Below are 49,621 nucleotides of genomic sequence, written 5' to 3'. Positions count from 1 at the left end.
CCTCGCTGTGGTTCGACCAGGGTGGTGAGTGCGCTCACTGTGAGCAAGATATCGACATGGCTGATGAGAACATGGACGACCACCATACCGTCTATCGGCAGCTAGGCGGGAGCGATGCTCTCTCCAATCGGGTGCTGCTGCACCCGATTTGTCACAGGCGTGTCCACGCCCTAGGTTTGCAGGTTATCAAGCCGGTCCCAGCACGGGGACTTTAATCTGGTGAAGCGGTCGAGGGTTATGCAACCTGTTGACGCTGTGTAGCCGGTGGTCGTGCGTGAGCCGTATGCTGGGAAACTCGCATGTACGGTTCTTAGGGGGGGATATCATCGAAAGATGGTGTCCCTACCCTCCCAAAACATCGCCGACCTCCGCAAGAGCTACGAACGCGCCGAACTCGACGAGAGCGCCTCGCACGCCGACCCGCTGCAGCAGTTTGACCAATGGCTGAAAGAGGCCATCTCTGGCCAGCTCCCCGAACCCAATGCGATGACGCTGGCCACCGTGGGCGGCGACCTGCGGCCATCTACCCGGGTGGTGCTGATCAAGGGCTACGACGCGCGCGGCATCGTTTGGTACACCAATTTTGAGAGCCGCAAGGGCCGCGAGCTGGCGGGCAACCCGTTTGCGGCACTGCAATTCCATTGGGTGGAGTTGGAGCGCGTGGTGCGCATCGAAGGCGTGGTCGAAAAAGTGAGCGACGCCGAGAGCGACGCCTACTTCCACAGCCGCCCGCTGGACTCACGCATAGGCGCCTGGGCCTCGCCCCAGAGCGAGGTCATCAGTGGGCGCGGCGTGCTGGTCGCCAACGCCGCCAAGTACGCCGCGCAGTTTGTGCTGCAACCACCGCGCCCACCGCACTGGGGCGGCTACCGGCTCCAGCCCGACGCTTGGCAGTTTTGGCAAGGACGCAGAAGCCGGTTGCACGACCGGCTGCGGTACTCGAAGGCGGAGGATGGGGGGTGGGTGCGGGAGCGGTTGGCGCCTTAGGTGGGGGTTGCGGGCCGTAGCGTTGGGGCTAACTGACGTCGCGCAGCCAGCCTAGGGCTTCTTGCTCAAGTTGGTCTTCCGTCATCAGGCTCCCTGGCACCCTCAAGTCAACAACTCAATGTAAGGCTGGTAGCTGTAAATGCGGTTCTTCTTCTGTGCAGTCAGTTCGGTCACCATGCCCAACTTTTCCAGCAGTTGTACCGCGGCATTGGCCGTCGGGAAACTGGTGCCCAAGCTCTGGCGCACCCGCTCAATGGTGAAGCGCGGCATCATGGGCAGCATCTCAAAAAGCCGGTAGCTGGCGGGGCCTGCCTTGGGCGAAGCCAGCAGCGTGCGCCGATGGGCTGCCACCAAAGTAGCAATGGCGACAATGCTGCGCTCGGCGTCCGTCGCGGCCTCGGTGACGCCTTCCAGAAAAAACGAGACCCATCCCTCCCAGTCCCCCTCGGTGCGGATGCCAGACAGCCGTCGGTAGTACTCGCCCTGGTGCTGCTTCAAGTAACCGCTGAGGTACATCAAGGGCTCGGGCAACAACTGCCAATGCTCCAGCAGGGCCGCAATCAGTAACCTGCCAATGCGCCCGTTGCCGTCCAAAAAGGGATGGATGGTTTCAAACTGCGCGTGGACCAAAGCGATCTTGACCAAGGGCGGCAAGCCTTTGTCAGGCGCACCGTGGATGAACCGCTCCAGGTCGGCCAGCAAATCGGCCACCCGCTCGGGCGGCGGCGGCACAAACACCGCTTTGCCTGGCTGTGGGCCACCAATCCAGTTCTGTGTCCGGCGCAACTCGCCCGGCTGCTTGCCAGTGCCCCGCACACCATCCATCAGCAGCCGGTGGGCATCGCACAACAGCCGCACACACAAGGGCAGCCCACCCGGGTCGCGCAGGTTGTGCTGCACCAGCCTGAACGCGCGCAGGTAATTGGTGACCTCTTCCACATCGTCGGTGTTGCTGACCGCAAAGCCCGCTTCGTCGTCGAACAAGTCGGCCAATGAGGCTTGCGTGCCCTCGATCTGCGAGGTCAGCAGCGCCTCTTTGCGAATGGCGCTGTAAAGCAGCCAATCGACCGAAGGCACCAAGCCCGACACCCCGGACAGCCGTGCCAGTGCCATCTCTGCATCTCGATTGGCCTCCATGTAGCACTCCACGGCCAGCACCGGCTTGGTGGGCGGCAACGGGTTGGGTACGAATGCCTCAACGGATTCGTTCAGGGTGGTGGAGGTGGCGTAAGTGCCTGTGCGGCGCATGGTGTGAAAGATTTCTTTAATTGAAGGGAGTCACATTAAATCAATCTTTAATACGGAAGACAAGTGTGAAAGCAGACTTGCATAGAAGTCAGTTGCTTTCTACGCTCGGAACAGATGGCGCTTGTGCACCGAGCTAGCGTCAACTGGGTCCAGCGCTTCGGGGGCAAAGACGCCCCGACAAAACATCGCGTCTTGGGAATGGTGTGTTTTGATGGGAGGGTCGCGCGCTAAGCCCTAAAACCGCCGCACCTCACTCACCGGGTTGTCCACGTGGTAGCGCCCATCCACCGCATCGGCCAAGGGAATGGCACTGCCTGCGCGCACGAACAGCGGCAGCGTATCCAGGGGCGCGTCCACCGTGTGGGTTTGACCAGCGGCCAACTGCGCGCCAGTGTGGAAGTTGACCCAATGCGCCGGACCTGCGGGCAGGTACACGGTGCGCGTGCGCTGGCCGGGGTGCACCACGGGTGCCACCAGCATGGACGCGCCCAGCATGAAGTCGTCGCAGTCGGCGTAGCAGGCTGGGTCGTCGGGGAAGTCGTAGAACGTGGGGCGGATGATGGGCTGGTGGGCCGTGGTGGCGCGCTCAAACAAAGACCACAGGTAGGGCATGAGGCGGTAGCGCAGGCGGATGGCGTCGGCCACCTGCGGCGTGACTTCGGGGTGCAGCCAAGGCACGTTGCTGATGTTGCCGGCCTTCCAGGAGTTCATGACCATGCGGGGGTTGAGGCTGCAGGCCTGCACCCAGCGCACAAACATTTCAGCGTCCGGCAGCGGGCCAGCAAAGCCGCCCACGTCGTGGCCCACGTTGAACATGCCCGAGAGTGACATTTGCAGCCCGGTGCGGATGTTCCAGCGCAGCGTCTCCCAGCTGGTGGTGTTGTCGCCCGACCAGGTTTGGGCGTAGCGCTGCACGCCCGGCGCGCCACCGCGCGAGACGCTGTAGACCTGCGCCGTGCCGTCGTGCGCCACCTGGGCTTCCAGGCTGGCGCGGGTCATCAACATGGCGTGCAGCGGGCGGGCGCGGTGCATGGGCATGGGGCTGCCAAAGCCGTGGCAGGTGGCGCCGTCGTCCATGATGGCGTACTCGTTGTTGTCGTTCCAGCCGACGTCGATGCCGTAGTCCAGCACCTGCGCCTTGAGCTGCGCTTTCCACCAATCGATCACCGCCGGGCTGCTGAAGTCCAGGTGCGAGCCCACGCCGTCCCAAAACTGCTCCACCACCGGCGCGCCGTGCTCGCCGTGTTGGATAAAGCCGCCGGCTGCCGCCACCTCGGCATAGGCCGGGTGGTCGTCGAGCAGGCAGGGCTTGATGTTGGCAATCAGGTGCATGCCTTGGCGCCGGAACTTGGCGTTGAGCGCCTTGGGGTCGGGGAACTTGCTGTGGTTCCAGGTGAACACATAGCGGCGCTTGCCCTTGGACGAGTAGCCCGAGCCGTAATGGAAGGAGGAGCACGGAATGTTTTCTTGGCCAATACGGTCCATAAAGCCATCGAGCTGCGCCTGCGCGTCGGGCGCATCGGCCAGGCCCATGGCGGTTTGGCCGTAGCCCACCGACCAGCGCGGCGGCAGGTGGGTGCCGCCAATGAGCTGGACGAACTGGGCGATGACCTCGCCCGGCGTGCTGCCCACCATCAGGTAGTAGTCGAGGTCGCCGTCGTCGATCTCCACGTAGCGGAACAGCTCGTGGTAGTTGTCGTGCTCTTGGCCCAGGTCGAAGGTGCAGGCGGCCAGGGTGTCGTAGTAGATACCCCACCACATGCCGCTGGGCGCGCGGGTCAGCACAAAGGGCCAGTGTTTGTACAGCGGGTCCCCGCTGTGGGGGTCGTAGCCCAGGGCGTCCAGCGCCAGCGTGCGCAGGCGCCGTCCATGCAGGTTGAGCGGGCCCGTCTTGTCGCCCAGGCCGTAGTAGCGCTCGGCGCGGTCGCGCTCCAGGTAGTGGCGCACCGCACCGGTGCGGCTACTGGCAAAGTAGGCGGAGGTGGCGCGGTCGCGCACCAGTGGGCGGCCTTGTGCATCGTGCCACTGCAGCGACAGCGGCTGCGTGTGGAGCGTAAGTTGCAGCGCCGGGGTGCGCAGCGTGACTTGGCCTGCAGCGGATTCCATCTGTGCAGCAGGGCAAGAAAAGCCGCTGAGGTCTTCGCGCTGGCGGCCGGTCCACGGCACATCGGTGCCAGCCTGCGGTGCAATCGCCCAGGTGCGTGGCTCGCGGTAGCCACCGGCGAGGCGCAGGCGCACCCGCACCATCTGCGGCTCCAGCACTTGCACCGAAAATGTTGCGCCTTCTGGCAAAGCAACCTGAATGCCTTGCGCAGTGCTAGAAGCCACATGGGCGGGTCCGAGTGGGTTCATACCAAAGTCCCAAAAATGAGAGGAAGCCCGCCGGGCGGAGGGGTCAGCGGGCGTCGAGGTTCAGATGCGCACGCCGTCGGCATTAAAGCAATGCAAGGCGTCGATGGGCGCCGCCAGCCGCACCTGCTGCCCGGCATGGACCGTGGTCTGGCCGGTGCACACCACATCGAAGGCCACACCGTCGCCAATGGTTCCATGCAGCAGGCTGCTGGCGCCCATTTGCTCGACGTGGCGCACCGCATAAGGCAAGGCGCCGGCGTCGTCGATCAGCACATGCTCGGGGCGCAGGCCCACGGTGTGGGTGTGCGCTGGCAACTGCGTCAACAGAGCATCACCGCCTGCGCTGCGCAACACGTCGGCGGCCACCAGATTCATGCGCGGGCTGCCAATGAAGCCGGCCACAAAGGCATTAGCCGGGCGGTTGTACAGCTCCAGCGGCGCGCCGACCTGCTCGATCTTGCCGGAGCGCATGACCACGATGCGGTCGGCCATGGTCATGGCTTCGACCTGGTCGTGGGTGACATAAATCATGGTGGCCTGCAGCCGCTCATGCAGTTCGAGCAGCTCGATGCGCATGGACACGCGCAGCTCGGCATCCAGGTTGGACAGCGGCTCGTCAAACAAAAACAGCTTGGGCTCGCGCACGATCGCCCGGCCGATGGCCACCCGCTGGCGCTGCCCGCCCGAGAGCTGCGTGGGCTTGCGCTGGAGCAAGTCGTTCAGTCGCAACTGCTGGGCGGCGGCATTCACCTTTTGGGCCACGGCGGCCTTGGCCACGCCCATGTTCTCCAGGCCAAATGCCATGTTGTCGTACACCGTCATGTGCGGGTACAGCGCGTAGGACTGGAACACCATGGCGCAGCCGCGGTTGGCGGCGGACACTGCGTTGACGTTTTGGTTGTCGATGGTGATGTCGCCCGAGGTGGGCGACTCCAGACCGGCGATGGTGCGCAGGAGCGTGGATTTGCCGCAGCCCGAGGGGCCGACAAAGACCACAAACTCACCATCTTCGACGGTCAGGTCGATGCCGTGCAGGACGGTGGTGCGGTCGAACGATTTGGTGATGCGGGAGAGCGCAAGATGGGCCACGCGTGCGTCCTTCGGAACAGACTTACTTCACACCGGCACCGGCGATTCCGGTGGTGATGTACTTTTGCAAAAAGGCGAAAACCAGGGTGATGGGCAGCAGGGTGATCACCGTCATCGCCAGCAAGTAATTCCACTGTGTGTTGAGCTCACCCTGGAAGGAGTTGAGCGCGAGCTGCAGCGTGAAGAACTCCGACTGCGACAGCACGATCAGCGGCAGCAAAAAGTCATTCCAGCGCCACATCACCGAGAAAATGGCGAGCACCGCCAAGGCGGGGGCCGACAGCGGCAGGATGATGCGCCAGTAAATGCGCCACTCGCTGGCGTGGTCCATGCGGGCGGCCTCCAGCAATTCGTCGGGAATCGTGAGCATGTACTGGCGCAGCAAAAACACGCCCGTGGGCGTGGCAATGGCCGGCAGGATCACGCCCCAGAGGTTGTTGAGCAGACCCACGCTGTTGATGACCAAAAACACCGGCACCAGCACGATGGTGGGTGGAATCATCAGCGTGGCGATGATCAGCATGAACACCGTTTTTTGCCCACGGAAGCGGTACTTGGACAAGGCAAACGCGGCCATGGAGTTGACCAGCAAGGTCAGCAGCGTGGCCACCACGGTGATGAACACGCTGTTCCAGAGGTAGCGGCCAAAGTCGAACTTCTTGAACAGGTCGGTGTAATTGCCCCAGGCGAACTGCAAGGCGTTGATGGGTGTGCGGTCGTTGATATTGACCTTGATGGTTTGCTCGGGGGCGGCGGGGTCCACCATGGTGGCCATGATGCCGATGCGCCGCACCTGCGCCATGGGCTGCAGCGTGCCCTGCGGGGTTTTGGTCAAAAACAAAGGCAAGGGCTTATCGAAGCCCTGCACCTGCACCGTCTTTTGGCTGTAGGGCAGAAAACTCGGCGGAAACTGGCTGATGGCGCTCTCCGTCTTGAGCGACGACATGACCAGCCACACGATGGGCGCAAACATGGTGAACAGGCCCACCATCAGGTAGGCGTAACTCAGCCAATCGGTCCAGTCAAAGCGCAGGCGGCCACGGGTGCGGGTGAGGAAATGGCGCATGGAGTCCTCTGGCGTGCCCTAGCGTGCCCGCTGTCCGGCCTGCTCGGCGCGGGTGAGCCGCAGCTGCACAAAGGTGAGCAGCATGAGGCCCAGGGCCAGTATCAAAGAAGCGGCCGCAGCCAAGCCGTACAGGTGAATCTGTTCGGCAAAACCGGTCTGGTAAATGAACTGCACGATGAAGGTGGTGGCCGAGCCGGGGCCGCCGCCGGTGAGCACAAACACCTCGTCAAAAATCTGCACCGCACGGATCATGGCCAGCACCAACACCACGATCAGGTTGGGCAAGAGCAGCGGCAAGGTGATGCGGCGCAGCGTGCGCCAGGGCGAGGCGGCGTCCATCTCGGCGGCCTCGTACATATCTTTGGGAATGGCCTGCAAACCGGCCAGCAAAATCAGGGTGTAAAAGCCCATGTGCGCCCAGATGGACACAAACACCGTCCAGAAAAACGCCCAACTGCCATCGGTGAGCCACTCCACCGGCGCACGGCCTGCGCCGACCAGCAGCGCGTTGAACACGCCCTGGTTTTGCAGCAGCCACTTCCAGATAAGGGCCACCACCACCGGCGAGAGCAGCACGGGGTAGAAAAACACGCCCCGCCAAAAACCACGCCCAATGATCTTGCGGTTAAGCACCAAGGCGGTGACCAGCGAGAAGAACACCATCAACACCACCTGAATCAGGCTGAACTGCACGGTGTTGATAATGGCGCGCCAGAAAACGTCTTTGCGGCAGGATTGAATGTCGAAGTAGTTTTTGCACTCCAGCAGAATCGCAAAGTTTTCTACCCCCGTGTAGGGCCGCTGCAGCGGCATCAGGTTCACCCCACCAGTCAGCGCATAGGCGAAGTTGATGAGGATGGGCAAAAAGGTAAACAGCCCGAAGATGAACAGGTTCGGGCCGACAAACAACCAGCCAATGCGCGAGTGGCCGAGCACGCGCTGGCCCAGCCGAAACAGTGGCTCAAAGCAATTGAAAAAAAGCGCCAAAGCGCGCATCAGAATGGGCACGGTGTCCTAAGTGGGGGTACGCCCCACGCAGTGCACCTGGGCACACTGCGTGGTACCTCCGACGCTCGGCGTCGCGTACGGGGTGGCCGTCGTACCTTGTGGGTGGGAATGGCGTACCGCTGGGTCAAGTGGCAGGCTTACTTCTGCGCCTGCTTGACCGCATCGACCATGTCAGAGTTGATCTTGGCAAGCGCCTCGTCCACCGACACCTCACCCACGATGGCCTGGGTCACGCGGGCCACGGTGGGCAGCATGATGGCGCGGTTGAACCTGTAACCCTGGAACTGGTAGGCCGCGGGTGCCAAGCTAGCCACGCCGCTGCTGAACACGCCCAGTGCAGCGCGTGCACCCGGTGTGGCGCTGGGGTAGGCAATGCCTTTGCGGGCCAAGCCAGCGTGGGCAGGGATGTTCTCGGTCTTGCCCACGAACTCAGCGTAGTTGTCTTCCTGGGCCATGAACTCCAGGAACATGGCCACCTCTTTGGGCGACTTGGAGGTCTTCAATGCCACCCATGCAGCGCCCCCGGGAATGCCGGTACAGGCCGCCGGGCCGCAGGGGTTGGGCACAGCGGCCCAGTCAAAAGCGTCACCGATGTCCTTCTTGAGGCGGTTGATCTGCCAGGAGCCCGACAGCACCATCACCACGCGACCGTTCTTGAACTCGCCAATGGAGTCGGCGTAGGTGGAGCCGCCCGAGCCCGCCCAGACGTCGCGCAGCATGGCGCCGTCTTTGTGCCAGCCCACAAACTTGTTGACCGTGGTTTTGTAGCCATCGTCAATGACCAAATCGCCTTTGGCATCAAAAATCTTGGCGCCGTAGCTGATGGCCGGGCCAGCGAAGCGGTGGCCGGAGCGGTCCCAGGCCAGTGCAAACGGGGTTTGCGTGGCTTTCGCAACTTTGCGGGCGGCTTCTACCCATTCGTCCCAGGTGGCCTTGGGGCCGGGCAGCGCCACCTTGGCTTGCTCGAACAAGGTCTTGTTGACGTAGGGGCCGGTCATGGTCAGCTGCGACATGAAACCGTAAATGCCCTTGTCGCCTGCCGTGGGGCGCAACCAGGGCAAGGTGGAGCCAAAGTTGGTTTCGAAATACCGGGTGTCTTTGAGGTGGGGCGCCACATCAAGGTAGTACTTAGACAGGCCGCCCAGGTCGGTGACGCGCGCAATGTCGGGCCCCTGCCCTGCCGCCAGTTGCACCGGCAACTGCTCTACGATGGTCTTGTAGGGCACGGTGTCGATGATCACCTTGGTGCCAGGGTTGGCCGCTTCAAAGCGCTTGGCAATGGCGGCGGTGACTTCGCACTCAATGCCGTCTTGGTAGCACATCACCCGGATGTCGCCCGCGTGCGCTGCAGAAGCGGCTGCGGTTGCGACTGCGGACACCGCGAGGGCGCGGTGCAAGGTAGAAAAACGTGAGGCCATGGAAACTCCGTATGAGGTGGAAAAGATCGCCAAACATGCTAACCCGCCGCCCCCGGCGAAAGTGCTATGGTTTCCACCTATGAACCCGTCGACACCCCCCTTTCAGACCGCCCACCCGACCGTCCACGAAGTCGCCGATTTGCCGCCGCTGATGCGCCTGGAGCGCGGTGAGCCGGTACGGGATCTGGCCGACTGGCAGCGTCGGCGCGAAGAACTGCAACACCTGCTGCTGTCCACGCTGTACGGCGCGCTGCCGCGCGTGCCAGAACGCGTGCAATGCGAGCTGCTGCACGACGCCAAGGTGGCGCGGATGCCGGGCGTGCGCAAGCGTTCGCAGCGGGTGCGGGCGGATGGCTTGGGTGTCTGCACGCTGACGCTTTGGCTGCCCCCCAGAGACGGTCCGCTTGCGGTACTGCTGCACGGCGACGCTTGTTGGTCGTACGCTACCGAGGCGGTACAGGCCGCAGTGCTGGCACGCGGCTACGCCCTGGCCGAATTCAACCGCACCGAGGTGTTCTCCGACCACGCAGCCCCCGATGCGCAAACCACCTGCGATGCGCTGGCAGACCAACCCGTGGCGGCGATCGCCGCGTGGGCCTGGGGCTTTCACCGGGTCGTTGACGCCCTACTGCAACTGCCCGAGGTAGACGGCAACCGCATCGCCATCGTGGGCCACTCGCGCGGCGGCAAAGCGGCATTGCTGGCGGGCGCCACCGACGCGCGCATCGCAGTGACAGGCGCCAACAACTCGGGCGCTGCTGGCGCAGGCTGCTTTCGGGTGCGCAACCCCGGCGCCGAGACACTCACCGACCTGGTGCACGCCTTTCCCCACTGGCTGGCACCAGCCGCACGCAGCTATTGCGGCCGCGACACCGAGCTACCCATCGACCAGCATTTTTTGAAAGCCCTGATCGCACCACGCGCACTGCTGTGCACCGAAGCCTTGGGCGACGCCTGGGCCAACCCGCACGGAACGCAACGCACCCACGAAGCTGCCGCTGAGGTGTACCGCTGGCTCGGAGTGCCCGAGCGCATCGCCATCCAGTTCCGCGAAGGCGGCCACAGCCACGCGCTGGAGGACTGGATGGCGATGTTGGACTTTATGGACGCGTGCTTTAGCGCCTAACGCCCTGCCCCAAGGGCGTGTCCGGCACGCCCTTGGGGACGCGTCCATAGACCTCGGGCAGTGAGCAGGTTTTGAGTTGCGGCAGCACCTTGCTGCCAAAAATCTCGCACTCCTGCAAATGCGGGTAACCCGAAAAAATGAAGGCGCGGATGCCCATTTTTTGGTAGCGCTCGATCTTGCTCATGACCTGGTCGACGCTGCCCACCAACGCTGCGCCACAGCCCGAGCGCGCGCGCCCAACGCCGGTCCAGAGGTGGGGCTCGATGTAGCCCTCGGCGTCCGACAGGTCGAGGTTCTTGGCCTGCAAGGACACACCGTAGTTCTTGGCATCGAGTGCGCGTTCGCGGATCTTGCGGCCCACGTCGTCATCGAGCTGGCTGACCAGCTCTGCGGCGTACTCGCGCGCCTCTTGCTCGGTGTCGCGCACGACCATATGCACCCGCAAGCCGTAGTCAATGACGCGCCCGTAGTGCTGCGCCCGCTCGTGCACCACCCGCATGCGGCCAGCCAGTTCTTCCTCGGTCTCGGGCCACATCAGGTACACGTCGCAGTGCTGCGCGCACAGGTCCACGGCCTGGGGTGAGTAGCCACCAAAGTACAGCAGCGGCCCGCCGGTCTGGTAGGGGCGCACCGGGTCGGTGGTGAGGCCCTTGAACTGGTAGACCTGGCCAGCGTAGTTGATCTCATCTTGCGTCCAGGCCTGCTTGAGGATTTCGACGACTTCTTTGGAGCGCTGGTAGCGGTGCTCGTTGCTGGCGGTCTCGCCCGGAAAGTCGGAGGAAATGACATTCAAGATCAAGCGGCCCTTGAGCATGTGGTCCAACGTGGCCACGGTGCGCGCCAGCATGATGGGCTGCATTTCGCCGCAGCGGATGGCGGCGAGGAAGTTCATGCGGTGGGTAAGCGGCGCCATGGCCGCCACAAAGCTCAAGGTGTCTTGCCCCACCTGGTACGACGAGGGGCACAAAATGTTGCGATAACCCAGCTTGTCGGCCAGCTTGGCCACCGCATAGGTGTTCTCCCAGCTGCTGCGCAAATCACCCTCGGGCACACCGAGGTGGCGGTAGTCGTCGGAGCACAGCGGTGCAAACCATGCAACTTCTGCAGCATCCAGGTGCTCGCTCTTGACCGGTACAACTTGCATTTTCAGAACCTTTGTTGAGTTGGCAAAAAAGTGTATGAATTGTGTATGATTTCGTCAATCCCCAAGCACCCTGCCCCATCTCACCGCATGCCCATCGCGCCCCGCCCCCTGCCGCTGTATGTGCGCATCCAGGAAAAACTGGCGCGCGAAATTGCCGCGGGGCGCTGGAAAAACGGTGAACGCTTTCCCACTGAGCAGGAGTTGTCCCACACGCTGGCCGCGGCGGTGGGCACCATCCGCAAATCCGTGGCGGCCTTGGTGGCCCAGGGCCTGCTGGTCAAGCGCCAGGGCTCGGGCACCTATGTGCAGTTGCCGGTGCGGCCACGCGCTGGGGCCAAAAGCATTTACGAGTTTTTACACTTGGAACTGGCCCAAGGCGGTGGCTTGCCGGGCGCTGTCATCCTGGACTTCAGACTGTGCAAGCGGCCACGCGCCGTGCCCGTGCTGGGCGCCAACCCCAACGCCGATGGGGCGGCGCGTTACCACCGCCTGCGGCGCTTGCGCTTGCTCGATGGTGTACCGGTCGCGCTGGAAGAAATTTGGTTCGACAGCCGCCACCAACCCACGCTGCGCGCACAAGACTTGGGCGAGGCGCTCTATCACTTTTACGAGCAACGCCTGGGTTTTTGGATCGCCTCGGTGAACGACCGCGTCGGCGTGGGCCTGGTGCCTAGCTGGGCACCGCCCACGCTGGGCTTGGCCGCTGGGGCGTGCTGCGGTCACATTACGCGGCATGCTTTTGCGGCCAACGGCCACACCGAGGAGTACTCCGAGACGTGGTTCAATCCCGAGCGCGCGCACTACGGTGCGCGCTGGCCCTGACGACAACGAGAGACGCCCATGACCAAAAAAAAATACGCCATGCTGGGATGCGGAATGATGGGGCAGGAGCACCTGCGCAACATCGCGCTGCTGCCCGAGATCGAGGTGGCGGCCATCTATGAGCCCGACGACGCGATGCGCGCCAAGAGCCACGCCCTGGCACCCGGTGCCACCCTGGCTCCATCGATCGATGCGTTGCTGGCCCTGCCAGAGCTGGACGCCCTGGTCATCACCAGCCCCAACCACTGCCACACCGCGCAGCTGGAGACCATCTTTGCGGCCCGCAAAATCCCGGTGCTGGTAGAAAAACCGGTGGCCACCCACTTGTCTGAAGTGGCCCGGCTGCGCACTTTGGCGCATACCATGGCAGCGCCCGTCTGGACAGCGATGGAGTACCGCTACATGCCGGCCATCACCCGCTTTGTGCACGAGGCCCACAGCGCCCAGGCCACAGGCTCTGCCGTGATGCTGTCCATCCGTGAGCACCGCTACCCCTTCTTGCACAAGGTGGGCGACTGGAACCGCTTCAACCGCAACACCGGCGGCACGCTGGTGGAGAAATGCTGCCACTTCTTTGACCTGATGCGCCTGGTCATGGGGGACAACCCGGTGCGCCTGTTTGCCTCGGGCGGGCACAACCACAACCACCTGGATGAACGCTACGGTGGAGAGCAGCCCGACATCCTGGACAACGCCTTTGTGGTGCTGGATTTTCCTGGCCAACGCCGGGCGCTTTTGGACCTGTGCATGTTTGCGGAGGGCTCGCGCTACCAGGAAGAAATCAGCCTGGTCGGCCCGGTAGGCAAGCTCGAATGCAAGGTGCCCGGCCCCAGCCGCTTTTGGCCCGGAGAACAGCGCGGTGAACAGCCGGTAGCGCAGCTCACGGTGAGCCCGCGCAACGGCGCGCCACCTTCGGTGCTGGAGGTGCCAGTGGACCCTGCGCTGCTGGCGGCGGGCGACCACAACGGATCGACCTTCTACCAGCACCAAAAGTTTCTCGATGTGGTATGCGGACGCGGCGCGGTCGAGGTGAGCTTGCACGACGGCATTGCGGCCGTGGTTATCGGCTTGGCCGCTGAGCACTCTGCCGCAACCGGTGCGGTGGTGGACCTGACACAAGGCCCCTGGCAACTGGCGCCTTAAACGGTACAGCGCGCCCAGGGAGCGGTGCAGTTACTTGACTGCCACCGCGTCGGTCATCCTGTAGTACAGACCGTAGGGGTCATCGTCGAGCACAGTGAACTGCCCCTCCACCACCACCGGCTCCATCACATAGCGCACTGGCGTTTTGGTGCGCACTTCGACCATGCTTTCGGGTCCGCCGGGCACGCAAAACGAGCAGGTCAAGGGCACCGAGCTGAGCAAAAAGTGCCTTTGCCGCTCGCCCGGCTGCAGCGGCATCATGAAGCCCTGCACCCGCTGCGTGGTCTTGCCTAGAGCGCGCACATCAGCGGGGAACACCGGCAGGATGCGGTTGCGCTCGGTGCGGGTTTTTACTGCGGTGAGCACCGACCACGCCAGCACGTCGCTGCGCTCTTGCAAGGGGGCAAAGGGGCTGTTGGGGCTGTGCACTCCAGCACCGGTGCCCGCCGGAATGCCGCCAGCGATAGGCGGACTGAGCAGCGGCGGGCTCAGCGTTGGTGCGCTGGACTGTGCGGTGGCGGCCACAGACCCCAGGGTCCAGGCCAGCGTCAGTGTCCACAGCAGTGCCTTGCTTCTCATGGTGCGCTCCTTGTAACGCGGCGCAGTTTAGTGGACGTGTTTCATCCCGCAGTACTTTCCGATGGCAAGCCCCTTGCAGGCGGCCTGCAATTCCTTGGTGCACACGTCTTCTTTTTTGCCCGACTCCAGGCACTTGGCGGCAGCTTCGTGTGCGGCGGCCATGGCGCGGTGGCGCGCGATGTCTTCTTTGGTTTCCTTATCGCTGTGGCCGCTTTGCGCGACAGCGGCGGACACAGCTAACACGGACAGCACAGCAGCAAGCATCAGTTTTTTCATCATTTCCTCTTTCATTGAAGCAACTCCAAAACACCTACCCGGTAAGCCCCCCAGGCAGGCAGCAACGCCGACACCACCGCCACGCCCAAGGCCATGGCAGGCACCAGCCACAACGCAGGCGGCCAGATCAATCCACCCACCAACAGGGTCTGGTCCAGCGCCAACATCCAGCCCAGCGCGACAGCACAGCCCTGCCCCAGCAGCAGCCCCAGGCCGGTGGCCAGCAAGCCCAGCCACAGCGATTCGCACAGCAGCAGTGACGCCACTTTGGCCGGTGGTGCGCCCAGCATGCGCAGCAAGGCCAGATCCGCACGGCGCTCACGCACCGCGCCCCACAGCGCAATGAACACGCTCAAGCCCGCAGTGAGCAGCAGCACCCCGGCAAACGCGCGCAACACGTCGGTGCCCAGCCCCACCATCGACAGCAGCCGGGTGATTTCCAGCGCCGGTGCGGCGGCTTGCAGCTCGGTGGTGGTATTGACGAAACGCGGAAAACTCATGGCAGCCATGGGCGTGGCGTAGCGGACCAGCGCCATGGTGATTTCGCGGTCTTCCCGCATGGCCGCGCGGTCATCGTCGTCCAGCGCGGTGGCATCTTCATGCACTTTCCAGACCGATTCGGTATCGGTCAGCACCAACCGGTCCAGCACACCCCCGCTGGGCGCAAGCACGCCCACCACGGTGTAGAGGCTGTCGCCATGCACGTGGCCGCCGGTACCCAGTCCATGGGTACCGGCAAAGGTGCTGCCCAGGGCCAAACCCAAGCTGCGGGCCACGGCGGCACCCAGCACCACTTCCATGGGCGCAGTCCAGGGCGCGCCTGCGGCAAAGCGGGCCTCGTAGAGGCGCAGGTAATCGTGCGAGGTGCCCACAATGCGAAAGCCCTGCACGTTGTCCCCCAAGCTGATGGGTACGATGCTGGCCACCATCGGGTGGGTGCGCAAGGCGTCGACGGTGACGAGTGGCACATTGCCCGGCGGCACATCGATGTGCAGCACGCCCGACAAGATGAGCTGCATGGGGCTGCCCTTGGCACCCACCACCACATCAATGCCTGCCAGATCGCGCTCAAAAGCCCGGCTGATTTGGGCGCCGACCAGCAGCAAGAACGTGACCGACGCCAACCCCAAGCTCAGCAACAGCACATTGAGTGCCGCCGTCAGCGGGCGCGACCAGAGGTACCGCCAGGCAAACCACAAGGTCTTCATGCGTGGCCACCGGTGCCAGAACGCGGCAGCGCGGACTGCGCAGGTCCAGGGGCCGCATGTGCCGGGTACGCATGCGCAGTGCGCGATTGCCCCGCTTCGAGTTGCAAGGTGTGCACCGAAGCCAAACCACCGCGCTGCTGCGCAATCAGCGCCGCAACGCGCGCGTCGTGGGTGGCGATCACCAGCGTGGCCTGCTGCTGCGCCGCCGTGTGCAGCAACAAATTCACGGCACTTGCGGCCGCGGCATCGTCCAGGCTGGCGGTGGGTTCATCGGCCAGCAGCACCTGCGGCTGCGCCAGCACCGCGCGCGCCAGTGCCACCCGCTGGGCCTGGCCGCCCGAGAGCTGCGCCGGCTTGCGCTGTGCGAACTCGGCCACACCCAAGGCTTCCAAGGCGGCGCGCACCCGCTGGCGGTCTTCAGCCTGGCCGCTGGCCCACTGGGCCATGTGCAGGTTGTCCTGCACCGAGAGGGCCGCACTCAGATGCAGCCTTTGCGGCAAAAAACCGACGGCCCGCGCGCGCCACGCGTCTGCCGCTGCGCCCCGCAGCGCGCCCAGGCTCTGGCCTGCAACCGTCAAAGTGCCCCGTGTAGGCGCCAGCAGCGCCGCCACCAAAGCCAACCAGGTGGATTTGCCGCTGCCCGAGGGGCCGCGCAGCAGCAGCACGCCGCCTTGCGCCAAGTTCACATCGGCAAACGCCAGCTCCACCCCACGGGGGTAGGCAAACGCCAGGTTGTGCGACTCGATCATGCGGGCGTGGCACCAGCGCAGTCGGCGCACACACCGCGCACCGCAAAGTCCATGTGCATGTCTTGGTAGCCCAAAGCCCTCAGGGCTTCGATGGCGGTTTGTGCGGCTTTCTCCAGGTCGTCGGCATTGGCGCGCAGGGCGCCCGCCAGCGGGCTGTCGCGGTGGCAGCTCTGGCACTCAAAGTGCGGCGTAGCCTGCACGCTGGGCGGCATGGCCTGGTAGCGGCGCACCCGTTGGCTGTCGACCCGGCAGAGCAAGAGGCCAACCTGGGTCAGGCGGTCAATCAAGCGGTACAGCGTGACGCGGTCCAGCGGCGTTGCCGCCTCGGTGTCTGCACCCACCAGGGCCGCCTGCAACTGCGCGTGGGTGTAGCTGGTGTCGGGGTGCGCCAGCAACCAGCCCAGCACACGCCGCGCGGCCGAAGTACGGCGCAGACCGTGCGCGGACAGGAGCGCGTCAATCGGGTCGGAGGGCAAAGACTGGGTCGCCATGGCGTGCCTTTAAAAATGCAATTGTGTTGCGGTATGGCAGTAAACGCAATTAAGTTGCGTTAGACTCTAGCGCAACTCGGTTGCATTATCACCCATGCCCACCCACCACACACCCTCACCCGACAACCTTCCAGTCGCCGCCAAAGCCGTGGCCCAAGACACGCGGCGCAGTGTGCTGGCGTGGTCAGCGTGGCGGCGGGTCGCTTTGGTGCTGCCGGTGCTGGTGCTGCTGTGGCTGGCCGTCGCTTGGGCCAGCGTGAAAGGAGCGCCACTGTGAGGGTGGATACGCTGGCGCCTATGCCATCGGCCAGTGCCTCGCAATGGCACGCAGCTGCGGCTCTGCACCAGGCTGCGGTGCGTCTGCACAACTTGACGGTGAGCTACCGCCAACGCCCCGTTTTGCACCATCTCAGCGGCGAATTTGCCATGGGCTCGCTCACGGCAGTGGTGGGGCCCAATGGCTCGGGCAAAAGCACATTGCTCAAAAGCATGGCGAATCTGCTGCCCCTGGGTGCGGCGTACGCCCGCAATGCAGTGCAAGTGCAGGTAGCGAGGCCGCACATCGCGTACCTGCCCCAGCACAGCGAAATAGACCGGCAGTTTCCGATGGCGGTGCACGACTGCGTGCTGCTGGGCATGTGGGCCCACCGCGGCGCGCTGGGTGGCGCCAGCGCGGCCATGCTGGCTGCGGTCGACGCCGCTTTGCGCACCGTAGGGATGCAGGGCTTCGCCCGCCAACCGATTGCGGCGCTGTCTGCTGGGCAATTGCAGCGCGTGCTGTTTGCGCGCTTGCTGGTGCAAGACGCGCAGCTGATCTTGCTGGACGAGCCGTTCACCGCCATCGATGCCAGCACCACGGCGGGCCTGCTGCGCTTGGTGCGTCGTTGGCACCAGCAAGGCCGCACGGTGGTGGCCGTGCTGCACGACGACGCGCAGGTGCAAGCCCATTTTCCAGACACCTTGCTACTGGCACGCGAGCCCGTGGCTTGGGGTGCCACGCCGCAGGTGATGACAGCCGCCAACCTGCAACGCGCCCGCGCCCTGGCCGATGCCTGGGACGCTTCCACCGAGCGCGATGCCCCCTGGTGCGAGGTCGACCACACGGTCCATCCTGGGGCCGCGCCCGCCCAGACGCTGTAAAGCCCCCGCAGCATGCAAGAACCCTTCGATGCCATCTGGTTGGCGCTTTTTGCGCCTTTTGCCGAGTTTGCTTTCATGCGCCGCGCGCTGGTGGCCACGCTGGCCCTGTCGCTCAGTGCCGCACCCTTGGGTGTGTTTTTGACACTGCGGCGCATGAGCCTGTTGGGCGATGCGCTCAGCCACGCGGTGCTGCCGGGCGTGGCCATTGGCTTCATGGTTAGCGGCTTGTCGCTCACTGCGATGGCGCTGGGCGGCGTGCTGGCAGGCATGTTGGTGGCCGCACTGGCTGGCGCGGTGACCCGGTGGACCGCCCTCAAAGAGGACGCCAGCCTGGCGGCCATCTACCTGGTGGCACTGGCCTTGGGCGTGATGCTGATTGCCCGACACGGCACCCAACTGGATTTGCTGCATATCTTGTTCGGCAGCGCCTTGGGCGTCGACGAGGCGGGACTGCTGCTGGTGGCCGGCGTTGCCAGCGTGAGCGTGGTGGCGCTGGCCACCATGTACCGCGGGCTGGTGCTGGAAACCTTTGACCCGGTGTTTCTCAACGCCACCCGCCGCCGAGGTTGCGGCGCTTGGGTCTGGCAGCAGGGGTTTTTGATGCTGGTGGTCATCAACCTGGTAGCGGGCTTCCAGACCCTGGGCACGCTGATGGCTGTGGGCCTGATGATGCTGCCCGCCGTCAGCGCGCGGCTGTGGCACGCCACCTTGCCCGCACAGCTGGTCAACGCGAGCGCCCAGGCGGCCTGCGCAGGCTGTGCCGGGCTGCTGCTGTCCTACCACTTCGACACACCTTCGGGGCCCACCATCATTGCCTGCGCCGGCGCCTTGTACGCCGCGTCATTGCTGCTGGCCCCCGGCGGCTGGCTGGCACGCCACTGGACCAGCAGGCACCGCGTGGCCTAGCCCACATCTTTCTTCACCGACCCAGGAGCCACCATGCCCACCACCAACCGTACTTTCACCACCCTATCGCGCCGCCTGGTGCTCGCTAGCGCGGCAGCGCTGGCCTTTCTGGGGCCGCCAGCGCAGGCCCAGGACAGACTTACAGTGACTGCCAGTTTCAGCATCTTGGGCGACCTGGTGCGGGTGGTAGGTGGTGAACGGGTGGCGGTGACCACACTGGTCGGGTTCGATGCCGACGCCCACGCATTCGAGCCCAAACCCGCCGATGCCAAAACCTTGTTGGCCAGCAAGCTCTTGGTCATCAACGGCCTGGGGTTTGAGCCCTGGGCCAACCGGCTGGCCAAGTCGGCAGGCTTCAAGGGCACCACGGTGCTTGCAAGCGCCGGCATACCGGCACAAAAAATGGCGAATACCGACGCCAAGGGCCACGCCCACGGCCATACGCACGGACATGCCGAAACCGACCCGCACGCCTGGCAAAACCCCAACCATGTGGTCACCTATGTGAACAACATCGCCGCCGCCCTGTCCAAGGCCGACCCGGCGGGCGCAACCACATTCCAGGCGAACGCCGCCGCCTACGCCAAGGAGTTGCAGGCACTGGACCTGTGGACCAAGGCACAGTTCGCCACCATCGCGCCAAGCAAACGCAAGGTGATCACTTCGCACGACGCGTTTGGCTACTTTGCGGCGCAGTACGGCATTCGCTTTTTGGCACCGCAGGGTGTGAACACCGACACCGAGCCCAGCGCCAAACAAGTCGCCCAGCTCATCCAGCAGATTCAGCGCGAGAGAATCCGCGCGGTGTTTGTCGAAAACATGGCCAATCCGAAGCTGGTGGCGCAGCTCAGCAAAGACGCCGGTGCCACGGTCGGTGGCTCGCTGTACGCCGACGCCCTGTCAGCCCCCGACCAGCCGGGCGCAACCTACCTGCAAATGATGCGGCACAACGTCACCCAATTGGTGGCGGGGTTGCAGCGCAATTAGCAAGCTGACGCGCGGTCCTTCCCACCCTGGCAAATGCATTGTCCAGTGGGTTCAGACCCACCGTGTGCAAAGGCAACAAGCACAGCTCCACTTTCTTCTTCATTCAACTGGCTTACAAGGAATTTCTACCCATGCAGATTGCACCCACTTCCCGCGCTCGACGCGCCGTGCTAATAGCTGTGTTTGCTACCAGCGCCAGCGTCTGGGCGCAAGGCGATTCATCGTCCAAGGCCAAGGTGTTCAAGGTGGCTGCGCCCTGGGAAGTGGGCGGCTTGGACCCCTCGAAAACTGGCTACATCTTTACCCGTTTGGAAGTCGCCGAAACGCTGGTAGACGTTGACCGCTCGGGGCGATTAGCCGCTGGGCTGGCGGCGCAGTGGAGCGTTTCGCCTGACCAGCGCACCTGGCGCTTCACGCTGCGCAGCGGCGCGCAGTTCCACGATACAACACCGGTCACCGCCGAGGCGGTCGTACGCAGCCTGGAGCGGGCACTGGCCCAACCCGGCGTCCTCAAATCCACCCCGATAGAACGCCTGCGTGCCAGCAATGGCGAAGTGCTCATTGAGCTCAAGCAACCATTCACGGCATTGCCAGCCTACCTGGCCCACAGTAGCACGCAGATTCTGGCTCCAGCCTCCTATGCGGCCGACGGCAGCGTGGTGGCGGTGCTGGGCTCCGGGCCCTACAAAGTCGTGCGCGTCAGTGCGCCACAAAAAGTAGAGACAGCGCGGTTTGAAGGCTGGCGTGGCACGCGCCCGGCGGTAGAGCGGGTGGAGTACCTCTCCAGCAGCCGTGGCGAAACCCGCGGCATGCTGGCGGAAAGCGGTCAGGCTGACCTAGTCTTTACCCACGACCCGGTATCGGTGGAGCGGCTCAAGCGTAACCCACAGCTGCAGTTTCACACGCAATCCATTCCGCGCACGATTTACCTCAAGGTCAACGCCGCCCACCCGCTACTGCGCGACCTCAAAGTGCGTCAGGCGATGAGCATGGGCATCGACCGCGCTGGCATGGCCAAGGCCATCTTGCGGGAGCCCAACGCCGCGGCTACACAGTTGTTCACACCGGGTATGGCGGAGTGGCATGTGCCAAGCCTGCAGCCCTTGACCCGCGACCTGGCACGGGCGCGTCAGTTGCTGCAGGAGTCCGGCTGGCAAGCTGGTGCGGATGGCATCTTGCGCAAAGAGGGGCGGCCCTTCAAGCTCACGCTGCGCACCTTCTCGGACCGGCCGGAACTGCCGCCCATGGCAACCGCCATCCAGGCGCAACTGCGCGAGCTGGGAATCGACGTGGCGGTGTCGGTTGGCAACTCAAGTGACATCCCGGCGGGCCACCAAGACGGGACCCTGGAGCTTGCGCTGTTGGCGCGCAACTACGCGTTGGTGCCGGACCCGATTGGCACCCTGTTCCAAGACTTTGGACCCAAAGGAGGCGACTGGGGCGCCATGGGCTGGCAAAGCGCGCAGGTCAGCAGCACTCTGGAGACGCTCAGCATCACCAACGATGAGGCCCGCCGGTCGCGGCTGCGCGGTGCTTTGGCTACGGTGCTGCAGGCAGAGCTTCCGGTGATTCCTGTGGCCTGGTACCAGCACACCGCCACACACCACAAACGGGTGGGCAACGTCAGCGTGGACCCGCTGGAGCGCAGTTACCGCATCAGCCAAATCACATGGGCGAGGTAAGCGGTCGCTGGAGCCGCGCCGCACGCCAAGGACTACGCCTTGCCGCACAGGGCGCAATGGTGGCAGGCGCAGTCGGCGTGCTGAGCTTTGTGATGACGCGTGCGCTCCCGGGCGACGCCGCTTACCGCATCGCCGCAGGGCGCTATGGATACGACATCGTGGACAGCGCATCTGCCGAGGCTGTACGCAGGGAACTGGGCCTGGACCGGCCGGCCTGGGAGCAGCTCCTGTGGTGGCTGGGCGACCTTCTGCAGTTTCGGCTGGGCGAGTCCATGGTGTCGGGCGATCCGGTGGTTGACGAATTGGGCCACCAACTGGGCCACACGTTGCAGCTATCGCTGGCGGCTTGGCTGCTGGCAGTGGTGTTGGGGGTGGCGCTAGGCAGTTGGGCGGCCCTGCGCGGACCGCACTGGAGTACCCGCTGGATTGACCCGGTGTGCACCGTCTTGCGGGCCAGCCCGGCCTTTTTGCTAGGGGTTGCGCTGATGCTCGGCTTGGGAGTCCACCTGGGCTGGTTGCCGGTGGCCGGCCATGGCGAGTTACGCCACCTAGTCATCCCGTCGATGGCACTGGCCTTGACGCTGCTGCCGGGCATGACGCAACTGGTACGCACCCGGCTGCTGCAGGTGCTGTCCAGCGATGCCTTTGAATTTGCGCAGACAAAGGCAATCCCGCTGCCTGTCGCGCTGTGGCGGCACGCGCTAGCACCTGTGGCGCTGGGCACACTGGCCTACGCTGGCATGCAACTGGTGCTGCTGGTCGAAGGCGTGGTGGTGGTGGAAAGCCTGGTGGCTTGGCCCGGGATCGGCCACGCCCTTGTGCATGCAGTCATCGCCCGAGACATTCCCATGATCCAGGGCACGGCCTTGGCGATGGGCCTGCTGTTTGTGGTGCTGAACGCTCTGATGGACGCGGCCGTCCATTGGCTGGACCCACGGCTGCGCGAACCTTGCCGACCGAGGTTGGCATGAACGAACCGCTGTATTTGTCCACTGCACAAGCTCAAGGGCGGTCGTCGTGGGTGTTGCTGCGCCGCTGGGGCCCGTCGGCGCTGGCTGGCGTCGTGCTACTGGGCCTGTTGACGTCTTGCATGGGCCACGCCCCGGACATCCAAAACCTGGACAACACTTTGGCTGCGCCCAGCGTCCAGCACTGGCTAGGCACCGACCATTTGGGGCGTGACCTGCTGGCCCGCGTGGGGCAGGCGGTGCGGGTGTCCCTGTGGCTTGCACTGGCCTCTGCCCTCTTGGCGGTGGTCGCGGGCAGCCTGCTCGGCCTATGGGCGGCCTGGCGGCGTAGGCTGGTTGATCGGCTGTTGTGCTGGTGTGCCGACGGGGTGGCCGCCATTCCGGGCCTGTTATGGGTGCTGTTGCTAGCCGCCTTGGCACCGGGCCAGAAATGGGCGCTGTACACCGGCCTGGTGCTGACCGCCTGGGTCGAGTTTTTTCGGCTGGTGCGCAGCCAGGCCAGCGTCACCTTGGCGGGCGACGCAGTGCAGGCCGGTCGGTTGCTGGGATTTGGCGCGCCTTACCTGCTGCGCTGGGTGGTGCTGCCTCCGATGTGGGCGGACTTGCTGCGGCTGTGGAGCTATGCGGTAGCCAACGCGGTACTGGCAGTTGCAGCCCTCGGGTTTGTTGGAGTGGGGCTGCGCCCACCCACCGCCGAGTTGGGACTGATGATGACCGAGGCTCTGCCCTACTACCAGGCGGCACCGTGGCTTTTGGCCACTCCAGTGGCATTGCTGGTGCTGCTGGTGGCAGCACTGCAATCCATCACCGCCTCGCCCTCAACGCAGAACCAGCTATGACGGATGCTTTGCTACAGATCGAAGATCTACGCATCCACGTAGGCAGCGCAGCAGGTCGCTCAGCATCGAGCATGCTATTGGAGGCTTGCAGCTTTTCACTGCGCCAGGGGGAGCGCCTCACCATGGTAGGGGAGTCTGGCGCAGGCAAATCGCTGCTGGCACAAGCCATCATGGGCACCCTGCCGGCGAACCTGGAAGCCACCGGCTCGGTCCGCATCCTGGGCGTCCCAAGCAACGGACAGCGCAAGCGAACCCAAGCGCTATGGGGACACGGCGTGATGATGCTGCCTCAAGAGCCTTGGACGGCACTCAGTCCCCTGATGCGAATCGGCCAACAAGTGGCAGAGAGCGCGCATTACGCCGGCGCACTTGCCTGGCCAAAGGCCCAGACCGCGGCCCACGTACAGCTAGAGGCCTTGGGGCTGCAAGGCACCGCACAACACTGGCTGCACCAAATCTCTGGCGGCATGGCGCAGCGGGTGGGCGTGGCCTGCGCCAGCGCGGCGCAGGCCCGCTTGCTGATCGCCGACGAACCTACCAAAGGCCTGGACCCCGGCGCATGCCAGCAGGTGGCGGCCTTGCTGATGGCGGCACAAAGTCAGCAGCAGGCGCTCCTGACCATCACCCATGACCTGGACCTGGCCCTGCAGCTCGGTGGTCAGATCGCAGTGCTCAAGCAAGGGCGGGTTGTCGAACAAGGTGCGACCGAGGCAGTGCTGGGCAACCCAAAACACCCTTACACCCGCGCGCTGGTTGCTGCCCAACCCAAACACTGGCCTGCCTACCCTTTTGCGGGCCTTGCCGATGCACAGCCCGTGCTGCAAGCCCACGCACTGGCAAAACGCTATGGCGCGCGCACGCTGTTCGAGAAATTGGACCTCCACTTGCGCGCCGGTGAGGTGCTGGCCATCAGTGGCCGCAGCGGCTGTGGCAAAACCACGCTCGGCAATGTGTTGCTGGGGCTGGTGCAGGCCGATTCCGGGACGGTGGACCGCGCGCTGAACCTGCCGCGCTGGAAGTACCAGAAGCTGTACCAAGATCCGCCCGCCGCGTTCTCCCCGTTCCGCACCCTGGGTCAGGCGCTGGCGGATGTCTGCCAACTGCACCAGTTACCGAGCGGCGACATCCCCACCCGAATGGAAAGACTGGGACTGTCGGGCGCCCTGCTGTCGCGCATGCCGCACCAGGTATCGGGAGGCGAGCTGCAGCGCTTTGCGTTGCTGCGCACCCTGCTACTGCAGCCCTGCTTCATATTTGCCGATGAACCCACCTCGCGGTTGGACCCGATCACCCAGCGCAACACTATGCAAGTGCTGTGCGAAAGCACCGCAGTGCAAGGTTGCGCGATGCTACTGGTCAGCCACGATGCGGACTTGGCGCGCAGCTGCAGCCAGCGCCACCTCACCATGCGCTCGCACGCGCCCGGGACATCAGCTACGCTGGACTGAGCAGCGCCAACTCTTCAGTCCTTTTGCAAGCGCGCAAACGTCTTGCGGAACTTGGCCACCTTGGGCGCTGCCACGGCCATGCAATAACCTTGGTTGGGGTTGCGCTCGAAATAATCTTGATGGTAGGGCTCTGCGGCCGCGTAGTTGTGCACTGGCAGCAGCTCGGTAACCAGCGGGCGGCTGTAAACGCCGCTGGCGGCCATCTCGGCCATCACTTCCAGCGCGACTGCTTGTTGTTCGGGCGTGGTGAAGTAAATGCCGCTGCGGTACTGGGTGCCGGTGTCGGCACCTTGGCGGTTGAGGGACGTGGGGTCGTGGATGACGAAGAACACCTCCAGCACTTCACGGGTGGAAATCACGGCCGGGTCGTACACCAACCGCACCACCTCGTTGTGGCCGCTGGTGCCGGTGCACACCAACTCATAGGTGGGGTTGGGTAGGTGGCCGTTGCTGTAGCCAGATTCCACATCCACCACGCCGCGCACTTGCACGTACACCGCCTCGGTGCACCAAAAACAACCGCCACCGAGGTAGATGGTCTGCAAAGAATCGGTCATGGGTACGCTCCGTTGGTAAAGGGATAGGTCGGACGGGATCGGCGCATCTTACGAGGCTGTCGCGCAGTGCCATGCATCTCCCGGGTTTGACACCATCCCAAGCGGGCCACTACACTAATAACCAACCAGTCATTAACGCAATGTGCCCCAGTCAAACCCTTTGCGAACTAGCCACCAGCGTGCGGGCCAAGGTCCGCGCCAAGCGTGAGCGGCGCAAGGACGCGCGCCCGGGAGAATTGCTCCACGCGGCATTGGAGCTGTTCGTCGAGAAGGGCTATGCCGCCACCCGCGCCGAGGAAGTGGCGCGCCGCGCGGGGGTGTCCAAAGGCACTCTCTTTTTGTACTTTTCCAGCAAAGAAGAGCTGTTCAAAGCGGTGGTGCGGGCCAACATTTCCGGCCGCTTTGCCGAGTGGGGTGAGGAGCTCAACCACTACCAAGGCAGCAGCGAGGCGCTGCTGCGGTACTGCATGACCAGTTGGTGGGAGCGCATTGGCAATACCCAGGCCTCGGGCATCACCAAGCTGATGTTCAGCGAGGCCAGCAACTTTCCCGAGCTGGCCGCGTTCTACCAAGCCGAAGTGATTCGCCCGGGCAATGCGCTGATCAGCCGCATCCTGCAGCGCGGTGTGGAGCGCGGCGAGTTCCGCCCGGTCGATCCGGCCTACGGCGTCTACAGCATCCTGAGCCCTATGCTGTTTTTGGCGATGTGGAAGCACTCGTTTGGAAGCTCTGACAACACCGACAACGCCCTGGACCCCGTGGTATATCTGGAAACCCAACTCAACACTTTGCTGCACGGCCTCAAGGCCTGATGAGACCATGAAACTTTTCTCCAAATGGACGGTCGTTTTGCTCGTTGCCCTGCTGCTCATAGCAGGCGGCTGGCGCTTCTTCGCCCAGCGCAGCGCGGCCAAGGCGGCACTCGATGCGCAGCAGGCCAGCCAAAAGGTGCAGCAGCCTCTGCAGTTGGCCGCCAGCGAAACGGTCCAAGCCCAAAAGGTTGATCTGCTGCAGGTGCTGCAAATAGCGGGTCCGCTGCGCGCCAGCAACACGGTGATGGTCAAGGCACGCGTGGCCGGTGAGTTGCAAGGGCTGGTGTTACGCGAGGGCGATTTGGTACAGGCCGGCACGGTGGTGGCCACGGTGGACAGCACCGAGTTCACCGCCCGATTGCGCCAGGCGCAGCAGCAAGCCGAGTCAGCCAAGGCGCAAGTCGACATTGCCAAGCGCGCTTTCGATAACAACCAGTCGCTGGTGCAGCAGGGCTTTATCTCCAAAACCGCCCTGGACACGTCCATTGCCACACTGGCGGCCAACGAAGCCAACCACCGCGCAGCACTGGCCGGGGTGGATGTGGCGCAGAAGGCGCTGGGAGACACGGTGCTGCGTGCGCCGATTAGCGGCCACATTGGCCAACGGCTGGCCCAACCAGGAGAGCGGGTGTCGGTGGACGCGCGCATCGTCGAGATCGTGGACTTGAGCCGGCTGGAGCTGGAGGCGAGTTTGGACGCCGCCGACTCGCTGTCGGTGCGCACCGGTCAACACGCTGAGCTCAGCATAGAAGGTGCGGCACAGCCGGTGCGCTCCACCGTGGTACGCATCAATCCCAGCGCCGCTGCAGGCAGCCGGGCCGTTCTGGCCTACCTGCGCCTAGAACCCCAAGAAGGCTTGCGCCAGGGACTGTTTGCGCAAGGGACCTTGCAGGTGGGCAGCATGCGCGTGCTGGCGGTGCCACTCAGCGCCGTGCGCACCGACAAACCCACGCCCTACGTGCAGATCGCCGTGCAAGGCGCAGTGGTCCACCGCCCCGTGCGCATGGGCCGCAAGGGGCTGGTGGATGGGCAGCCGATGGTCGAAGTGCAAGGCGTCGACGAAGGTGCTGACGTGCTGGTGGGTGCCCTGGGCGCCCTGCGCGAAGGCACGCCGGTCGCCATCGCAGCGGGTGCCAAGTAATGTGGTTCACCCGCGTCAGCCTGCAAAACCCGGTGTTTGCCACCATGATGATGTTGGCGCTGGTCGCGCTGGGCTTGTTCTCGTTCCAGCGGCTGCAGGTCGACCAGTTTCCGCGGATTGATTTTCCGGTGGTGGTGGTGGTCACCGACTACCCCGGCGCCTCGCCGGAGATTGTGGAGAGCGAAGTCTCCAAAAAAATCGAAGAGGGCGTCAACACCATCGCTGGCATCAACGCCCTGAGCTCGCGCAGCTACGAAGGCCAATCAGTGGTGGTGATTGAGTTTGACCTGAGCACCGAAGGACGCAAAGCCGCTGAAGACGTGCGGGAAAAGATCAGCGCGGTGCGCCCCTTGCTGCGCGAGGAGGTGGGCGAACCCCGGGTGCTGCGCTTTGACCCGTCCTCGCGCGCCGTGTGGTCGGTGGCGGTGCTGCCAGACACCACAGCCCAAGGTGCGACGCTCAGTGCGGTGGACCTGAGCAACTGGGCCGAACAGACCTTCAAGAAGCGCATCGAAAACGTGCGTGGTGTGGGCTCGGCCACCGTCGTAGGCGGCACGCGGCGCGAAATCAATATCCACCTGAGCGCGCGTGCGCTGGAGTCGTTTGGCATCAGCCCCGACCAGGTCGTGGCTGCGATTCGCAACGAGAACCAAGACATCCCCGTGGGCACCCTGCAAAACGGGCCGCAAGAGCGCGTCGTCCAGATCCAGGCGCGCAAAGACCGCCCGGCAGACTTTGGCAGGATCATCGTGGCCCGCAAAAATGGCGCGCCCATTCGCGTGGAGCAGCTCGCGCAGGTCGTCGATGGCGCCCAAGAGGTGGAGAGCCTGGCGCTCTACAACGGTGAGCGCAGCGTGCTGCTCAGCGTGCAGAAGGCCCAGGACGAAAACACGATTGCGGTGGTGGACCGGCTGGCCAAAGCATTGGCCGAGGTAGAGAAAGACCTGCCCCCTGGCGTGCGACTGGTAGCCATCACCGACGGATCGCGCCAAATCCGGGTGTCGGTGGACAACGTGCGGCGCACCCTGATTGAGGGTGCGGTACTGACCGTGCTGATCGTGTTTTTGTTCCTCAACTCCTGGCGCTCCACCGTCATCACCGGGCTGACGCTGCCGATTGCGCTGATCGGCACCTTTTGGTTCATGCACCTGTTTGGCTTCACCATCAACATGCTCACGCTGATGGCGCTGAGCTTGTGCGTGGGCCTGCTGATTGACGACGCCATCGTGGTACGCGAGAACATCGTGCGCCATGTGCAAATGGGCAAAAGCGCGTACCAAGCGGCCATGGAGGGCACCCAAGAAATTGGCCTGGCGGTGCTGGCCACCACACTGTCCATCGTGGCGGTGTTTTTGCCCATCGGCTTCATGGGCGGCATCATCGGCAAGTTCTTCCACGAGTTCGGTCTGACCATCGTGGCGGCGGTGCTGATCTCCATGTTTGTGAGCTTTACCCTGGACCCCATGCTCTCCAGCGTGTGGAACGATCCCGCCATCCACCGCCCAGGCCAAGCCGCAGCGCGACCCACGTTGTACGACAAGACCGTGGGACGCATCACCGGCTGGTTCGAGCGCGGCACTGAGCGCCTGGGCGACGGCTACCAAAGCATCTTGCGTTGGGCTTTGCAGCGCCCCCTCACCACGGTGGCCAGCGCTGTGGCGATCTTTGTGGGCAGCATCTTCATGGTGCCCTTGCTGGGCACCGAGTTCGTACCCAAGGCCGATTTTTCCGAGACCACGGTGAGCTTCTACACCCCGGTGGGTTCGTCGCTGGCGACCACCGAGGCCAAAGCCCGCCAAGTGGAAGGCATCCTGCGCGAGTTGCCCGAGGTGCGTTACACCGTGACCACCATTAACAGCGGTACCGCGCAGGGCAAGATGTACGCCAGCATCTACATTCGCTTGGTCGACCGCAAGCAGCGCAGCCGCAGCGTGGATGCCCTGTCCGCTGTGCTGCGCCAGCGCCTGGCCAGCGTGCCCGGCATCACGGTAACCCATGTGGGCTTGCTGGACGCAATTGGCGGTGGCAAGCAAATTCAGTTCTCGCTGTTGGGCACCGACACCCGCGAGTTGGAGCGCATCAGCGTGCAGGCCTTGGAAAAAATCCGGGGCATCTCGGGTTTGGTCGACCTCGACTCCAGCGTCAAACCCAACAAGCCCACCTTGGATGTGCAACTGCCGCCCGACGTCGCGTCCGACCTGGGCCTGAGTACCACCCGCATCGGCGACGCTTTGCGCACCCTGGTGGCCGGGCAGAACGTGGGCAACTGGCGCGCACCCAACGACCAAACCTACAGCGTGATGGTGCGTCTGGCCCCAGAAGAGCGGCACACGGCGGACGACTTGGGTAACTTGCCGTTCACCGTGGGCACCAATGCCGACGGCAGCCCGCGCACCGTGCGCCTGGGCCAAGTCGCCACCCTGGAAGACACGACCGGCCCCAACCAGATCAACCGGCGCAACCTTTCGCGCGAGGTGTCCATCAACGCCAATGTGTCGGGCCGCTCAGTGGGCGAGGTGTCGGCCGACATCCAGCGCGCGCTGGAATCGATTGCCATGCCGCCGGGCTACCGCTTCCAGTTCAGCGGGGCGGCCAAAGACATGGCAGAGTCCTTTGGCTATGCCATCTCCGCGCTGGTCATGGCCGTGGTGTTCATTTACATGATCTTGGCCAGCCAATTCCGCAGCTTCTTGCAGCCGCTCGCGCTGATGACCTCGCTGCCGCTGACCCTGATTGGCGTGGTGCTGGCGCTGATGATGTTCAACTCCACGCTGTCCATGTTTTCCGTCATCGGCGTGGTCATGCTGATGGGCTTGGTCACCAAAAATGCCATTTTGTTGGTGGACTTCGCCATCCGCGCCCGCGCACCCCATACCGCCGAGGACGGCACGCTGGTGGCAGGCTTGAACCGGGTGGACGCTTTGTTGATGGCCGCCAAAGTGCGCCTGCGCCCCATCCTGATGACCACCCTCGCCATGATTTTTGGCATGGTGCCGCTCGCCTTTGCGCTGACCGAGGGCTCCGAGCAGCGCGCACCGATGGGGCAGGCAGTGATTGGCGGCGTCATCACCTCCTCATTGCTGACCTTGGTGGTGGTTCCCGTCATGTATTGCTACATGGATGATCTGGCGCAGTGGATGCGCCGCGTTTGGCAAGGCCGCTCGGGTGCCGCCGCTAAAATTGAATGACCTACCCAGACCCCCTCGCTCTGCAACCCACAGGAACCCTGAGATGACCATGACGCCCACCGAACAAGCCCGATTCAACATGATCGAACAGCAGGTGCGCCCCTGGAACGTGACCGATGCTGCGGTCCTGGAATCGCTCTCGCTGGTCAAGCGCGAGCTGTTCGTGCCCAAGGCCTACCAAAGCCTCGCTTTTGCCGACATGGAGATCCCCTTGGGCCACGGCCAGAGCATGCTGGCACCCCGGCTGGAGGCGCGGCTGCTCCAAGACCTGGCCGTTCAAGCCAGCGACAAGGTGCTGGAGGTGGGCACCGGCTCAGGCTACATGGCTGCGCTGTTGGGCCGCCTGGCGCAGCGGGTGCTCAGTTTGGAAATCCAACCCGAGTTGCTGGCCCTGGCCCGGGCCAACCTGCAAGGCGCTGGCATCGGCAATGTGGATGTGCGACAAGCCGATGGCTGCGAGGGCGCGGCGGCCGATGGCCCGTTCGATGTGATTTTGCTCAGCGGTTCGGTGGCCGAGGTGCCCGCAGCGCTGCTGGGGCAGCTCAAGCCCGGCGGGCGCCTGGCAGCGATTGTGGGTGACGAGCCGATCATGGCGGCCACCTTGATCACCCGCACCGGGATGGGCACCAGCAAGGGCGACTTCCACACCAGCCGCCCCTGGGACACCGTGGCACCGCGCCTGTTGCACTTCCCTGAACCCACCCGCTTTCACTTCTGACACCCCCAGGCCACCGATGATCGCGCGCATCCGTCCCTCCCAATTGGCCGACTGGCTGGCCCAGGCCGGCCCCAACCCGGTCGTGCTGGATGTGCGCGAGCCGGGCGAGTTGCAGGCGGCCAGCGTGGCAGCCGATGGCTTTACGCTGGTGTCCATCCCGATGAACTCGGTGCCTGCGCGACTGCACGAGCTAGGCGCCGACCAGCCCATCGCCTGCCTGTGCCACCACGGAATGCGCAGCATGTACGTGGCCCAGTTTTTGGCCAGCCAAGGTTTTACGCGGCTGGCCAACATCGAGGGCGGCATCGACGCGTGGTCGCACGAGCTCGACCCCCGCGTCCCCAGTTACTGATTTCAGCGCTGACAGCACCACAGCCTACACACCATTTCCTTCGAAAGACCACCATGCAACGCACTGCAAGCTCCCACCATTTCAAGCGGCTTTCCCTTTGCATCGCCCTGGGCCTGGGCAGCCTCTCAGCGCAGGCCCAGTCCTTGGTCGAGCTCTATGCAGCCGCCAAGGGATTCGATGCCAGCTACCAAGCGGCCCTGGCGCAGTTCGAGGCCACCGTCGCCAGGGGTGAGCAAGCCCGCGCGGCGGTTCTGCCCACGGTCAACCTCTCCGCCAGCGGCAACCAAACACGCAATGAAAACTCGCTGTCCAACCCGTCGCAGCGCGATTTCAGCGCGCAATCCGCCACCCTCAGCGCCAGCCAGCCCCTGTACCGCCCGGCCAACTGGGCGAGTGCAGCACAAGGCAAAAAGCAGCTCGAACTGGCCCAGGCGCAGCGCACCAGCGCGGAGCTGGACCTGATCGTGCGGGTCAGCCAAGCCTACTTTGATGTACTGGCCGCGCGCGACAGCCTGGAGTTCATCAACCGCCAAAAGACCGCGGTGGCTGAGCAACTCGCATCCGCCAAGCGCAACTTTGAAGTGGGCACAGCCACCATCACCGATACCCGCGACGCGCAAGCCCGCTACGACCTGGTGGGTGCGCAAGAGTTGGCTGCCGAAAACGATCTGCGCGTCAAGACCCTGGCACTCGAGCAACTGGTCGGCAAGCCCGGTGCACAACCCAAACCTTTGCGCATGCCGGTGGCTTTGCCTTCCCTGGAACCAGCCGACGTTAACGCCTGGGTGGCGCAGTCCGAGAAGAACAACCCGACCCTGCAGCAGCTGCAAACCGCTTTGGACGTGGCCCAACTCGAAACCGAAAAGGCGCAGTCCGGCCACCTCCCCACCGCCGACTTGGTGGGCAGCTACACCACCTCCAGCAACTCGGGCAGCGCCAGCACATCGGCAAGCTCCACCAACAACAGCGCCACCATTGGCCTGAGCTTCACCCTGCCACTGTTTGCCGGCTTCTCGGTGCAAAACCGAATCAAGGAAGTGATGGCCCTGGAGCACAAGGCGCGCAAGGACCTCGATGCGGCCACGCGCAGCGTGGCCCAGGCCACCCGCAGCGCGTTTTTTGGCGTGCAATCCGGCGTCTCGCAGGTGCGGGCGCTGGAAGCCGCCGAGGTCTCCAGCCAAAGCGCTCTGGACGCCAACAAGCTGGGCTACCAAGTGGGCGTCAAGATCAACATTGATGTGCTGAATTCGCAAAGCCAGTTGTTTGACACCAAGGCCAAACTGGCCAAAGCGCGCTACGACGTGCTGGTAGGCGGACTCAAGCTGCGCCAGGCCGTTGGCAGCCTGAGCGAACAAGACCTGGCATCCATCAACCGCCAGCTCGCCGACTGACCGGCGGGCAGGGCTAGGACTTTCCTCGCAGCATCTCCGCCACGGCAGCTGCGGTTTTCTCAGCAGCGCCCCGGTGGCTTTGGCTCCAACCCAGCGCGCGCTTGCGGGCAGTTGCCAACGCGCTGCCTGACTGCAGCAGACCGTCCACGCGGGCGAGCGCTTGCGCCAAGTTGTCCACCTCAAATGCAGCACCGGCGGCCTGGGCCATCTGGGCAGCATGGGCAAAGTTGAAGGTGTGCGGCCCCATCACCACCGGACAGCCACAGGCGGCGGCCTCGATCAGGTTTTGTCCGCCCAGTGGCGCAAAGCTGCCGCCCAGCAAAGCCACATCGGCCAAGCCAAAGTACAGCGCCATTTCTCCCAAGGAGTCGCCCAGCCACACGTCGGCGGGAACGGGTGCATCGGTCCAGCTGCTGCGCCGGGAGACGGTCAAGCCGGCCTTGGTAAACAGCTCTGCCACGGCATCAAAACGCTGCGGATGGCGCGGAACGATCAGCCATTGCAGCGCCTGCGCCGCCGCGCCACTGTCTTTGTAGACCGCAGCTTGCGCCTTGACTGCATCGAGCCAAAGTTGCTCTTCACCCTCGCGCGCGCTGGCAAACATCACGACAGGTTGATCCAAGGTAGCCCGCCACGCCCGAGCCGCCTGCAATTGGGCGGGATTGGGCGCGGCATCGAACTTCAAGTTGCCAACCACGCCGTGCACAGGCGCGCTCAACTGGCGCAGGCGCGCGGCATCTTCTTCGGTCTGCGCCCACACAGCGGCCAAGCCCGCAAAAGCCGGGCGTGACAGCCAGGCCAGCCGCTGCGCCTTGCGCAAGGACTGGGCACTCATGCGCGCGTTCACCAAACACAGAGGCACACCAGCTTGCGCGCAAAAGTGCACCAGGTTGGGCCACACCTCGGTTTCCACCAACAGGCCCATGCAGGGCTGGAAATGCGCCAGAAAGCGCTGCACCGCGCGCGGCGTGTCCCACGGCTGCCACACTTGCACATCACCGGGCTGCAGCAGTGCTTGCCCCTGCTCCCAGCCAGTGGCAGTGCCATGGGTGAGCACCAATCGCATGCCCGGCAATGCGGCGCGCAGTTGCTGGACCAGCACCGCCGCTGCGCGCGCTTCGCCCAGCGACACCGCATGCACCCAGATGGTCAACGCGGGGGGGGATGGTGGCGCTGTCAGCGCCAGCGGCGAGGCAGAGGCCGGGGTGGGCACAGCCGCGTTCGCAGGTGCGCGCTGCACGCCGCGATAGTCCCCAAAGCGCTGTTCGATGGCGTGGCCGTAGCCCGGCTCGGCCCGTGCGCGCTTGCGCAACTTGCGCACGAGCAGCGGCTGCACCAGCCACACCAGCAGCGTGTACAGCAGCCGCGTCATGCAACAGCCTGCCACGCCGCCCAGACCGCTTCCACATCCGGTGCCGATTCGCCGCCCACGGCCAGCTGGTGCGGCTGACCCACCGGGCCAGCACGCCAAGCGCGCGGCTGGCTGAAGATTTGCACATGGGGCAGGTTCAGGGCGACGGCGAGGTGGCTCAAACCCGAGTCCACACCAATGACGCCGCTGCTTGCGGCCATGGCGTCGAGCACCTGCGGCAGCGCCATGCGCGGCCACACATCGGCGTGCCCTCTCAGGTTGTGCGCAATGCGGGTGACCAAGGCCAGCTCGGTATCGTTGGACTGCGGCAGCCCAATGCGAAAACCCTGCGACACCAACCGCTCTGCCAAGGCCAGCCACTGGTCCTCAGGCCACTCGTTATCGGCTCGGGTGGTGCCGTGCGCCAAGACCACGCTGCGCAGTGGTTCTGTGGGCGTGGCATGCAGGTCGTACACCGGTGCGCCGTGGCTTTCAAAGCCCAGGGCGCGCGCGGCCAACAGGCGGTAGCGGGCCACTGCGTGGATGCGCCGGGGCATGGGCAGCGTGCGCTGCAGCAGGTAACGCACCGGCCACTCATAACTGCAGGCGTCGCTGGCGTTGGCATAGGTAGCGCTAAAGCCTCCAGTTGTGCGCCGCGCCCGGCGCGCGACCAGTGCCGATTTGATGAGGCCTTGGAAGTCAATCACCGCGTCGTAGGCCTCGCTGCGCAATGCGGCGTCGAAGGCGGCGCGTTCACGCTGGGTGGCTGCACTCCAGCGCGACTTGCGCCAGCGCCGCTCGGCAATCGGCAGCACCCGGCGCACGCCGGCTTGGCGCTGCACCAGCGGGGCAAAAGCCTCTTCCACCACCCAGTCGATCTCGGCTGCCGCAAAGTGCTGCTGCACGTCGTGGACCACCGGCATGGTCTGCACCACATCGCCCAAGGAAGAGAGCTTGACGATCAAAACTTTCATGTGCTGGACAGGGGTAGCGAGCCGTGGGCCTGGGGTGCGACCTAGTGGATGCGAGGTGCAGGGTGGGAGGTGGAGGGTACGCGACTAAAAGGTAAGTGGCCGCCGCGCTCAATGCGCAGGTGCATCGAACTGGGCATCAGGCACGACCGCGTACAACAAAGCCAGCATCGCCGCCTGAATGCGTTCCAGCGCGGCTGGGGTGTGGCCTTCAAAGCGCAGCACCAGCACCGGCGTGGTATTGGATGCGCGCACCAGGCCGAAGCCATCGGGCCAGTCCACGCGCAGGCCGTCGATGGTGTTGACGACTGCAGGCGCGTCAAACCGCGCTTGGGCCACCAGCTGCGCGACCAGCGGATGTGGCTGGCCCTCCAGACAGGGCACATTGAGCTCGGGCGTAGAAAAGCTGGTTGGCAGTGCGTTGAGCAGTACGCCGGCATCAGGAGATCGGCTCACAATTTCGAGCAGGCGACAACCGGCGTAGGTTCCATCGTCAAAACCCAACCAGCGCTCCTTGAAGAAGATATGGCCACTCATCTCGCCCCCTAAAGGCGAATCGACCTCGCGCATCTTGGCCTTGATGAGCGAGTGGCCGGTCTTGAACATCAGCGGCTTACCGCCCGCTGCCTCGATCGCCGGGGCCAGGCGCTGGGAGCACTTCACGTCAAAGACGATGGTGCCGCCGGGCACGCGCGAGAGCACGTCTTGTGCAAACAGCATCATCTGGCGGTCGGGGTAAATGTTGCTACCGTCTTTGGTCACGATGCCCAAGCGGTCACCGTCGCCATCAAAGGCCAGGCCAAGCTCTGCATCGCCACGCTGCAGCACAGCGATCAGGTCACGCAAGTTGTCGGGCTTGCTGGGGTCGGGGTGGTGGTTGGGGAAAGTGCCATCGACCTCGCTGTAGAGCTCTTGCACCTCGCAGCCGATGGCGCGAAGAATGGCAGGCGCCGAGGCACCGGCGACACCGTTGCCCGAGTCGACCACGATCTTGATGGGTCGCGCCAGCCGGATGTCGCCCACAATGCGCGCGCGGTAGGCTGGCAGCACGTCGACGACCCTGCAGCTGCCACCGGCTTGCAGGCTCCAGCCTTGGGCCTCCATCATGGAGCGCAGCGCTTGGATTTCCTCACCGTAGATTGCTTTGCCTGCCATCACCATCTTGAAACCGTTGTGGTCACGCGGGTTGTGGCTGCCGGTCACCTGGATGCCACTTTTGCAAAGCGTCGCGGCCGCAAAGTACAACATAGGCGTGGTCACCATTCCCACATCGATCACCGCCATGCCCGCCTCTTGCAAACCACGCACCAGAGCGCCCACCAACATCGGGCCGGAGAGCCGGCCATCGCGGCCCACCGCTACCGTGTGCTCACCTTTGGCGCGCGCCAAAGTGCCAAAGGCCCGACCCAGCGCCAAGGCCACATCCTCGGTCAGGTTGGTGGGAACGATGCCGCGGATGTCATAGGCCTTGAAGAGGCTGGCGCTGAGGTGCATGGTTTTTGAGGCTGGTTCACAAACTGGCGTCTTGCCCGGGCGCAAGGGTCCGCGTGCGCCGCCACATTCAGGGGCTAGGCGCGCCACATTGTAGGTGCGGGGTCTGGACGCGGCACCCCTTAGGCTGGCGGTACACATGTCCGAAAACGGCGAACATTCGGTGACCCAAAGGACCACATCAGCCCATGCCCTACGTATGATTTGGCATGCCTTCCATGCCGCAACCGACCGACGATGACGCACGCTACCTTGCGCTCAAGGCACGTGACGCACGCTTTGACGGCCACTTCTATACGGGCGTGACCTCCTCCGGCATCTATTGCCGCCCGGTGTGCAAGGTGCGTGCGCCCAAGCGCGAGAATTGCCGCTTCTTCGCGCTGGCCGCACAAGCCGAACATGCGGGCTTTCGGCCCTGCCTGCGCTGCCGACCTGAGCTAGCGCCTGCAGGTCATGCTGCGGCGCTAGCAGACGCGACCGCAGGCCTGCCGACGGCAGTTTGGTCCACCCAGGACGCCTCACGCATCCTGGCGCAGCAGGCCGCACAGCTGCTCGACGGCAAGGCACTGGACGCCAGCGCGCTGGCAGCGGCCCTGGGCATAAGCGAGCGGCATGTGCGGCGGATCTTTGAGGCGCACTGGGGCATCACACCGCTGCAGTATCTGCAGACCCGCCGGCTGTTGGCTGCCAAACAGTGGCTGACCGACACGAATCTGAGCATGGACCAGGTGGCGCATCTCAGCGGCTTTGCCAGCGTCCGCCGCTTCAACGCAGCGTTTGTGGCGCATTACCGACTGCAGCCCACCGATTTGCGCAAGGCCGCCGCACCACGCGGCGCCGGCCAGAAACTGTCATCGGGCGCCAGCCCCGGCCAACGCGCAGTCACTGTGGGCGCGCAGCCTCTCTCTGCAGCACGTCAGCACAGCGTTGTGCTCAAAGCCAGCTACCGCCCACCCTACGACGTTGCGGCCTTACTCAACTTTTTTTCCGCGCGCAGTCTGCAAGGCATCGAGCATGTCGATGTGGCGGGCCTGTCACTAGCCCGCACTCTGTCGGTGCCGCACGGTGGGGCAACGCTACAGGGCTGGGTGCACTGTCAGTTTGTGCCGACCAGCCACCGTGTGGATTTGCAAATCAGTGCCACGCTGACACCTGTCTTGCCCCAAGTGCTGTCGTGCCTGCGGGGAATGTTGGACCTCGACGCCGACCCCGTGGCCATTGACGCAAGTGTCGGGGCACACTTTCCCGGCCTCGAAGGTTTACGGGTCCCTGGTACGGTGGACGGCTTCGAGTTGGCAGTGCGGGCCATCGTGGGCCAGCAAGTCACGGTGGCGGCCGCTCGCACCTTGGCGCAGCGTCTGGTCGCCCGCTTTGGCCAGCCGGTGCAAACGCCATGGCCAGAGCTGGACCGCAACTTTCCATCCGCGCAGGTGCTTGCGCAGGTTCCGGTCGATGTGCTGGGGGCTTTGGGCATCGTGCGCCAGCGCCAGCGGGCCATCCATGCGCTGGCGCACGCAGTGGCCAGCGGCCAATTGCTGCTATCACCACACGCCGATCCTGCCACCACTGTGACTGCCCTGCAGGCCCTGCCGGGCGTGGGTCCGTGGACGGCGCAGTACATCGCAATGCGGGCGTTGCGCTGCCCCGACGCATTCGTCGCAGGCGACGTTGCGCTGCACCATGCGCTCGGCCTTCGGACACAACACGTGGCACAACCGAGCTCACCAACGCAACGCGCGCGGGAGGCCGAGCGCATCGCCACAGCTTGGCGGCCCTTTCGTAGCTACGCGGTCATACGGGCTTGGCACCTCAACAGCCAAGCCACCTGACGCTCCACCACGCAGCGCAGCCACTGCACACGCCCACAAGGTCTACACCATGCATTCGGCCCAACACCCGGTAACACGCTGCCAAACCCCGTCCCCTCTGGGTCCTCTCACCCTCGCCGCCCAGCGCGGGTTGTTGGTGGGCGTATGGTTTGACGGTCAAAAGCACCAACCAGACACCAGCGCGTGGGCCACCGAGGGGACGCATCCGGTGCTGTTGGCGGCGTGCGAGCAGATGGCCCAGTACTTCGCTGGCGAGCGACTGGTGTTTGATCTGCCGCTGGGGCTGTTGGCGGGGACCACGTTCCAGCGCCATGTGTGGGCCGCGCTGCGCGCCATTCCTGCGGGTACCACTACGTCGTATGGCGCGCTGGCACAGGGTGTCGGTCGCCCCAAGGCGGTGCGTGCGGTGGGCGCAGCGGTGGGACGCAACCCGTTGGGCATCGTCGTGCCTTGCCACCGGGTGGTGGGCAGCCAAGGTGCGCTGACCGGGTACGCCGGCGGTCTGGAGCGTAAGCGGGCCCTGCTTGAGCTGGAACAACGCGCTTACAAACTGCCTCGGTAAGCACGCAGGCGCCCGACCCTCTTGACGGTCAAGTTCGCATTTTTTCAATCCGTGGCTGGGGGGTTGCTCCGATCCAACACACTGCGGGCCACGCCTGGCCGCAAACGAACAACTCAGTGAACCCAAGGCTCTGCTGCCAAATCTGCCGACACCGCTTCTGACGGATGAATGTTGCGAGAACGCAACGCCACGGCGGATGCATTGCGAGTACATGATGCCGTGAGATAATTCACGAACTGATAACAATTTGCGGGCGGTATCTTGAGTGAGCTTGCAAGGTCTACGTTGGAGACTAGTGTGCGATACCAAGAATCCAAAGAACAAAGCGCAGAGGTTTTGCGTCGGGTGCTTGCCTTCATGGGCCAGCACGACGCAGCGCTCAACCCAGTGTCTTACACACTGTGGTACGAATACGCTACCGGTATCAACTCCGCACTGACGCACAGCGTTGACCGCGCAGTAAAACACACGCCCCGCCTGAACGACGCCATCATCCTGGCGCTGTACCAAGCCCATGTCGCAGACGGCGATACCAAGACGATGAACCGCATCACCGTGGAGCTGCAACGCATGCTCGGTGAAATGGTCGAAAGTGCCTCCCGAACAGGCAACCAGGCAGGCCTGTTCGGCAACCAATTGGAAGAGCTCAACACCGCTTTGTCGGCCAACGATGCTGCCGCACTGCAGCAGTTGGTGTCCCAGACCCTGGTCGGTTCCTCGGCCATGCAGTCCACCGCGCAAGCTTTGGAGCAACAAGTTAAGTCCAGCCACCAAGAAATTGAGCGATTGCAAAACGAACTGGTGCGGGCGCGCGACGAAGTGGTGATGGATCCGTTAACGCGGGTCCTCAACCGCAAAGGTTTTGACCAGCGCCTCAAAGAAATGATGGAGTCGCCCAACGACCCCAATGCCACCCATTGCTTGGTGATGCTGGACATCGACCACTTCAAAAAGGTCAACGACACCTACGGGCACGTGATGGGTGACCGCGTCATCCAAGCCTTGGGTGAGGTGCTGCGTAGCTGTGTGCAAGACAAGAAGAACGCCGTGGCCCGGTACGGCGGTGAGGAGTTCGCAGTGGTCATGCCCAACTGCACACTCGACGACAGCACCCGACTGGCAGAGATGGTGCGCCTCAAGACCCGCGCCATGAAAATCCGCGACCGCCGCACCCAAGAGGTTGAGTTGACGGTCAGCGTGTCTGCAGGGGTTGCAGCAATCCAGCCCGGCGATGACGCACAGACGCTCATCGCACGGGCCGACGGTGCGTTGTACAAGTCCAAACAAGGCGGACGCAACCGGGTTACCTGCGCGGTCTAAGTCCGTCGGGCTCCTAGGGTTAGTCCTAGGGCTAAAAGGGGCGCGAGCCCAGCCTACCATCGGGGTGTTTGGCTCTTGGCTTGGAGACTTGGAATGCACCCCGAATCACAACTGCGCATTGACCTGGCGGCGGCGTTTCGCTGGGCTGCACGTTTGGGGTTGCACGAAGGTATTGCCAACCACTTCAGCGTCGCCACCAACGCGGCTGGCAGCCAGTTCTTGCTCAACCCGGTGGGTGCGCATTTTTCTCGCATCCGCGCCAGAGATTTGCTGCTGCTCAACACCGCAGAGTCCGCCACGCTGGAAGGGGAGAACGCCCCCGACCCCACCGCCTGGAACCTGCATGCCGAACTGCACCAGCGCGTGCCACATGCCCGCTGCATCTTGCACACCCACATGAAGTACGCCACCACGCTGTGCTGCTTGCAAGACTTTGTGTTTTTGATGCTCGACCAAAACGCCTGCCGCTTCTACGGCCGCATCGCCTACGACCGCAACTACGCGGGCATGGCGCTGGACGCATCCGAGGGCGCGCGGGTGGCACAACTGCTTGGGGCTGACAAGAGCGTGCTGTTCATGGGCAACCACGGCGTGATCGTTGTGGCCCCCACGGTGGCGCAGGCGCTGGATGAACTGTGTTACTTGGAGAAGGCGGCCGAGCTGCAGGTGCTGGCCCTGTCCACCGGCAGGCCGCTGGCCTTGGTGCCCGAGGCGGTCGCCCGCCTGGCCTGCTCCCAATGGAACGATTACCCCACCCGTTTTTCCGAACTGCACTTGCAAGCGGTGAAAAACATTCTTGACCACGAAGCCTCGGACTACGCACTATGAATCCACACGTCATCGTCACCTGCGCCGTCACCGGCGCCGGCGACACCGTCGGCAAGCACCCAGCCATTCCAGTCACGCCAGCGCAAATTGCCGCCGCTGCAGTCGAAGCGGCCCATGCCGGTGCCACCGTGGTGCACTGCCATGTGCGCGACCCCGAAACCGGCAAAGGCAGCCGGGACCCTGCGCTTTACCGCGAGCTGATGGAGCGCATCAAAGGCTCGGGCGTCGACATCATCGTCAACCTGACTGCCGGGATGGGCGGCGACCTCGAAATCGGCGAGGGCGAGAACCCAACGCACTTCGGACCGGGCACCGACCTGGTGGGCCCGCTGGCGCGGCTGGTGCATGTGGAAGAGCTGCTGCCCGACATTTGCACCCTGGACTGCGGCACGCTGAACTTCGGCGACGGCGACACCATTTATGTCTCGACGCCGAAGGCCCTGCGCACCGGTGCCAAGCGCATCACCGACCTCGGCGTCAAGGCCGAGCTGGAGATTTTTGACACCGGCCACCTGTGGTTCTCCAACCAGATGATCAAGGAAGGCCTGCTGGTGGACCCGCTGTTCCAGTTGTGCCTGGGCATCCCCTGGGGGGCGCCTGCCGACACCACCACCATGAAGGCCATGGTGGATAACCTGCCCGGTGGTGGCAAAGACGTCACCTGGGCTGGCTTTGGCATTGGCCGCATGCAAATGCCCATGGCGGCCCAGGCCATGCTGCTGGGCGGCAATGTGCGCGTCGGGCTGGAAGACAACCTGTGGTTGGACAAGGGGGTCTATGCCAGCAACGGCTCGCTGGTTGAGCGCGTCGTCAAACTGATTGAATGCATGGGCGGCAAGCCCATGAGCCCGGCCGAAGGCCGCAAAAAAATGAACCTGAAAGCCCGTTAACCATGGCAATACACACCCACATCAAAACCTTTGCTGCCTTGGGCACCGGCGTCATTGGCAGCGGCTGGATCGCACGCGCATTGGCCAACGGCCTGGACGTGGTCGCATGGGATCCCGCGGACAACGCCGAGGCTGCGCTGCGTGAGCGCATTGACAAATGCTGGCCTGCCCTGGTCAAAAACGGATTGAAGCCCGGCGCATCACCCACGCGTTTGCACTTTGTGGCAACGGTCGAGGAGTGTGTGACGCAAGCCGACTTCATCCAAGAGAGCGCACCAGAGACCCTGCAACTCAAGATCGATTTGCATGCCAAGATCACCAAAGCGGCCCGCCCGAATGTGATGGTTGGCTCCAGCACCTCGGGCCTGCTGCCCACCGAGTTTTATGCGCAGGCCAGCCACCCCGAGCGCTGCTTTGTAGGCCACCCTTTCAACCCGGTGTACCTCTTGCCCCTGGTCGAGGTGGTGGGCGGCAACCAAACCGCGCCCGAGGCGATTGCCGCAGCGCAGGCCTTTTATGCATCGCTGGGCATGAAGCCGCTGCACGTGCGCAAAGAAGTGCCCGGCTTCATTGCCGACCGCCTGCTGGAAGCCCAATGGCGTGAAGCCCTGCACCTGGTCAACGACGGCATTGCCACCACCGGCGAAATTGACGACGCGATTCGCTACGGCGCGGGCATCCGCTGGTCGTTCATGGGCAGCTTTTTGATTTACACCTTGGCCGGCGGCGACGCTGGCATGCGGCATTTCATGGCGCAATTCGGCCCGGCGCTCAAGCTACCCTGGACGCACTTGGTGGCGCCAGAGCTCACTGACAAACTGATTGACGACATCGTGGACGGCACCAAAGTGCAGCTTGGCCCGCACAGCATCGCTGACTTGGAGCGCTACCGCGACGACTGCCTGATGGCGGTACAAGAGGCGGTGCGCGCGACCAAGCTCAGACACGGCATCCCGCTGGATGCGTAACGGTATGTCGGCGCTGATCACCACCTGGCGTGGCCAGGTCGCACCCGAATGGGTGGACTACAACGGCCACCTGCGCGACGCGTACTACCTGCTGCTGTTTAGCTTTGCCAGCGACACCTTGATGGACCGCATCGGCTTGGACGCCGCCGGGCGCGAAGCCACAGGGCACACTTTCTACGCGCTGGAGACACACCTGAACTACCTGCTGGAGGTCAAAGAAGGCGCGGCGGTGGAGGTGCGCACGCAGATTCTGGGCATGGACACCAAGCGCGTCGACGTGTACCACGCGCTGTATCTGCAAGGCAGCGACACGCTGCTGGCGGCCAACGAGCAAATGTTGATCAACATCGACCGCAGCGGCCCCAAGTCAGCGTCGTTCGCGCCCAGTGTGCAGGCAGCGCTTGCGGCTTTGGCTGCAGCGCACGCGGGCCTGGCGCGTCCCCCATATGCGGGCCGCGCCATTGCGCTGCCTGCTGCGCGCCCGGTGGCACCGCCCGTCTCTCCAGCCGCTGCGTGACATGGACACCATGCAAGCAACCCAGCCACCGCAGCGGGTGCGCACTCCACTCGAAGGCACACCGGCATCCCCGTGGGACGCCAACGCACCCATCGCCGCGCCGCTATGCCTGCACCGGCCGACCGTGCGCCCCGAATGGGTGGACTACAACGGCCACATGAGCGAGTCCTGCTACCTGCTCGTTTTTGGCGACAGCTCGGACGCATTTTTTCGCTACATCGGAATCGATGAAACCTACCGCGACGTGGGCGGCCATTCGCTCTACACGGTGGAGACCCACATCCACAACATACGCGAAATCTCTGAAGGTGAACCGCTGCGCCTGACACTGCAACTGCTGGACGCCGACGACAAGCGCCTGCACATCTTTCACGCGATGTTCCACGGCACGACCGGCGCGCTGCTAGCCACCGGTGAGCAAATGCTGGTGCACGTCAACATGGCACAAGGCCGCTCGGCACCTATGTCCGCTGATTTGCAGGCGCGCGTGAACGCCATCCGCCAGGCGCACGCCGCGCTTCCCAAACCGGGGCAAGCGGGCGCATCCATCGGCATCCGCCGCAAACCCTAAAGCACGCTATGCATTTTGAACTCAGCCATGAACACACCATGCTCGTCGACACGGTGCGCGCCTTTGTCGAGGCCGAGCTGTACCCGCACGAGGACCTGGTGGAGCGCACCGATGCCGTCCCCCCAGAACTCGCAGCCGAGATCCAAGCCAAAGCGATTGCGGTGGGCCTGTACTCCGCCAACATGCCCGAGGCCTTGGGCGGCGGCGGGCTGGACAACCTGGGCGTAGCGCTGTTGGAGCGCGAACTCGGACGCGCCTCCTATGGTCTGCAAATGCTGGTCGCGCGGCCCAGCAACATCCTGCGCGGCTGCACCGGCGACCAAGTCGACGAGTACCTGCTGCCCACCATCCGCGGCGAGCGCCACGACTGCCTCGCCATGACCGAGCCCAACGCGGGCTCCGACGTGCGCAGCATGCAAACCCGGGCGGTGCGCCAGGGCGATGACTACGTCATCAACGGTACCAAACACTTCATCAGCCACGCCGACATGGCGGACTTCGTGGTCTTGTTCGCAGCCACCGACGTGGAACAAACCAAGAGCGGCCCCAAGAAAAAAATCACCGGCTTTTTGGTCGACCTCGACAGCCCGGGCCTGACCGTACGCCGCGGCCCAGGCTGCGTGTCGCACCGCGGCTACCACCAATGCGAGCTGTTCTTTGACGACTGCAAAGTGCCCGCGCGCAAGCGCTTGGGCGAAGAAGGCAAGGGCTTTGACCTGATGGGGGAGTGGCTGGGTGCGACCCGCCTGACCGTGGCCGCCACCAGCGTGGGCCGTGGGCGGCGCGTACTGGACATGGCCACCCAATGGGCTGCGACACGCCAGCAGTTTGGCCAACCCATCGGGCGCTTTCAGGGTACCGGCTTCAAGCTCGCTGACATGGCCACCGAGCTGGAAGCTGCCGACTTGCTCACCCTGCAAGCGGCTTGGAAATGCGATCAGGGCCGCATGAGCGATTCGGATGCCGCCATGGCCAAGCTCTTTGCCTCCGAGGCGCTGGCCCGCATCACCGACAACGCCTTGCAAATTTTTGGCGGCATGGGCTTGATGAACTCGCTGCCGCTGGAACGCTTCTGGCGCGATGCGCGGGTAGAGCGCATCTGGGACGGCACCAGCGAAATCCAACGCCACATCATCTCGCGCGCCATGCTGCGCGCGCACGGCGCGTGACGCGTACCCACCTCCCCGTGCCGCCAGACGCCGCGAACGGCGGCGCGACCGCCAGGCCCCTTCGCCGCCTGCTCTCACCGCGCAGCATCGCGGTGGTGGGAGGCAAAGCTGCCGCCGAGGTGGTTCGCCAGTGCAAGAAGTTGGGCTTTGCCGGCGAGATCTGGCCGGTGCACCCGACGCGCGCCAGTATGGAAGGTTTGCCGTGTTTTGCCGATGTGGCGTCGCTGCCCGGCGCTCCCGACGCCACGTTTGTGGCCGTTCCCAACAAGGGAACGGTGGACGTGGTGCGCGAGCTTGCCGCACGCGGCGCGGGAGGTGCCATCTGCTACGCCTCGGGCTTCGCCGAAGTCGGCGGCGAGGGCATCGCTTTGCAAGCGGAACTGGTGCGTGCGGCAGGCGCGATGGCACTGGTCGGGCCCAACTGCTACGGCCTGCTCAACTACCTCGACGGCGTGGCGCTGTGGCCCGACCAACATGGCGGCACGCGGGTCGAACGCGGCGTGGCCATCGTGACCCAAAGCGGAAACATCGGCCTGAACCTCACCATGCAACGCCGCCACCTTCCGCTGGCTTGCTTGATCACCGTAGGCAACAAGGCGGGGGACAGCATCGACACCATCATCGATGCCCTGCTCGACGATCCGCGTGTCAGCGCCATTGGCCTGCACATCGAAGGGCTGGACGATATCGCCGCCTTTTCGCGGGTGGCGCTGCGCGCGCTAGAGCGCGGCGTGCCACTGGTGGCGCTCAAGGCGGGCAGTTCTGAACTGGGCGCGCGCACCACCTTGAGCCACACCAGCTCGTTGGCCGGGCCGGACACGCTGTACCAGGCGCTGTTTCAGCGCTATGGCATCGCGCGCGTGTTCGATGTGGGCCAACTGCTGGAGACTTGTAAGTTCTTGCATGTACACGGCGGCTTGGCGGGCCGGCGCATCGTGTCGGCGAGTTGCTCTGGCGGCGAAGCGTCCTTGGTGGCCGACTTGGCGCAGACCCACGGCCTGGAGATGCCGGCCTTGCCAGACGCGGCACGTGGGCGCCTGCACCAAGTGCTGGGCGAGAAGGTGCATGTCACCAACCCGCTGGACTACCACACCTACATTTGGGGCGACGCGGCAGCATCCACCGAAGCCTTCGGTGGCTTGATGGACTGCGCATTCGATGCCCATATGCTGGTACTGGACTTCCCCCGCGCCGACCGCTGCGACGGCAGCAGCTGGCACACCACGCTGGACGCCTTCATCGCCGCCAAAGATGCGGCCCGCGCCGGGACCGTGGCCTGTGTGGTGTCGACCTTGCCCGAGGGCATGCCCGACGGTGTGGCGACCAAGCTATTGGCCCACGGACTCGCCCCGATGCAGGGCACATCGGAGTGCCTGGCCGCCATCGGCCACGCTGCCGCGTTCGCACAGGCGCAGTGCGTGCGGGATACCAACGCGGCGCTGCACGGCCCCGCAGACCTGCCTGCGGTGCCTGACCACACATGCCAAGAAACGCACGCGACGCCATCCGCCATGGCCCCGCACTTGCTCAACGAAGTGCGCAGCAAAGCGCTGCTCGCGAAGTGGGGCGTGCCGGTACCGCGCGGCGCTGTCGGCAACGCTGTGCAAGCGCCTGCGCTGGCGCAGCGCATCGGCTTTCCGGTGGTGGTCAAAGCGGTGTCCGACACGTTGGCCCACAAGACCGAAGTCGGCGGTGTGCACCTGAACCTGCAAAGCGCCCTGGCGGTGGTCGATGCCGTGGGGAGCATGGCGCATGTGGCAAATGAGTTCTTGGTGGAGTCGATGGAGTTGGGCGCGGTAGCCGAGTTGATTGTGGGCATCCAGCGTGATCCGCAGTTTGGGTTGGCGCTCACCCTGGGCGCTGGCGGCGTATGGGTCGAGCTGCTCAAGGACAGCGCCACCCTGCTCTTTCCACTGCGGCGCAGCGATGTGCATACCTGCCTGCTGTCGCTGCGTATGCGGCCGCTGTTAGAAGGCTTTCGTGGTCAGCCCGCAGGCGACATCGAGGCACTGGTGGACGCCGTCATGGCGATTGCAGCATTCGGCGAAGCGCACGCAGCCACCCTGCAAGAACTCGATGTCAACCCCTTGCTGGTGTTTCCCCAAGGTCGCGGCGTACGGGCCGTGGACGCAGTCATTCGTACCACCGACAGGAGCCTTACTTGAACACAGGCGTTTCACTTGCGCGCAGCGGCGGCATCTTGACCATCACATTAGATCGGCCCAAAGCCAACGCCATCAACGTGGCCACCAGCAAGGCGCTGTATGCGGCGTTTGCCAGCTTGCAAGATGACCCGCAGTTGCGGGTGGGCATCGTCACCGGTGTGGGCCGCTTTTTCTCAGCCGGCTGGGATTTGCAATCGGCCGTCGAAGGCGAAGCGATCGACGCCGACCACGGCCCGGGTGGGTTTGCCGGGCTCACCGAGTTTTTCAGTCTGCGCAAGCCGGTGATCGCTGCGGTCAACGGCTTGGCCATCGGCGGCGGTTTCGAACTTGCCTTGGCGGCGGACCTGCTGGTGGCATCGCAGGACGCGCAATTTGCCCTGCCCGAAGTCAAGCTCGGCATGGTCGCAGACTCAGGCGGCCTGCTGCGCCTGCCCAGACGCTTGCCCCGTGCGCTGGCCACCGAGTTGCTGCTAACTGGGCGGCGCATGGACGCCGCTGAAGCGGCCAGGTGGGGGCTGGTCAATGCCGTCTGCGCGCCCGACCAACTGATGACAACAGCGCAGGCGCTCGCACAAAGCATCGTTGAAGCCGCACCTTTGGCGGTGCAGGCCGTCAAAGAAGTGCTGCAGGCCACCGAGCACCAGCCGCTCGCCGAGGCCTACCGCACACTCCGAGATGGGTCGCTTCCCGGCTACCGCACCATGCTGCAATCCGCCGACGCGCAAGAGGGACCGCGCGCATTTGCGGAAAAACGGGCGCCGCAATGGCGTGGCGTGTAGGCCGGACTACGCGCTACAAATTGGTGCAGTTCAACGCCTTTCGATTTGCATTCTTTTGCACTTAGTTGGTGCAAATGTTTATGCAAGGCTTTTTGTGCACCAAAAAAGGGGTAAATTCGTGGTCGCGAGCAGTTAGCGCCCCAAAATTGGCGCGTGTCTGTCATCAGGACGTAGTCACTGCGGACATGCCTGCAGGCTTGGATCGCGAACTAACCCATCAAACCACGAGCTAACAAACGATGACCTCTTTAACCACCGCTTCGCCCGTGCCCAACTCCGCTAACCTCCCTGACGCATCCGAATCGCATGGCTTTTTCCACTGGCACGGTGCGTGGGCGCCGGGTGTTCGCTTGTTTCGTCGAATGGGCTTTGGCAGCAAGTCCCTCGTCGTGGGCAGCGTGATGGCCTTGCCTTTGCTTGTCGCGCTGTGGTTGCTCAACACCAACTGGTCGGCGCAGATTGAGTTCACCCAACGCGAACGCGAAGGGGTGGCGACCATGCGTGCCTTGATGCCGGTACTCAAAGGTGTACTGGATACGCGTAACGCAACGCGCGCAAACTTGGGCGGCTTCGATGCGAGCGCGGCCTACCAAGCCAGCCGGGCAGAAACTGACGGTGCGCTCCTAGCGTTGCGCGCCCAGGTTACAAGTACCAAAGACCCTCTGAACCTTACTTCCGCAGTCGACCAGCTTGACGCGGCGTGGCGCGCTACCGCATCTTCGAAGAATGGAGTGGACGATAGCGGCCGCACGGTGTTTGGACCCGTGACCGCAGCCGGTGTGGAGCTTTTGACTCGCATCGGCGACGACTCCAACCTCGTGCTTGACCCCGACCTCGATAGCTTCTACTTAGTGAGCGCCTTGGTGTTGTCCGTGCCCAAAACACTGGAGTCCTTGGGCCAGTTGTGGGGTTGGGGAACCTATGCGGCCATGAAAGGAGGCCTCAATCCCGACAACGAGTCGAAATGGCATGTGTGGTCGGCCCAGGTGGTCTCGGGCACGCAGGATGCACGGCAGTATTTCGAACGCGCAACCAAAGCCAACCCATCCTTGACGAAGATGGTGGACTTAAAGCCGTTTGACAATGCCTTGAAGCTCCACGCCCAGGGGCAGTTGGTGGTGTTTGGCCAACAGCACAGCGATGCAGCAAAGTACTTTGCCGACGGCAAGCATGCGCTTGACGAGTTGATGGGGCTTTATGACCGCGCGCTGCCAGCGCTAGATGGGCTACTGTTGGTCCGTATCAACAAGCTCGAAGGGCAACAACGGCTCGCTTTCGGTATGAGTGTGGTTTCACTTCTTTTGGCGGTCTACTTGTTCATAGCGTTTAGGAAGGTTCTCGAAGGTGGCCTGCGCGAAGTTGTTTTCCATGTCAA

At 64.2% G+C, this 49,621-nt stretch carries 47 protein-coding genes (1 of these 47 only partly in view); 31 read left to right on the top strand and 16 right to left on the bottom strand.

Features of this window, described 5'->3' with window-relative positions; translation table 11 throughout:
* Together ACILRC_RS01555 and pdxH are read left to right on the top strand one after the other, a co-directional pair.
* Positions 1–215, top strand: a 215-nt coding sequence (locus ACILRC_RS01555) for an HNH endonuclease (RefSeq protein ID WP_395667562.1), incomplete at its 5' end; no start/stop codon positions are given.
* Positions 216–333: 118 nt separating this feature from the next.
* The gene (gene pdxH, locus ACILRC_RS01550; protein ID WP_395667561.1) at positions 334–987 is read left to right on the top strand and encodes a pyridoxamine 5'-phosphate oxidase; all 654 of its coding nucleotides are present in this window, start codon (positions 334–336) and stop codon (positions 985–987) included.
* A gap of 102 nt (positions 988–1,089) precedes the next feature.
* Here the strand turns inward: pdxH and ACILRC_RS01545 are convergent, their stop codons facing one another.
* From ACILRC_RS01545 to ACILRC_RS01520, 6 genes are all read right to left on the bottom strand, one after another.
* Entirely contained in the window at positions 1,090–2,235 is a 1,146-nt protein-coding gene (locus tag ACILRC_RS01545) for a Fic family protein (RefSeq protein WP_395667560.1), read from the bottom strand.
* 234 nt (positions 2,236–2,469) lie between these two features.
* Positions 2,470–4,587: a TIM-barrel domain-containing protein gene (locus tag ACILRC_RS01540; RefSeq protein WP_395667559.1), complete on the bottom strand. Its 2,118-nt coding sequence runs from the start codon at positions 4,585–4,587 to the stop codon at positions 2,470–2,472.
* Between the two features lie 60 nt (positions 4,588–4,647).
* Positions 4,648–5,676 carry an ABC transporter ATP-binding protein gene (locus ACILRC_RS01535; protein ID WP_395667558.1) on the bottom strand — a complete coding sequence of 343 codons (1,029 nt, stop codon included), beginning with the start codon at positions 5,674–5,676 and terminating at the stop codon, positions 4,648–4,650.
* A 22-nt stretch (positions 5,677–5,698) separates the two neighbouring features.
* Positions 5,699–6,742: a carbohydrate ABC transporter permease gene (locus tag ACILRC_RS01530; protein WP_395667557.1), complete on the bottom strand. Its 1,044-nt coding sequence runs from the start codon at positions 6,740–6,742 to the stop codon at positions 5,699–5,701.
* A gap of 18 nt (positions 6,743–6,760) precedes the next feature.
* Positions 6,761–7,750 carry a carbohydrate ABC transporter permease gene (locus ACILRC_RS01525; RefSeq protein ID WP_395667556.1) on the bottom strand — a complete coding sequence of 330 codons (990 nt, stop codon included), beginning with the start codon at positions 7,748–7,750 and terminating at the stop codon, positions 6,761–6,763.
* A 137-nt stretch (positions 7,751–7,887) separates the two neighbouring features.
* Entirely contained in the window at positions 7,888–9,168 is a 1,281-nt protein-coding gene (locus tag ACILRC_RS01520; RefSeq protein ID WP_395667555.1) for an ABC transporter substrate-binding protein, read from the bottom strand.
* A 79-nt stretch (positions 9,169–9,247) separates the two neighbouring features.
* On the opposite strand from ACILRC_RS01520, the gene ACILRC_RS01515 reads away from it, so the two are divergent.
* Entirely contained in the window at positions 9,248–10,294 is a 1,047-nt protein-coding gene (locus ACILRC_RS01515; protein WP_395667554.1) for a hypothetical protein, read from the top strand.
* On the opposite strand, the gene ACILRC_RS01510 is transcribed toward ACILRC_RS01515, so the two are convergent.
* Entirely contained in the window at positions 10,284–11,438 is a 1,155-nt protein-coding gene (locus ACILRC_RS01510; protein WP_395667553.1) for an LLM class flavin-dependent oxidoreductase, read from the bottom strand. The genes ACILRC_RS01515 and ACILRC_RS01510 overlap by 11 nt on opposite strands.
* An 87-nt stretch (positions 11,439–11,525) precedes the next feature.
* Here ACILRC_RS01510 and ACILRC_RS01505 point away from each other — a divergent pair, with 87 nt between their 5' ends.
* Positions 11,526–12,260 (top strand): GntR family transcriptional regulator, encoded by a 735-nt coding sequence (locus tag ACILRC_RS01505; protein ID WP_395667552.1) that lies wholly within the window; start codon positions 11,526–11,528, stop codon positions 12,258–12,260.
* A gap of 18 nt (positions 12,261–12,278) precedes the next feature.
* The gene (locus ACILRC_RS01500; protein WP_395667551.1) at positions 12,279–13,403 is read left to right on the top strand and encodes a Gfo/Idh/MocA family protein; all 1,125 of its coding nucleotides are present in this window, start codon (positions 12,279–12,281) and stop codon (positions 13,401–13,403) included.
* A gap of 30 nt (positions 13,404–13,433) precedes the next feature.
* On the opposite strand, the gene ACILRC_RS01495 is transcribed toward ACILRC_RS01500, so the two are convergent.
* Genes ACILRC_RS01495 through ACILRC_RS01475 form a run of 5 tightly spaced genes read right to left on the bottom strand, consistent with a single transcriptional unit; the run spans position 13,434 to position 16,706 of the window.
* Positions 13,434–13,982 carry a hypothetical protein gene (locus tag ACILRC_RS01495; protein ID WP_395667550.1) on the bottom strand — a complete coding sequence of 183 codons (549 nt, stop codon included), beginning with the start codon at positions 13,980–13,982 and terminating at the stop codon, positions 13,434–13,436.
* A 27-nt stretch (positions 13,983–14,009) separates the two neighbouring features.
* On the bottom strand, positions 14,010–14,258 hold the full coding sequence (locus tag ACILRC_RS01490) for a hypothetical protein (protein ID WP_395667549.1): 249 nt from the start codon (positions 14,256–14,258) through the stop codon (positions 14,010–14,012).
* Between the two features lie 11 nt (positions 14,259–14,269).
* Entirely contained in the window at positions 14,270–15,466 is a 1,197-nt protein-coding gene (locus ACILRC_RS01485; RefSeq protein ID WP_395667548.1) for an ABC transporter permease, read from the bottom strand.
* Positions 15,463–16,215 carry an ATP-binding cassette domain-containing protein gene (locus tag ACILRC_RS01480; protein WP_395667547.1) on the bottom strand — a complete coding sequence of 251 codons (753 nt, stop codon included), beginning with the start codon at positions 16,213–16,215 and terminating at the stop codon, positions 15,463–15,465. The genes ACILRC_RS01485 and ACILRC_RS01480 overlap by 4 nt, the downstream gene beginning before the upstream one ends.
* Complete coding sequence (locus ACILRC_RS01475) at positions 16,212–16,706, bottom strand: Fur family transcriptional regulator (protein WP_395667546.1); 495 nt, start codon at positions 16,704–16,706, stop codon at positions 16,212–16,214. Before ACILRC_RS01475 ends, ACILRC_RS01480 begins: the two co-directional genes overlap by 4 nt.
* A 94-nt stretch (positions 16,707–16,800) precedes the next feature.
* On the opposite strand from ACILRC_RS01475, the gene ACILRC_RS01470 reads away from it, so the two are divergent.
* From ACILRC_RS01470 to ACILRC_RS01435, 8 genes are all read left to right on the top strand, one after another.
* Positions 16,801–16,983, top strand: a complete 183-nt coding sequence (locus ACILRC_RS01470) for a hypothetical protein (protein WP_395667545.1) — start codon at positions 16,801–16,803, stop codon at positions 16,981–16,983.
* Positions 16,980–17,846 carry a metal ABC transporter ATP-binding protein gene (locus ACILRC_RS01465; protein ID WP_395667544.1) on the top strand — a complete coding sequence of 289 codons (867 nt, stop codon included), beginning with the start codon at positions 16,980–16,982 and terminating at the stop codon, positions 17,844–17,846. Before ACILRC_RS01470 ends, ACILRC_RS01465 begins: the two co-directional genes overlap by 4 nt.
* Before the next feature lie 12 nt (positions 17,847–17,858).
* Positions 17,859–18,752 carry a metal ABC transporter permease gene (locus ACILRC_RS01460; protein ID WP_395667543.1) on the top strand — a complete coding sequence of 298 codons (894 nt, stop codon included), beginning with the start codon at positions 17,859–17,861 and terminating at the stop codon, positions 18,750–18,752.
* Positions 18,753–18,785: 33 nt separating this feature from the next.
* A complete protein-coding gene (locus tag ACILRC_RS01455; protein ID WP_395667542.1) occupies positions 18,786–19,739 on the top strand; it encodes a metal ABC transporter substrate-binding protein in 954 nt (317 codons plus the stop codon).
* A 131-nt stretch (positions 19,740–19,870) separates the two neighbouring features.
* Entirely contained in the window at positions 19,871–21,421 is a 1,551-nt protein-coding gene (locus tag ACILRC_RS01450; RefSeq protein WP_395667541.1) for an ABC transporter substrate-binding protein, read from the top strand.
* A complete protein-coding gene (locus tag ACILRC_RS01445; protein ID WP_395667540.1) occupies positions 21,409–22,392 on the top strand; it encodes an ABC transporter permease in 984 nt (327 codons plus the stop codon). Before ACILRC_RS01450 ends, ACILRC_RS01445 begins: the two co-directional genes overlap by 13 nt.
* The gene (locus ACILRC_RS01440) at positions 22,389–23,228 is read left to right on the top strand and encodes an ABC transporter permease (protein WP_395667539.1); all 840 of its coding nucleotides are present in this window, start codon (positions 22,389–22,391) and stop codon (positions 23,226–23,228) included. The genes ACILRC_RS01445 and ACILRC_RS01440 overlap by 4 nt, the downstream gene beginning before the upstream one ends.
* Complete coding sequence (locus ACILRC_RS01435; protein ID WP_395667538.1) at positions 23,225–24,676, top strand: ABC transporter ATP-binding protein; 1,452 nt, start codon at positions 23,225–23,227, stop codon at positions 24,674–24,676. The genes ACILRC_RS01440 and ACILRC_RS01435 overlap by 4 nt, the downstream gene beginning before the upstream one ends.
* A 14-nt stretch (positions 24,677–24,690) precedes the next feature.
* Here the strand turns inward: ACILRC_RS01435 and msrA are convergent, their stop codons facing one another.
* A complete protein-coding gene (msrA, locus tag ACILRC_RS01430) occupies positions 24,691–25,233 on the bottom strand; it encodes a peptide-methionine (S)-S-oxide reductase MsrA (RefSeq protein ID WP_395667537.1) in 543 nt (180 codons plus the stop codon).
* A 140-nt stretch (positions 25,234–25,373) separates the two neighbouring features.
* Between msrA and ACILRC_RS01425 the strand changes: the two genes are divergently transcribed.
* Genes ACILRC_RS01425 through ACILRC_RS01400 form a run of 6 tightly spaced genes read left to right on the top strand, consistent with a single transcriptional unit; the run spans position 25,374 to position 32,835 of the window.
* Positions 25,374–26,045, top strand: a complete 672-nt coding sequence (locus ACILRC_RS01425; RefSeq protein ID WP_395667536.1) for a TetR/AcrR family transcriptional regulator — start codon at positions 25,374–25,376, stop codon at positions 26,043–26,045.
* Positions 26,046–26,052: 7 nt separating this feature from the next.
* Positions 26,053–27,186, top strand: coding sequence for an efflux RND transporter periplasmic adaptor subunit (locus tag ACILRC_RS01420; protein ID WP_395667535.1), 1,134 nt, complete (start codon positions 26,053–26,055; stop codon positions 27,184–27,186).
* The gene (locus tag ACILRC_RS01415) at positions 27,186–30,374 is read left to right on the top strand and encodes an efflux RND transporter permease subunit (protein WP_395667534.1); all 3,189 of its coding nucleotides are present in this window, start codon (positions 27,186–27,188) and stop codon (positions 30,372–30,374) included. Before ACILRC_RS01420 ends, ACILRC_RS01415 begins: the two co-directional genes overlap by 1 nt.
* Before the next feature lie 43 nt (positions 30,375–30,417).
* Positions 30,418–31,092, top strand: coding sequence for a protein-L-isoaspartate O-methyltransferase (locus ACILRC_RS01410; RefSeq protein ID WP_395667533.1), 675 nt, complete (start codon positions 30,418–30,420; stop codon positions 31,090–31,092).
* Positions 31,093–31,108: 16 nt separating this feature from the next.
* Positions 31,109–31,444, top strand: a complete 336-nt coding sequence (locus ACILRC_RS01405) for a rhodanese-like domain-containing protein (RefSeq protein ID WP_395667532.1) — start codon at positions 31,109–31,111, stop codon at positions 31,442–31,444.
* Between the two features lie 53 nt (positions 31,445–31,497).
* On the top strand, positions 31,498–32,835 hold the full coding sequence (locus tag ACILRC_RS01400; RefSeq protein ID WP_395667531.1) for a TolC family outer membrane protein: 1,338 nt from the start codon (positions 31,498–31,500) through the stop codon (positions 32,833–32,835).
* Positions 32,836–32,848: 13 nt separating this feature from the next.
* Here the strand turns inward: ACILRC_RS01400 and ACILRC_RS01395 are convergent, their stop codons facing one another.
* From ACILRC_RS01395 to ACILRC_RS01385, 3 genes are all read right to left on the bottom strand, one after another.
* Positions 32,849–34,207, bottom strand: a complete 1,359-nt coding sequence (locus ACILRC_RS01395) for a 3-deoxy-D-manno-octulosonic acid transferase (RefSeq protein ID WP_395667530.1) — start codon at positions 34,205–34,207, stop codon at positions 32,849–32,851.
* The gene (waaC, locus tag ACILRC_RS01390; protein ID WP_395667529.1) at positions 34,204–35,160 is read right to left on the bottom strand and encodes a lipopolysaccharide heptosyltransferase I; all 957 of its coding nucleotides are present in this window, start codon (positions 35,158–35,160) and stop codon (positions 34,204–34,206) included. Before waaC ends, ACILRC_RS01395 begins: the two co-directional genes overlap by 4 nt.
* A 108-nt stretch (positions 35,161–35,268) precedes the next feature.
* Positions 35,269–36,651 (bottom strand): phosphomannomutase/phosphoglucomutase, encoded by a 1,383-nt coding sequence (locus ACILRC_RS01385; protein ID WP_395667528.1) that lies wholly within the window; start codon positions 36,649–36,651, stop codon positions 35,269–35,271.
* Positions 36,652–36,857: 206 nt separating this feature from the next.
* On the opposite strand from ACILRC_RS01385, the gene ACILRC_RS01380 reads away from it, so the two are divergent.
* From ACILRC_RS01380 to ACILRC_RS01325, 12 genes are all read left to right on the top strand, one after another.
* On the top strand, positions 36,858–38,477 hold the full coding sequence (locus tag ACILRC_RS01380) for a DNA-3-methyladenine glycosylase 2 family protein (protein WP_395667527.1): 1,620 nt from the start codon (positions 36,858–36,860) through the stop codon (positions 38,475–38,477).
* Positions 38,478–38,526: 49 nt separating this feature from the next.
* The gene (locus tag ACILRC_RS01375; RefSeq protein WP_395667526.1) at positions 38,527–39,039 is read left to right on the top strand and encodes a methylated-DNA--[protein]-cysteine S-methyltransferase; all 513 of its coding nucleotides are present in this window, start codon (positions 38,527–38,529) and stop codon (positions 39,037–39,039) included.
* A 297-nt stretch (positions 39,040–39,336) separates the two neighbouring features.
* A complete protein-coding gene (locus ACILRC_RS01370; RefSeq protein ID WP_395667525.1) occupies positions 39,337–40,359 on the top strand; it encodes a diguanylate cyclase domain-containing protein in 1,023 nt (340 codons plus the stop codon).
* Between the two features lie 93 nt (positions 40,360–40,452).
* The gene (locus ACILRC_RS01365; protein ID WP_395667524.1) at positions 40,453–41,187 is read left to right on the top strand and encodes a class II aldolase/adducin family protein; all 735 of its coding nucleotides are present in this window, start codon (positions 40,453–40,455) and stop codon (positions 41,185–41,187) included.
* Positions 41,184–42,077, top strand: a complete 894-nt coding sequence (locus ACILRC_RS01360) for a 3-keto-5-aminohexanoate cleavage protein (protein WP_395667523.1) — start codon at positions 41,184–41,186, stop codon at positions 42,075–42,077. Before ACILRC_RS01365 ends, ACILRC_RS01360 begins: the two co-directional genes overlap by 4 nt.
* A gap of 2 nt (positions 42,078–42,079) precedes the next feature.
* Complete coding sequence (locus ACILRC_RS01355; protein WP_395667522.1) at positions 42,080–43,045, top strand: L-carnitine dehydrogenase; 966 nt, start codon at positions 42,080–42,082, stop codon at positions 43,043–43,045.
* Positions 43,046–43,049: 4 nt separating this feature from the next.
* Complete coding sequence (locus ACILRC_RS01350) at positions 43,050–43,562, top strand: thioesterase family protein (protein ID WP_395667521.1); 513 nt, start codon at positions 43,050–43,052, stop codon at positions 43,560–43,562.
* 10 nt (positions 43,563–43,572) lie between these two features.
* Entirely contained in the window at positions 43,573–44,133 is a 561-nt protein-coding gene (locus ACILRC_RS01345; protein WP_395667520.1) for a thioesterase family protein, read from the top strand.
* Positions 44,134–44,141: 8 nt separating this feature from the next.
* Entirely contained in the window at positions 44,142–45,302 is a 1,161-nt protein-coding gene (locus tag ACILRC_RS01340; protein ID WP_395667519.1) for an acyl-CoA dehydrogenase family protein, read from the top strand.
* A 17-nt stretch (positions 45,303–45,319) separates the two neighbouring features.
* A complete protein-coding gene (locus tag ACILRC_RS01335; RefSeq protein ID WP_395667518.1) occupies positions 45,320–47,467 on the top strand; it encodes an acetate--CoA ligase family protein in 2,148 nt (715 codons plus the stop codon).
* Positions 47,464–48,246 (top strand): enoyl-CoA hydratase-related protein, encoded by a 783-nt coding sequence (locus ACILRC_RS01330; RefSeq protein WP_395667517.1) that lies wholly within the window; start codon positions 47,464–47,466, stop codon positions 48,244–48,246. Before ACILRC_RS01335 ends, ACILRC_RS01330 begins: the two co-directional genes overlap by 4 nt.
* 239 nt (positions 48,247–48,485) lie before the next feature.
* Positions 48,486–49,621, top strand: partial view of a methyl-accepting chemotaxis protein gene (locus tag ACILRC_RS01325; protein WP_395667516.1) — the 5' portion only. 868 nt of this gene lie beyond the right edge of the window; the window shows 1,136 of its 2,004 coding nt (coding positions 1–1,136); its start codon is at positions 48,486–48,488; its stop codon lies beyond the right edge, outside the window.

The organism is Rhodoferax sp., from assembly GCF_044236835.1.
Taxonomy (GTDB): domain Bacteria; phylum Pseudomonadota; class Gammaproteobacteria; order Burkholderiales; family Burkholderiaceae_C; genus Allorhodoferax.
This window is presented reverse-complemented; position numbering and strand designations above follow the sequence as displayed.

Bases quoted from the DNA above. Each gene is read 5' to 3' on its own strand.
- pdxH (WP_395667561.1), top strand. From the start codon at position 334: ATGGTGTCCCTACCCTCCCAAAACATCGCCGACCTCCGCAAGAGCTAC.
- ACILRC_RS01545 (WP_395667560.1), bottom strand. From the start codon at position 2,235: ATGCGCCGCACAGGCACTTACGCCACCTCCACCACCCTGAACGAATCC.
- ACILRC_RS01540 (WP_395667559.1), bottom strand. From the start codon at position 4,587: ATGAACCCACTCGGACCCGCCCATGTGGCTTCTAGCACTGCGCAAGGC.
- ACILRC_RS01530 (WP_395667557.1), bottom strand. From the start codon at position 6,742: ATGCGCCATTTCCTCACCCGCACCCGTGGCCGCCTGCGCTTTGACTGG.
- ACILRC_RS01520 (WP_395667555.1), bottom strand. From the start codon at position 9,168: ATGGCCTCACGTTTTTCTACCTTGCACCGCGCCCTCGCGGTGTCCGCA.
- ACILRC_RS01515 (WP_395667554.1), top strand. From the start codon at position 9,248: ATGAACCCGTCGACACCCCCCTTTCAGACCGCCCACCCGACCGTCCAC.
- ACILRC_RS01510 (WP_395667553.1), bottom strand. From the start codon at position 11,438: ATGCAAGTTGTACCGGTCAAGAGCGAGCACCTGGATGCTGCAGAAGTT.
- ACILRC_RS01505 (WP_395667552.1), top strand. From the start codon at position 11,526: ATGCCCATCGCGCCCCGCCCCCTGCCGCTGTATGTGCGCATCCAGGAA.
- ACILRC_RS01500 (WP_395667551.1), top strand. From the start codon at position 12,279: ATGACCAAAAAAAAATACGCCATGCTGGGATGCGGAATGATGGGGCAG.
- ACILRC_RS01495 (WP_395667550.1), bottom strand. From the start codon at position 13,982: ATGAGAAGCAAGGCACTGCTGTGGACACTGACGCTGGCCTGGACCCTG.
- ACILRC_RS01490 (WP_395667549.1), bottom strand. From the start codon at position 14,258: ATGAAAAAACTGATGCTTGCTGCTGTGCTGTCCGTGTTAGCTGTGTCC.
- ACILRC_RS01485 (WP_395667548.1), bottom strand. From the start codon at position 15,466: ATGAAGACCTTGTGGTTTGCCTGGCGGTACCTCTGGTCGCGCCCGCTG.
- ACILRC_RS01480 (WP_395667547.1), bottom strand. From the start codon at position 16,215: ATGATCGAGTCGCACAACCTGGCGTTTGCCTACCCCCGTGGGGTGGAG.
- ACILRC_RS01475 (WP_395667546.1), bottom strand. From the start codon at position 16,706: ATGGCGACCCAGTCTTTGCCCTCCGACCCGATTGACGCGCTCCTGTCC.
- ACILRC_RS01470 (WP_395667545.1), top strand. From the start codon at position 16,801: ATGCCCACCCACCACACACCCTCACCCGACAACCTTCCAGTCGCCGCC.
- ACILRC_RS01460 (WP_395667543.1), top strand. From the start codon at position 17,859: ATGCAAGAACCCTTCGATGCCATCTGGTTGGCGCTTTTTGCGCCTTTT.
- ACILRC_RS01455 (WP_395667542.1), top strand. From the start codon at position 18,786: ATGCCCACCACCAACCGTACTTTCACCACCCTATCGCGCCGCCTGGTG.
- ACILRC_RS01450 (WP_395667541.1), top strand. From the start codon at position 19,871: ATGCAGATTGCACCCACTTCCCGCGCTCGACGCGCCGTGCTAATAGCT.
- ACILRC_RS01445 (WP_395667540.1), top strand. From the start codon at position 21,409: ATGGGCGAGGTAAGCGGTCGCTGGAGCCGCGCCGCACGCCAAGGACTA.
- ACILRC_RS01440 (WP_395667539.1), top strand. From the start codon at position 22,389: ATGAACGAACCGCTGTATTTGTCCACTGCACAAGCTCAAGGGCGGTCG.
- ACILRC_RS01435 (WP_395667538.1), top strand. From the start codon at position 23,225: ATGACGGATGCTTTGCTACAGATCGAAGATCTACGCATCCACGTAGGC.
- msrA (WP_395667537.1), bottom strand. From the start codon at position 25,233: ATGACCGATTCTTTGCAGACCATCTACCTCGGTGGCGGTTGTTTTTGG.
- ACILRC_RS01425 (WP_395667536.1), top strand. From the start codon at position 25,374: ATGTGCCCCAGTCAAACCCTTTGCGAACTAGCCACCAGCGTGCGGGCC.
- ACILRC_RS01420 (WP_395667535.1), top strand. From the start codon at position 26,053: ATGAAACTTTTCTCCAAATGGACGGTCGTTTTGCTCGTTGCCCTGCTG.
- ACILRC_RS01415 (WP_395667534.1), top strand. From the start codon at position 27,186: ATGTGGTTCACCCGCGTCAGCCTGCAAAACCCGGTGTTTGCCACCATG.
- ACILRC_RS01410 (WP_395667533.1), top strand. From the start codon at position 30,418: ATGACCATGACGCCCACCGAACAAGCCCGATTCAACATGATCGAACAG.
- ACILRC_RS01405 (WP_395667532.1), top strand. From the start codon at position 31,109: ATGATCGCGCGCATCCGTCCCTCCCAATTGGCCGACTGGCTGGCCCAG.
- ACILRC_RS01400 (WP_395667531.1), top strand. From the start codon at position 31,498: ATGCAACGCACTGCAAGCTCCCACCATTTCAAGCGGCTTTCCCTTTGC.
- ACILRC_RS01395 (WP_395667530.1), bottom strand. From the start codon at position 34,207: ATGACGCGGCTGCTGTACACGCTGCTGGTGTGGCTGGTGCAGCCGCTG.
- waaC (WP_395667529.1), bottom strand. From the start codon at position 35,160: ATGAAAGTTTTGATCGTCAAGCTCTCTTCCTTGGGCGATGTGGTGCAG.
- ACILRC_RS01385 (WP_395667528.1), bottom strand. From the start codon at position 36,651: ATGCACCTCAGCGCCAGCCTCTTCAAGGCCTATGACATCCGCGGCATC.
- ACILRC_RS01380 (WP_395667527.1), top strand. From the start codon at position 36,858: ATGCCTTCCATGCCGCAACCGACCGACGATGACGCACGCTACCTTGCG.
- ACILRC_RS01375 (WP_395667526.1), top strand. From the start codon at position 38,527: ATGCATTCGGCCCAACACCCGGTAACACGCTGCCAAACCCCGTCCCCT.
- ACILRC_RS01365 (WP_395667524.1), top strand. From the start codon at position 40,453: ATGCACCCCGAATCACAACTGCGCATTGACCTGGCGGCGGCGTTTCGC.
- ACILRC_RS01360 (WP_395667523.1), top strand. From the start codon at position 41,184: ATGAATCCACACGTCATCGTCACCTGCGCCGTCACCGGCGCCGGCGAC.
- ACILRC_RS01355 (WP_395667522.1), top strand. From the start codon at position 42,080: ATGGCAATACACACCCACATCAAAACCTTTGCTGCCTTGGGCACCGGC.
- ACILRC_RS01350 (WP_395667521.1), top strand. From the start codon at position 43,050: ATGTCGGCGCTGATCACCACCTGGCGTGGCCAGGTCGCACCCGAATGG.
- ACILRC_RS01345 (WP_395667520.1), top strand. From the start codon at position 43,573: ATGCAAGCAACCCAGCCACCGCAGCGGGTGCGCACTCCACTCGAAGGC.
- ACILRC_RS01340 (WP_395667519.1), top strand. From the start codon at position 44,142: ATGCATTTTGAACTCAGCCATGAACACACCATGCTCGTCGACACGGTG.